This is a genomic window from Rufibacter latericius (genome assembly GCF_003721515.1).
Taxonomy (GTDB): Bacteria; Bacteroidota; Bacteroidia; order Cytophagales; family Hymenobacteraceae; genus Nibribacter; species Nibribacter latericius.
Genome location: NZ_RJJD01000004.1, coordinates 230,686 through 288,356 on the forward strand (window position 1 = coordinate 230,686; position 57,671 = coordinate 288,356).

Genomic DNA, 57,671 nt, shown 5'->3' on the forward strand with positions numbered 1-57,671 from the left:
CCAGAGAAGGTTTGCAGGCCTACGCGGTGGCTCAACAGATCTCTAATGTTTAGGTTTTGCGTCACGTAGGGGTCATAGAGTTGCAGGTACGGCAGGTATTTGGTCACGGGATCGTCCCAGCTCAATTTGCCTTCGTCTACCAGCATGGCAAGGGCCGCAGCGGTATAGGCTTTGGTGTTAGAGGCGATCCCGAAAATGGTGTTGGCGTCAACCGCACCGCCTTTCTGCTGGTCGCGCACGCCGTAGCCTTTGGCAAACACCACCGAATCATTTTTCACAATGGCGATGGCCATGCCTGGCACGTTCCAGTCCTTAAGGGCTTTCTGGTAGTAGGCATCCAGTTTCTGAAGATCGGCTTGGGCAAAAGTGGGAAGAGAGAAGCTCCACAAGAGCAGAGCCAGCAAAGTGAGCCGGAGCGACCGGCCATAAGAATGAAGTGGCATGGGTGAGAATTTCGTTTTACCTCCCAAGATACATAAAAGACCGTTCGGTTGAAAATAGGCAGCCACCAGGAGGGAGCGGGTTCTCAGAATAATGCGCTACCTTTGCCTTGTTTCCCAGAGAACGCATGACCGAGGCAGAAAGCCTGCTTCGTTTACAAGCCGATTTCCGGAAACTAACGTAAAAACGACGCATGGGACGCATACTGGCCATAGATTACGGTGTGAAAAGGGTAGGACTGGCCGTCACAGATCCGTTGCAGATCATCGCCTCGGCGCTGGACACGGTACACAGCAAAGACGTGCTCGCGTTCCTTACCCAATACTGCCATAAAGAGGAGGTGGACGAGTTTGTGGTAGGCATGCCCAAGCACCTGGACAGCTCAGACACTAACAACACGCAGCACGTAGTGGGTTTTGTGAGACAGCTGAAGAAACAGTTTCCTGATAAAAAAGTAATTACCCATGATGAACGCTTTACCTCGCGCATGGCGTTTCAGACCATGATAGACATTGGCCTGAACAAAAAAGCCCGCGCCGATAAAGCCACCGTGGACAAAATCAGCGCCACCATTATTTTACAGAGTTACTTAGAGAGCAGACAATATCTATGATCTACCCTATTGTTGCCTACGGCGATCCGGTGTTGCGCACCAAAGCCAAAGACATTCCCTTAGATTCTCCTGAGCTGGAAAAGCTCATCGAAGACATGTTTGAGACCATGTACCACGCCCACGGCGTAGGTCTGGCCGCCCCGCAGATCGGGAAAAGCATCCGCCTGTTCGTCATCGACTCCAAGCCGTTCATGGACGAGGGCGAAGAAGAAAAAGGCGTGAAGAAAGCGTTCATCAACCCTACCATTCTGGAGGAATCCGGAGAGGAGTGGGGCTTTGACGAAGGCTGCCTCAGTATCCCTGGCGTACGCGAGGAAGTTTGGCGCCTGGAGCGCGTTAAGATCCGCTACTATGACCTGCAAGGCAAGGAATACATTGAGGAGTTCGACGATGTGACGGCCCGGGTGATCCAGCACGAGTATGACCACATTGAAGGCATCCTTTTCACCGACCACCTTTCTGCCCTTAAGAAACGCCTGATCAAAGGCAAGCTCACCAAAATCTCCAAAGGTGACGTTGACGCCGATTACCGCATGAAGTTTGCAGGGCTCAGTAAACGATAAGGATTGAAATCTTTTGATCTAGTAAGAAGCCTCACTTGTGCAGAACAGGTGGGGCTTTTTCGTTTTTTAGGTGTTTTGGTAAAAGGAGCCTCAAAATGGGCTTATGAGCTTAGTTTCTGGCTATTTGACAGTTCAGCCTCTTTCTCTGTATGTCTTTGAAGGGGGTAGGGGATGACTTTGATTGCCGGTCTTATTTTCTATGGTTCAAGTCTGTGACTTGGACCTACCTTGATCTGAAGTTTGCAACTTCAGTGAGGCGACAGCCTCAAAGCCACTTTTTGGGCCGTTACTTTCTAATTCCTTCTTACCAAGCCTCAAGGCTGCAGTCGCGGTCTGCCCGCGTTTGTCACTTTTCTCCTTGATGAGAAAAGTAACCAAAAGAATCAAGAAGAAAAGAAACTCGCTGACGCTCAGACAGTCTTTTCTTCACCTCTTCGTACCACCTCGCTGAAGTCCTCTTTTGCATAGCTCACGTAGGCCACTGCTGCTTTCTCCGTTCTAGCGTGCTGCAAGTCGTGCCTCGGCCTCATGGTAGGCCTTCGCCCCGACCTGCAGCAGGGTTAGGTGCTTTCGTTTGAGCCATTGTAATGCCTGATTTCGCTTCGCGGAGGGGTGGTTTGTCATTTAATGGATGGAAGTGGGAGCTATTTCTTCTTTTCTTTTTAAAAAGAATGATGTAACTTACTTACAGGCAGTTACTATTTGTAAGATGGTATGAAGCAGCTCGTTCTATATCCGGTATTTGTATTGCTTTCCCTTACCTGCGTAGGTCAAGGGCTGAGTTTGGACCAACTCTTGAAACTGCAGAGCATGGGCAAGCAGGAGGTGGGCGTCTTTCTCGGGGAAAAAGGCTGGGTCTCTAAATCAGACGCAGCCCCTACCGGGGAGAAACTGGGCAAGGCCGTGTGGGCGTATAACCCCGAAGGCGAAGGCGCCGATGCCTGGTGCATTCTCTATTATAGTGACACCAGTCCTAACCGCATCCTTTACAATGCCCAAGGCGGTCCTTCCTTTGATAAAATCAGGAAGAACGTGAAAAAGCGCGACATGGCTTTGCTGGAGGAAGGGGAACAGGCCGAGGGGCTTGATTTCATAGACTCCTACACCGATTACGCCGATGAGCAGGTGGTGGCCCGTCTCTATGATTACAAGCAAATTAATTACTACGGCATCAAGATCTTCAAGAAAGAAGATTACCTGCAGGCCAAGAAAAGCGCCAAGCTTTAATCCCCTGATTTAGTCCTGTTTTCCTGAAAACCCCTGCAAAAGGCCGCAGTCAGCAATCCTCACTCTTTAAGGTGAAGCTTTGGGGCTGTTTTCGGGAAAAGAGCCCTGAAATACAGGAACTTCCCTGGCTGTGTTGCTCGTATACCTTTTCATGCGAAAACGGTTCTTGCTTTTGGTGCTTCTGCTTTCGGCGCAGCAGGTGGGGTGGGCCTGGGGCTTTTACGCGCACCAACGCATCAACCGGCAGGCGGTGTACACCCTTCCGCCCGAGATGATCGGGTTTTTCAAGCAGCACTTGTCTTACCTCACCGAACAGGCGGTTGCCCCAGACAAAAGGCGCTATGCCGTACCTGAGGAAGGAGCCCGTCATTTCATCGACCTGGATGTGTACGGCGATAGTGCCGCCTACAAGCTTCCCCGGCACTGGGAGGAAGCGGTGCGGCAATTCACTCTGGATACGCTGCAACGGCACGGCATTGTGCCCTGGCATATCGGGTTGGTGCAGTATCAGCTTACCCAGGCTTTTAAAGAGCACGAGATCCCGCGCATCCTCCGGCTTTCCGCGGAACTGGGGCATTACCTCGCCGATGCCTGCGTGCCCTTGCACACTACCCGCAACTATAATGGTCAGTTCACGAACCAGAGAGGCATTCATGGCCTCTGGGAAAGTCGCTTGCCGGAACTTTGGGCCAAAGAATATGATTTCTTTATAGGGCCGCCGCAGCACTTGGCCAATCCTGGCCGAACTGCCTGGGAAATAGTGGCCAGGTCTAATGCTGCTTTGGATTCTGTTTTCTCCGTAGAGAAACAACTAAGCCAGGCTTTCCCCGAAGACAAAAAGTACAGCCTGGAGGAGCGGGGAACGGCTACCGTGAAAGTCTATTCCCGGGAGTTCAGTCAGGCCTATCATAGGGGTCTGAAAGGGCAGGTGGAACGACAGATGCGGTTGGCCATTCATCTGGTGGCCAGCTACTGGTACACGGCCTGGGTAAACGCCGGTCAGCCAGACCTGAAGCAGTTGGCCCCGCTCACCCCAGAGCAAAAACAGCAACTGGAACTGGAGAAAGCCGTGTACCAGACCGGGGAGCACGATGCACGGCAGCCCTAACAATAACCGTTCTCTGGCTGTTTTATGGAAAACAAGGCGAAAACGCATCTCTCTGAAAAGAGCTTCCGCCGAGGTGCTGCTGAACAAAAACGCCTTTATGGAGAGGAGAACCTGACATGATTAAAAGCTATAAACTAGACGTGTTCCTGATATCGCTGGGAGTGGCAACGTTGGTGGTTCAGCGGTTTTTCCTGCCAGGCCCAACGGAATCTGAGGGGTGGAAACTGAGTGCCAACTTCAGCGCCTCGGCGCCGGTGAAAGCGCAGGCAGTCCCTGAGCCGGAATGGATCCTGACGTTCCCGCCAGAGTCTAAATACCAGGACCTCACCCCGCCGGCCGGCGTGACCCTTAATCCTTTTTTAGAGGTGCAACGCATTGTAAAAGCAAATGGGCGCGTTAAAGACTATGCCGGCAAAGACACCGACATGCGCCAGTTGCTGCTGGCCCACGCCGGCAAAGAGTATCTGTTTGTCTTGCAGCAGCAGGCCGCCAATGAAATGCTAAGGCACGAGCTGTTTCCGCACTTTTACCTTGATCCTACCCAGCCCAATATGCTGGAGGGAATCAGTTTCTACACCCAGCAGTTGGTGGAGGCAAAATCTGAGGATGCCAAACTGATGTATATGTGCCTACGGGCCCTGAAAGAGTATTGGCCTGAGCGAAAGATTGCCCAGGTGGCCCTGGCAACCGCTGGCCGTGTGCAGGCACGGAAACTGAAATCTGCCGCAGATACCGCTTCCGTTACGGGCTACCATCGACAGGTGTATGCTCGCGAACTGAAGAAAATGGCCGGTAAGTTAAAGAACCGCGCCTAAGTGGATAAGCCTGTGGAAAAGCGGGTGTATAGGAGCGTGGAGAAATATTCTTTCTTACTTGTTTCGGGGAGCTTACCTAAAGTATTACTTTAGAAGCGAGGGGTAGGGTAAAACGTTGGCTAGGTGTCTTCTAAAAGTGAATTAATTTTCGTTACATGATCTATTCTTTTTGCGACCGTGCCGTGTGGGCACTGACTTGTGTGTGTCTCCTAAGCCTTACCTCCTGCGAAAAAATCCTTCGGGACAAAGCCACCAAGGCCACCTCAGGCCAAGAACAAGCGACAGCGGCAGCGGATAGCAGCGCCACCGCAGCCTCGGCCCAGAAACCCAAAGAGCCGGAATACGAGATTACCTATCCCAAAGAATCTCCCTTCAAAGGTCTTACTCCGCCCAAGGGTGCCAAGAAAAATCCGTTCGAAGAAATACCTCGTATCTCCAAAGCGCACGAAGGCGAACCCAACTGGGCCGACAAGCACGCCGACATCAAAGGAGTTCTGTTGCAGAACATGCGGAAAGATTACCTCTTTGTCTTGCAGCAGCAGGCCGCCAACGAGATGCTGCGCAAGGAACTGTTCCCGCATTACTACCAGGACATGGGCAACACCCGGGTTCTGCTGACCATTGCCTATTACACAGAGCAACTGATGGAGGCCAAGTCTGAAGACTCTGAGCTGATCTATAAGTGCCTGCGGGCCCTGAAAGGCCATTGGAGTGACAAGCAGATTGCGCAGGTAGCGCTGGCTACCGCCAAAAGAGTGCAGGCGCGGCCCATTGTCTCTGCCGCAGACACCACTACCCGCAACGGCAGTTACCGCCAGATTTATGCCCGCGAGCTCAGGAAAATGGCGCAGAAATTAACCACTAACGCATGACCCAGTAAAGGCAACTTTACTGAGCTGTTTTTTGTATTATAAAGGAAGTTTTATTTCTGTATTTGGTTGTAAGTTATAAACAATCAAATATTTAGGAAGATAGCTTCTTTCGATCTAATATGATTTGTAACCAATATGACTGAGAAAACAGAGCCTAAGAGAATCCAAAACTCTTTGTTTCAAGTGCGTTTGCCCTTGTTTCTGGGATTAGCCATGGCATTGGGCATTTTACTGGGAGCCACCCTGTTCCAGCCTAGTTCCAACAATCCTCAGGGCACGGCCCGAGGCTACCTCAAGTTCCGGGAGATTCTGAGCTACATTGACCGCGAGTACGTAGATACCGTGAACACTGAGCAGCTCTCTGAATATGCCATCAACAAGATGCTGGAGAAGCTGGATCCGCACTCTTCCTATATTCCGGTGAAAGACATCACCATGGCCCGTTCTTACCTGGAGAGCGATTTTGACGGCATCGGGGTGGAGTTCAACATCTTCCGGGATACCCTGTACGTGATTGCGCCGCTGAGCGGAGGTCCTTCTGAGCAGGTGGGCATTCAGGCAGGTGACAAGATCCTGAAAGTGAACGGTGAGAACATTGCCGGCGTGAATATCTCCAATGAAATGGTCTTCAAGAAACTGCGCGGCCCCAGAGGCTCCAAGGTGAACTTGACGGTGCTGCGTCCGCATGAGACGAAGCCCGTGCAGTTTTCGGTGACTCGCCGCAAGATTCCGTCCGTGTCAGTAGATGCCGGGTACATGGTAGACAAACAGACCGGGTACATCAAGGTAAGCCGCTTCTCTAACGGAACCTATGAGGAGTTCAAGTCCAAGCTGACTTCCCTGAAAAAACAAGGTTTGCAACGCCTGATCCTTGATTTGCGCGACAACCCCGGCGGCTACCTGGACCACGCCACCCGCATGGCCGATGAGTTCATCGCCGGAAACAAGAAACTGGTATACACCGATGGCAAAGGCTCTAAGTACGATGCCAACTACTACGCCAAGACAAAAGGCGATTTTGAGCAGGGTGAATTGATTGTTCTGATCAACGAAGGCAGTGCCTCGGCCTCTGAGATTTTGGCCGGTGCCCTGCAGGACCATGACCGTGCTTTGATCGTGGGCCGGCGTTCCTTCGGGAAAGGGCTGGTGCAGGTGCCTATTCCGTTGTCTGACGGAGCAGAGCTTCGCCTGACTATCTCTCGCTATTACACGCCAAGCGGCCGCTCTATCCAGAAGCCGTATGACCCGGAGTCATCTGAGGATTATGAGATGGAGTTGATGAACCGCTACAAGCACGGCGAGTTCTTCAGCCAGGACAGCATCAAGTTCAATGACTCTCTTAAGTACAAGACCAGCAAGGGCCGCATTGTCTACGGCGGCGGCGGTATCATGCCAGACGTGTTTGTGCCGCGTGACACCACAGACCAAACTAACCTGCTGACCGAGTTGTACCGCAAGAACGTGCTGCGCGAGTATGCCCTGACCTATTTCCGGGAGCACCGCCAGCAGTTAGAAGGTAAAGCTTTGCCAGAGTTCCAGGAGTCTTTCCAGATCACCGATGCCATGTTGCAGGGACTTTTGAAAGAAGCCAAACGTGCCGACATCAAAATAGACAATAAGGAGTTGAAGAGATCCGATAAAACCATCCGGAATAACCTGAAGGCGTTCATTGCCCGGAGTCGTTACGAAGCCGAAGGTTTCTACCCGGTTCTGAACGAGATGGACCCCGATTTCCAACGGGCCCTGGGGCTCTTTGGTCAGGCCAAGCACATCAGCCTAGGAAAGTAATTGAAAGCGCCGCAGAGAGAATTTTCTGCGGCGCTTTTGCTTTAAGCGGGAGGATGTTCTAACTTATTCCCTTTAAAGCGGAGACGGGCTTCCTGTTGGTGGCTGGCAATCATTTTCCCCGATTAAACAAAGCAATTCTGTTTTCGGCTTGGTTTACTTAAAACAGGCCTGAAACGTAGGCTGGTCTTGACACCGGTAAATGCTGGTTTTTGCTTTAGAATAAGTTAGCTTACGCGTTTTTAGACTTTCACTCCCTCACGCACTGAAAAGGTATGGCCTATTATCATCGGTTAGGAAACATTCCCCGCAAGCGGCACACGCAGTTCCGGCAGCCAGACGGTAGCCTGTACCACGAGCAGCTGGTGGGTACGCTGGGTTTCTCCGGCGTTTCCTCGTTGCTTTACCACCAGCACGCCCCCACCAGAATCACCCGCATTGGTGAACCGGTACCGTACGGGCCGGTCAAATCTGACGTGCCGCTGGCGCCGTACCACATCCGTCCATTCAAAGGGGAAAGCACCGGCGAGGATTACCTGAGCGCCCGTAAGACGCTCCTGATGAACAAGGACTGCACCATCTCCATCTGCCTGCCAAGGGAGCGCGCCATGACGTACTTCTACAAGAATGCCCTGGCAGATGAGATTGTGTTCATCCACGAAGGCTCCGGCGAGTTGCGCTCGCAGATGGGGCGCCTGGAAGTAGAGGCCGGCGATTACGTGGTGATTCCCAGAACCATCATTCACCAGTGGAAGTGGAACGAAGGCCCGGTGCGCCTGCTTATTACCGAGAGCTTCAGCCCCGTGGAGACCGTGCGGCGTTATAGAAACCATTTTGGGCAGTTACTGGAGCACTCGCCGTACTGCGAGCGTGACCTGCGTCCGCCCCATGAACTGATCCAGGAAAGCGAGCCCGGCGAATATTTGGTGCAGATCAAGAAAGAAGGCTTCCTGCACCAGTATTATTATGATTTCTCACCGCTGGATGTGGTAGGTTGGGACGGCTATTTCTATCCGTACGCGTTCTCCATCCATGACTTTGAGCCTATTACCGGCCGCATTCACCAGCCACCGCCCGTGCACCAGACCTTCGAGACGCAGGGCTTTGTAGTCTGCTCTTTCGTACCGAGGTTGTTTGATTATCACCCGCTGGCTATTCCCGCGCCGTACAACCACTCCAACGTAGACTCAGACGAGATCCTGTACTACGTGGCCGGTAACTTCATGTCCCGCAAAGGCATTGACATCGCCTCGTTCACTATCCATCCCAGCGGCATCCCCCACGGTCCGCACCCCGGTACCGTGGAAGCCAGCATCGGGAAGAAAGAAACGCATGAATTGGCCGTCATGATTGACACCTTCAAGCCCCTGTACCTAACCGTTGAGGCCTGGGAACTGGTAGACCAGAACTACCCCTTGAGCTGGAACCCAGATGTGGCTCCGCAGTCTCCCCGCCCCGCGGATATGATGGAATAGGGTTTTATGAGTGTTTTTGGAAAACTAGGCTAGAAATAAAGAAAAAAGCGGAAGCCTCTCTGTAAGGAGGGGCTTCGGGGTGTATAAGCCCTTTGCAAAAAAGCTTCCAAAGGGCTGAGAGTTAGTGATGCGTTGTAAAAAGGTTTATGGATGGCATGGTTTGATTTCTTTATAGGGGTACTGTTTCTGATAATTGGAATTACTTCTATTTATTACCTGCATGGAGAGAAGAAAAAAGAGTATAAAGATGAGTTTGGCCATGGTGTAGGGATGTATATTGTTTCTATTGGGATGATACTATATGGCTCATTTGAAGTGCTAAAGACCTTGTATGCTTTGGTTTGATGATTCTGCTATTTCGTATAAAACCAAGTCCTTATGTTTCCTTTCAACCCCAAAGCCACTTTCCTATAGCGCCAAACACCCTCCCTGTTATATCTTTGCAGCCCCTTACCAATAACTTTACCGCCATGCGCAAAGACTCACCCGCCAATAAACTGCAGAAGCTGATTGTAGTAGGAGACCGACTGCTCATCAAACCGAAGAGTACGAAGGAGCAGACCAAAAGCGGCTTGTTTCTGCCGCCCGGCGTGCAGGAGAAAGAGAAAGTGCAGGAAGGCTACGTGATGCGGGTAGGCCCGGGCTATCCTATTCCGGCAGATTACGGTCTGGATGATGAGATCTGGAACCAGGACGAGAAAGAAGCAGTGCGCTACCTTCCGCTGCAGGCCCGCGAAGGCGATCTGGCCATTTACCTCCAGCGCGATGCCGTGGAAATCAACTACATGGGCGATAGATACTTCATCGTTCCGCAGTCATCGGTGTTGCTGCTGGAGCGCGAAGAGGAATAGTCCAAGCAAAAGAATTATCTATTCCGTTTCAGGCCTGTTTTAACGAAAATAAGCCTAAAACCTTTTCCGGGAAGTGTCCGCTTTTGAATATTTGTTGTTCGGAAGCGGACATTTTTGTTTATGGCACACGTTCGTAATTCTCTTAAAATCAGTATTTTAAATGGTTGGCATGGCGCTTGTCTAAGGAAGAAAATAGCAGCTTTGTCTCAGGTGCGTGCAACCCCTTGAAAGAAGGGATGTCTTTAGCATAAAGAGACTTAGTTGGTACTAGTAAGTCCTCTATATGAAAAGCCATACCATGCGTCCATTTCTACTTTCCTCTTTCATTGTTCTTGGTTGTTTGAACCTGGCGGTGCCGGCGAGTGCCCAATCTGCAGAGCCAGCAAAAAAAGCCAGGAAAGCTGCCGCCGTGCGGGAGAATGACGAGGTGCAGGTAATCAACGGCACGTTAACCACCAAAGGAGGAAAAGGGGAAACGGTGTACATCACCACCGATGACAATGGGTTGCGCCTGAAACTGATCACCCAGGGAACCGTGACCGTGGCCAATGATGAGCAATCTATTTCCGGCCTTAGCGAAGGCGGGCGGTTTGAGTTCTCACGGCAGGAGAAGTCCGCGCCGGAGCACAAGGTGGTGCTGGAGAATAAGGCAGGAAAGCTGGAAGGAAAATACTGGGTAGACGGCGAGATTCAGGACTACGCCTCGGCCGGCCAGGCCTGGCTAGCGAAATACCTACCCGAGATGGTATCCAAAACCGGTTTGGGTGCTGAAGCCCGGGCCGAGCGCCTGTTCCAGGAGGGCGGCGCGAAGAAAGTGTTGTCCTATACCGGTTCTATGGAGGCGGGCAGCGGACGCACGAAGATGTACAAGTACCTCATCGGGAGAAATGACCTGAAGCCCGATGACATGCGCCTCCTCATAGACCAGGTGAGCCAGGGCAAAACCTCTGACTACGAGGCTGCTTCCATTCTTACCAAAATTCCGGGCAACCTGCTGGCTGACTCTGAGACCGCCGAGGCTTATGCCGCTGCCAGTACTTCTGTTTCTTCAGACTACGAGAAAGGCCGCATCTTGAAGCATTTGCTGCAGCAGGAAAAACTCTCAGACAAGGCCTTAGACAAAGTGGCCGAAGCCTTGGTTACCATTAACTCAGACTATGAGAAGGTAAAACTCCTGAATACCCTTTCCACCCGTTCTAACTTATCTGAGAAGCAGTTTGAGCTGGCCATGAAGTCGCTGCAGAGCGTTTCCTCAGACTACGAGCGCACCAAAGGCCTGGGCTCGCTCATGCGGCACGAGCAGCAGGTGGTTCGGTACTTTGACAAAGTGTTGCCGCTCATCAACACCATCAACTCAGACTATGAGAAAACCAAGGCCTATAGCCATCTGTTGGGCAACTCCAACCTGGGCTCTGGTCAATACTTGCCGCTGCTAAAAGCCAGCGAGGGCATAGGTTCTGATTATGAGAAAGCCAAGTTGCTGCGTAAGATGGCCCTGCAGTTGCCCAAAGACGATAAAAAAATAAGAGAAGCGTATTCCCAGGCGGCTAAAACCGTGGGTTCTAAATATGAATACGAAAAGGTAATGGCGGCTTACTAGTAAGTCGCTGTCATGTTGGTTGTTTGTAGTGAGCCGGCCCCTTAGGGGCCGTTTCCTTTTTAGGGCAGCCAAGAACCAGGAAACGGCTTTTGCCCTGATTTTCTGAAAACAGGCTTAAAGCACGAAGTAGCCGTGAAGGGCTCAAAAGGGACACAAACTGATGAAGATCATCTCGGTGGGTGACGCAGCTGCCTTCCGGCGCGGGAAGTAGTCTCTAATTTTGGGCCATGGAAACTAGCCTTACCACCAGCACTCCCCCGGTGCACTTAGTCAAGAAGTACAACGTGCCAGTTCCGCGTTACACCAGCTACCCCACGGTGCCTTTCTGGGGAAACGACTTGCCCGCTGTGCCGCAGTGGCAGGAAGCGCTGCTTTCTACCTTCAGAACCTCAAACCAAAAAGAAGGCATCAGTCTGTACATCCACCTGCCGTTCTGCGAGAGTTTATGTACGTATTGTGGCTGTAACAAGCGCATCACCAAGAACCACGGGGTAGAGCCGGTGTATTTAAAAGCGGTGCTGCAGGAGTGGGACAAGTATCTGGCCTTGTTTCCAGAAAAGCCCGTCATCCGGGAGATTCACTTAGGCGGAGGTACCCCCACTTTTTTCAGCCCCGAAAACCTCCAGTACCTCATCAACGGGCTCCTGGCCCAGGCCAAAGTGCATCCATCGCACGAGTTCAGCTTTGAAGGTCATCCCAACAATACCACCGCTGCCCATTTGCAGGCCTTGTATGAGGTAGGGTTCAGGAGGGTGAGCTACGGCGTGCAGGATTTATCAGAGAAAGTTCAGAAAGCCATTAACCGTCTGCAGCCGCTGGAGAACCTGGTGCAGGCCACCGATCTGGCCCGGCAGATAGGCTACACCTCGGTGAACTACGACCTCATCTACGGGCTGCCGTTCCAGACCTTGGAAAGCATTGAAGAAACCTTCCGGCAGGTGATTTCCCTGCAACCAGACCGCATTGCCTATTACTCCTACGCGCACGTTCCGTGGAAAGAAAAGTCCCAACGCCACTACTCAGACGCCGATCTGCCCTCTGATTCTGAGAAACTGGCGCTTTATACCCTCGGCCAAACCATGCTGCTGGAGGCGGGCTACCAGGATGTAGGCATGGACCATTTCGCGTTTCCGGAAGAGGAACTCTGCGTGGCGCAGCGGGAAGGTCGCCTGCACCGAAACTTCATGGGCTACACCACTAACCAGACGCAGCTCATGATTGGCCTGGGCGTGTCTTCTATCAGTGACCTGTACCGAGGTTATCTGCAGAACGTGAAAACGGTGGAGGAATACTATGCGCTCTTGGCCATGGGCGAGTGGCCCCTGTTTAAAGGCTATCTGCTGTCTGAGGAAGACGTGCAGATGCGCCGCCATATTCTGGATATTGCCTGCAACGGTAAAACCCACTGGCAGAACAGCCCTTTGGCATCGGTGATTCAGGAGAATGCTGTGCCTGTTTTAGAAAATCTGGCCGCCGATGGTCTGATAGAGTTAGGAGAAGAAGAGCTGGCGTTAACTCCTGTGGGTCGCCGTTTCCTGCGCTCCGTCTGCGCCGCGTTTGACCTCTACCTCAAGAAAGGAAATACAGAAATCTCGGCTAAGCCGATGTTCAGCAAAGCGGTCTAATAAACCGAAGCTACCGGTGCGGTATTCTGTTCACAAGTTCTTTTGAGGAGGAAAGCCATCCTAAATCTTCTCTGGTTCAAGTTTCCAACTTGGACTTATAATGGGCTTAAGTTTTCAACTTCAGTGAGGCGAGCGCCTCAAAAGCGTTTCGGGCCTGATTTCCAGAAATCAGGCCCGAAACGCTTTGTTTTAATCTAAAAGGTCTTGAAGTAAACGCTGTTACAGCTTGCCCACAAGGTCCTTCCAGGATGACAAGTGAGTGAGTGAGTGAGTGAGTGAGTGAGTGAGTGCCCTCAGAAAGGAACCTGTCAAGCTTTCCGCAACTTCTTGTACACCATGATGGCCGCCATCAACAGAACCGATAAGCCAATGAAGCCCAGAACTCCCCAAGTGGCATCCAGGCCGTTTTTAAGTACCACCAGGAACACAATGCTCACCAGGAAAAGCGTGGCCACTTCGTTCCAGATGCGGAGGGTAGTGGAGCTTTGCTTTATCTCGCCGCGCTGGTGCTGTTGGAAGATGCGGTGACAATACAAGTGATAAGCCAGCAATCCGGCCACAAAGCCCAGTTTAATCCAGAGCCACGTGGGAATGGGGTTATAGTAGCTCAGCAAACTTAAACCCATGATGACCGTGAGCACCGCAGAGGGCCACGTGATGCCGTACCAAAGCCGTTTTTGCATGAGCGCGAACTGCGTCTGCAGAATGCTTTTCTCGGGCTCGGGTTTTGAGGCCGTTTCGGCAAAATACACGAATAACCGCACAATGTAAAACAGGCCCGCAAACCAGGTGACCACAAAGATGATGTGCAGCGATTTCAGGTAATTGTAGTCCATAGCGGTTGTGTACGGCAGGAAAAGCGGGAAAGGCAATGCCGCTGCAAAAATGGGGGAAAGCGCTAAAGAAACCTACACACCCAAGGGCAGTAAAGCTTTTCTTCAGATTCTGTTTGCATGCCCTTTTCCTGAAAAAGCCTCTAAAACAGTTTAGAGCGATAGGCGCATGCCGATGGCCAGGTTAAGGATGTCTGGGATGGAGATGCCTTTGTTCCGGTACTTGTCTACGATCATGACATCGCTGGTGCCAATCTCACCATAGAACTCGGCGTACTTAGGCCGGTTGCGGCCTTTGAACTCCCGGCCCAGCGAAGAACCTACAAAAGGAAGAATACGCGTGGCCGTGGGCCAGATGTAATAGCCTTCGGGGTACTTTTTAGGAAAGAAGGTCTCAAACTGCTCCCCAATGGTCATACTGATGCCTGTTCCGGCTTTGATCCAACTGATCTGGAAACCCTTGAACAGCGGTTTGGGGTGCGACTGGTAGTAAATCTTGGTGGTAAAGGTGTGGGTAGTATTCTTGAACCCATAGTTGGGCGTGAACCCATACAGGATTTCGGCGTTGGTGCGATCGTGCTTCCCGAAGTCATAGCCCACACCGGCGGCCAGAATGCCAATGAGTCCGGCGTGCTGCGCCACTACGTAATCTGGGGCGTACCATTTGTTTTTGGGCCGATCTGCTTTGTCAGAGGCAAGCTGCCTGGTAGAATCAGACACTTCCTGCGCGTAGGCAGGGGAGAAGAAAAGTAAGAAAAGCAGAAGAAGGGTAGAGAAATAGCGCATATAGAATCAAAAGTCTATTTTTTCATAGGTGGCCTGATTTCCCGCTACCGTTACCATGACATAGCTCCGCTTCAAAGTTGCGGCCGTGGTCACGTAAGGGATGCCATCTTGGTACAGTTCCTTGGCTGAGTAATTGTGGGTGTGCCCATGCAGTGAAAGGCGCACGTCATACTTGTGCATCAGGGAGACATACGCCTGTTCCTGGGCCCGATTGGCCTCGCTGTTGTCTGGGATGATGTGCGAAATGACGAATTTGTTCTCAATGTTGGCGGGCGTCTGCAGTTCCCGCTCCAGCCAGTTGATGTCTGGGACACTCTCGTCAAACTCCAGGAAATTGGTGTTCAGGAGAATGAATTTGTTCCGCCCGAAGGTGAAGGAGTAGTTCAGGGGACCGTACATCTCTTTGTAGAGCTTGTCACCGTCGCCCAGGCAGTCATGGTTGCCTATCACGGTGACATACGGCATCTTCAGTTTCACCAGTACCTCGTGCATGCGCTCATATTCATCGGTGAAGGCATAATTGGTGAGATCGCCGGCGTGGAGCACGAAAGCAATGTCACGGGAGTTCATGTCTTTCACCATGTCCTCGGTTTCTTCAAAGTAGCCTTGGGTGTCTCCGGTGAGTGCAAACTTCAGGGGCTTCTCAGAATCATACTGCGGTTCCAGGGCTTTGATTCTGGACAGGTTCTCGGCGGTGAGGTCTTTGTATTCCAGGTTGCCGGCGTACGGGTGATACTGAAACATATCACAGGCCGACAGGAGAAAGAGAAGTGACAGGGCCAGCCACGTGCGGTGCGGTGGCAGGTTTTTCGTTTTCATGAACGTAATGAGATTGAAAATGTAGAATTCAAGTTTTTTCAGCTATACCCATAACCGGTGGCAAGGTTGTTGGTTTTGGCAGAATTACCCAAATAATTGCGTTTGACTACTCTGTCTTCAAATATTACTAGTAAGGTGTTAAAAACCTGATATTTGTAATTATATTTGTTTTATGCGTCCTGTCTGTATCAGAAAGAATTTACTGCTGGTTTTACCAACAATCCTGATGTTGACGGGTTTTGCCTGTAACCGGATGCCTGAGTCACCAAAAGAGGCCCAAAAAGAAATGCCAGCGTCTACCTCAAAGCTAAGTACCGCCCGTGAAAAGCTTCCGGTTCCTGACCAGAAGCCGGTGGCACCCGGTCATGCGCGGGTGGTGGTGCAAGTGGTGAAGATACTTCCTGCGCTGGAGACTTCGGGAAATGGACCCTGCAGTAAGACACCCTGCCAGGCAGAGGTAAAAGTGATTCAGGTAATTGGGTATGGCTCCGGTTTCAGCCAGAGTTTAGGCGAAGGCCAGCAGGTACGGGCCTACTTCCCAATGACGATGAAAGCCGTTAACGGTAGGCCCGGTGTCACGCAGGGGCAGAACATGACGGCTGAACTACGCGCCTCTCTCAGGGAGAGTGATCCGTTGGTGGTCCGTTCTTATGCATTGTTAGATTAATTTTCATCGGCTTTCATGAGCCCATCTTTTTAGTGTTCCAATTACCAGCCCAAAACCCTTTATAGATTTATTTTCATGGAACGAGTAACCCAGCAGCGGCAATTTTTAATGTCAGGCGCTTTGCTCCTTTTCTTCGGGGCGCTCCTGTACGTTGCCTCTTTTCAGGCGTTTAAAGGCCGTGAGCCGCACCTGTCGGTGGAGGAGTTAAAGGAGGCAGGTCGTTTTGCCAGGTCTAACCGCTTGCACAAGAAAGGAGCCATCGGGACAAAGGAAAACCCCAATGCCCGGCAGGAGTATGAGCTTGAGCGCCTGAAAGATCCGGCAACGGGAAAAATCCCGGAGGGAATACGGGAACTGGAACTCGCCTACTCCAAAAGAATCTTGACAGCTGAACAAATTCTACGGGAAGCAAACCCCTACGGGAAGCTGGCCACTTATACCTGGGACAGGCGGGGACCCTACAATGTGGGCGGACGTACGCGGGCTTTGGCCATTGACCTGAGTAACGAAGCCAATATTCTGGCGGGAGGAGTTTCAGGCGGCATGTGGCGCAGCAGCAACGGCGGAGACTCCTGGACAAAGGTGACCGATCCCAACATGGTGCACAGCGTGACTACGGTAGCGCAGGACAGAAGAGTGGGCAAGCGCAATGTCTGGTACTATGGTACAGGCGAGATGCTGTCGGGGAATTCGGCCAGTAAACTGGATGCTTTCTATCTGGGCAACGGCGTATTCAAATCCATTGATAATGGCGTTACCTGGAATGTGTTGCCTTCTACGCAGGTAAATGACCCTACCCAGTTCTACACCAACATGTTCCAGATCACCTATAGAGTGGCAACCAATCCGGCCAATGCTACCCAAGACGAGGTGTTCGCGGCTACAGCTGGTTCTATTCGGCGTTCTATCAACGGCGGTGCCACCTGGACACACGTGCTGGGGTATGATGTAGAGGTAGAAGATTTTAATGCCAGCCCTTTCTTTACCGATATTGCCATTGGCAACAACGGCAGCATGTATGCTACCCTAAGCCAATTCGCCAACGGCGGCGGGGAGTCAGAAAGTAAAGGGATCTACCGGTCCACCAATGGTACTACCTGGACCGATATCACGCCCACCGGTTTTCCGGAAACCTACGAAAGGATTGTGCTGGATATAGCTCCTTCCAACGAAAACATTGTTTATTTCCTGGTGTACACCACCGAAAACCCTGACTCTGAAGCCAACCTCTGGAAATATGAATATGTTTCCGGTACAGGTGCTGGCGAAGGCGGAGTCTGGACTGATTTATCGGACAACTTGCCCATGTTGGGCGGTAACTCCGGCGACCTAGATCTACAGGGCGGCTATAACATGGTGGTGCGGGTAAAACCCAATAACCCCAACTATGTAGTGTTGGGTGGTACCAACCTTTACCGGTCTACCAGCGGTTTTTCAAATACAACTGCCACGGCTAAAATTGGGGGCTATGTTCCTTCCAACAACGGGTTCGCTTTGTACGAGCAACATCACCCAGACCAGCATGAGGTGGCTTTTTTCAAGGGCTCTCCTAATAAAATGATTTCGGCCCATGACGGTGGCCTTTCCAAAACTGAGAACAACCTGGCTGCCACCGTTGAATGGGAATCCCTGAACCGAGGGTATCAGACCACCCAATTCTACACCATCGCGATGGACCTGAACACCACCAGCGATTTGGTTGTAGGAGGAATGCAGGATAATGGCAGTTGGGCGGTAGATGACATTGAATCGCAGGCTACGTGGGTAGAGCAATTAGGCGGTGACGGTGCCTTTGCGGCGGTAACCACCCATTCTATTCTGGTATCTGCCCAAAGCGGAACCGTTTACCGGATTGCCTATGATGATGCCGGAGATTTTCAGGGATATGCCCGCATTGACCCGCCCAAAGCCAAGGGATACCTGTTTGTGAACCCCTACACCATAGATCCAAACAATGAATACACCATGTATTTGCCGGCAGGTGACACGTTGTGGCGGAATAAAGACATTTCCAAAATTCCGGTGCGGAAAAGCGGGGCTTTCAATCAATCAGACATTGGCTGGGAAGTGGTTTCTAAACTTGGATCCCGCGAGGAAATCTCTGCCGTAGCGGTGAGCAAGTCGCCCGCCAATGTCGTGTACTTCGGAACTAGGGCCGGGAAACTGTATAAGTTCCAGGATGGTACTGTGGCTACTCCCACCAGAACCAACATTACTGGCACTGGTTTCCCGACCGGTAATATTCAATGTATCGCCATTGACCCCAGAAATGCAGATAAAGCCATTGTCGTATTCTCAAACTATAAAGTAGAAAGCCTTTTCTACACCGCCAATGGAGGGACTTCCTGGACTCCTATTTCCGGTAACCTGGAAGAAAACGGAGATGTGAAAGGCAATGGTCCTTCTACCCGTTGGGTCACCATTCTGCCTAACCCAGACGGTACCTCCAAGTTCCTCGTAGGAACCAGCACCGGTTTGTACTCCACGGGTACCCTCAGCGGAAGAAATACCACCTGGGTGAGGGAAGGAACCAACACCATTGGCCAGGTTCCGGTAGACATGGTTCTGAGCCGTACCACCGATGACCTTGTCCTGGTGGGAACCCACGGAAACGGGGTGTACAGCCGCCGCTACTCTGGTCCGCTGGCCTCCAAAGAAGAAATAGCCACCGCGGCACAGTTCGGGCTGAAGCAGAATTACCCTAACCCTTTCCGGCAGGGAGCAGTGACCACCATTCCTTTCAACCTGGAGAGAGCAGCCACCGTGAAACTGACCGTCTATGACCTAAGCGGAAGAACCATCACTACTTTGGTGAACGGCCGGAAAACAGCCGGGCAGCATCAGGTAACCTGGGACGGACGCACTTCCTCAGGCGGTGCCCTATCCTCGGGAACGTATCTCTATGAATTGACCATAGATGGAAAGCGCTACACCAAACGCCTGACGTTCTTACGCTAATTCAGTCTGGAATAAAACAGAAGAAGCTGCCCGAGACAACTCAGGCAGCTTCTTCTGTTTTAGGGCTGTTTCTGGTAAAACAGGTCAAATACGGCTTAGCGCTTCACGTACTGGGCAAACTCCTTCGCGAAGTAGGTGAGGATGATGTCTGCGCCGGCGCGTTTCATGCTGAGCAGCGTCTCCAGCATGATTTTCTCACCGTCCAGCCAGCCGTTCTGGGCCGCGGCTTTCACCATGGCGTACTCGCCACTCACGTTGTAAGCGGCAATAGGCAGATTGGAGTTGTCGCGGAGCGATTTGATCACATCCAGGTAGGAGAGGGCAGGCTTTACCATGAGGTAATCGGCGCCTTCCAGGGTGTCCAGCTCGGCTTCAATGAGGGCCTCGCGGCTGTTGGCGGGGTTCATCTGGTAGGTTTTCTTGTCGCCGTGCTTAGGGGCAGATTCCAGGGCATCGCGGAACGGGCCGTAGAAACCGCTGGCGTACTTGGCGGTGTAACTCATGATGGCCACGTTGTAGAAAGCGTGTTTGTCCAAAAGCTGGCGGATGTGCGCCACGCGGCCATCCATCATATCTGAGGGAGCCACGATATCGGCACCGGCTTGCGCCTGGGCTAAAGCCATCTGGCCGAGTACTTCCAAAGACGCATCGTTGATGATTTCGCCATTGTCCACAATGCCGTCATGGCCATCGGTGCTGTAGGGGTCCATGGCTACATCGGTTGCCAGCACAATGCCGGGGAACTGACGCTTCAGCTCAGAGATGGTCTTCAGGAAAAGCCCATCGGGATTCTTGCTCTCCTGCGCGAAACGGTCTTTCTTGTCCTCAGAGATATTGGGGAACGGCGCGAAGGCTTTGATGCCCAGCTCCACGCACTCGCCTACTTCGTCTACCAGACGATCCAGGCTGAAACGCGAGATGCCGGGCATGGACGGTATGGCTTGCTGCACATTCTGGCCTTCGGTGACAAATATGGGGAAGATTAAATCGTGTAAAGTGAGGTGATTTTCCTGTACCAGATTACGGATGACATCTGATTTACGGTTCCGGCGGGGCCGGCGGGTTAAATGGTTCATAGCAGCGGTTAGGGTTAAGCAAGCGATTCCACTGTCTGGAACGCCTGCTGCTGATACAACAAAAGTGCCCGGCGAAAAGTGTACGCAGAGCTGAATTTTCTGCCTGCCATTTCTAGCCGACGGCGCAAAGGTACGGCACATGCCGCTCAGATGCTATGTTTTCCCGGATCAAGCGATAGGCAGAGGTTTTAAGCCTGGTTTTAAAAAACGCGCCTAAAACAAAAGGCTGCCCAAACGTGAAGTCTAGGCAGCCTTTCTGTGAGGAAGCTATTGTTCTAGAACTCAGCCAACGTTTTCTCAATGATATCACAGCATGCGTTCAGTTGCTCCTCAGAAATCACCAATGGTGGTGCGAAGCGGATGATGTCGCCGTGGGTTGGTTTGGCCAAAAGACCGTTCTCCATCAGTTTCACGCAGACATCCCAGGCGGTGCGGCCATCGGCGGTAGGTTGAATGATGACGGCGTTGAGCAGGCCGCGGCCGCGTACCAGGCTCACCAGTTCCGGGTGACGGGCTTTGAGTTCGTTCATGCGGGATCGGAAAATCTCGCCCAGGCGCATGGCATTCTCGGTGAGTTTCTCGTCCTGGATCACGTCCAATGCGGCCACGGCTACGGCGCAGGCCAGCGGGTTACCCCCGAAGGTAGAGCCGTGTTCGCCAGGCTGGATGCAGAGCATGATGCGGTCATCGGCGAGGGCCACAGAAACTGGCAGCACGCCACCGGAGAGGGCTTTGCCCAGGATCAGAATATCGGCTTTCACACCATCATAATGAGAAGCCAGGAGTTTGCCGGTACGGCCAATGCCCGTCTGGATCTCGTCAATAATCAGAAGCACGTTGTATTTCTCGCACAAGGCTTTGGCGCCGCTCAGGTACCCGTCTGAAGGAACCACCACGCCGGCCTCGCCCTGGATGGGTTCTACCATGAACGCGCAGATGTGGGCATTTTCTTTCAATGCCTGCTCCAATGCCTCCAGATTGTTATACGGCAACACTTTGTAACCCGGCATGTACGGCCCGAAACCTACGGTGCTGCTGGGATCGGTGGAAAAGGAGATAATACCGGTGGTGCGTCCGTGGAAATTGTGCTCCACTACCAGGATCTCGGCCTCGTGCGGCGGAATGCCCTTTTCTTTGTAGCCCCACTTGCGGGCCAGTTTCAGAGCGGTTTCCACGGCCTCGGCGCCGGAGTTCATCATCAACGCTTTGTCATAGCCGAACAGCTCGGTGAAGTATTTCTCGGCGGGACCCAGTTTGTCGTTGTAGAAAGCACGCGAGGTAAGCGTAAGTTGCTGGGCCTGCTCGGTAAGCGCCCCGATGATGCGCGGATGGCAGTGACCCTGGTTCACGGCACTGTACGCCGAAAGGAAATCATAGTACCGGTTGCCTTCCACATCCCAGAGATAAACCCCCTCGCCGCGGCTAAGCACCACCGGCAGCGGATGATAGTTGTGGGCCCCGTATTTGTCTTCTAAGGCAATGGCCTCTTGGCTGGAGGTAACTGTGGAAGTATTCATGTGGTAAATAGTTTAAGGTGATTGAAAAGAAGGCGGCGCATCTTCGCTCTCTAAATACGCAGGAACCGCTTGCAGAGATAAATGTAAAGAAAAGTCTTGAAAGGCTAACGAACGTGCGTGACTAAGGAGGGGAGTGAGCGTATCCGGTACTTTTTTGCCCTGTTTTCCTGAAAACTGCTGCAAAACAGCATTTCAAATGACGCAGACTTTCATGCGAGCCCATGGCCTTGTATCTTTGCGGCATGAAGGCCAAACCGCTGCCGCTGGAACCCGGCGACTTTTATTTCAACGAGCAAGGGCTCATGGTTTTCACGGCGCAGTACCATCTCAGGCGCGGCTACTGTTGCCAGAGTGGCTGCAAACACTGCCCCTACGGATTCACTAAAAAGACGAATTCTGCCCCGGCAGATGGAAGCAAAAAGGACGCTGAGGCAGGTTAAAACACTTTTGAAGAACACATTAAAGAAAAAAGTTAGGGGCAAGGGTTGACATTGCATAACTTTTTGCGGATATTTGCATCCCTTTTGTAATAAACGATACTAACGATACAATGGCACGAGTTTGTGATTTAACCGGTAAAAGAGTGCAGGTGGGTAACCGCGTTTCGCACGCCAACAATAAGACAAAACGCAAGTTTTACCCGAACTTGCAGAAGAAGCGCTTCTACATCCCTGAAGAAGATGCATGGGTGACTTTGAAAGTTTCTACCTCTGCTATCCGCACTATTTCTAAGAACGGTATTTCTGCCGTTTTGAAGAAAGCCAAAGAAGACGGTTACATCGTTTACTAAGCTTCTGCCATGAAGGCTCTGCGACACCTTTGTTTTACATTGCTTGTGTCGCTGCCGATAGGGGTGACCGCGCAAAATACCGGCCCGGACAAACCTGCGGATTTCCTGGATAAAGAATTTCACCGGCAACGGAGAGAGGCCCTGCGGCAAAAGCTGCCGGCCCACTCCGTTGCCGTTTTGTTTTCCAACCCTTTGAGAAACCGGGCCAACGATGTGGACTTCAACTTCCATCAGGACCCTGATTTCTATTACCTCACCGGCTACCGCGAGCCCAACTCCGTGCTGCTGCTGTTCTCTGACCAGCACATGGTCAACGGCGTGGCCACGCAGGAAGTATTGTTCACGCAACCCCGCAACCCGCAGCGCGAGTCCTGGACCGGCAAGCGCCTGGGCGAGGAAGGCGCAAAGCAGCACCTGGGGGTAACGCACGCGCTGCCCGCCACCGCTTTCGCCAACTTCAAGCTGGACACGGCTGCCTTTGACCAGATCCTCTTCCTGAGCCTGCCTTCTGACGTGCGCAGCGAGCCCGGCGACAAAGCCGATTTGTACGATCTGGTGGCGCAGTTCCGCCAGAAAATAGGCCTCCGGCCCGATCAGGATTTCGCCCACCAGGAACTTTACCAGATCATCAAACAGTATGATGCCCTCTCCGGAGACAAGGTGCAACTGGAGGTGCAGCGCCAAATGGGCGCCAATCCAAACCTCAGCAACAACGCCTTCCTGAAAAGTTACCTCGCCGCCAAGGATGCGCCTGCCCGGGCTGCCTTGGTCGCCAACATGCCCAAAGAGAAGTTTGATTTATCTGCCCTTGAGACGGTGCTGGCCGAGATGCGGGAAACCAAATCGCCGGAGGAGTTGAAGTTGCTTCGCAAGGCGGTTGCCATGTCTGCGATCGGGCAGTTGGAGGTGATGAAAGCCATGCAACCCAACATGTCTGAGACCGAGGTGCAGGGCATCCATGAGTTCGTCTATAAAAAATACGGTGCTGAGTACGAAGGCTATCCGTCTATTGTGGGCGCAGGCAACAACGGCTGCATCCTGCACTACATCGAGAACGAGAAACCGAAGCTGGGTAATGAGCTGGTCTTGATGGACCTGGGCGCCGAGTACCACGGCTACACCGCCGATGTGACCCGCACCATTCCGGCCAACGGCAAGTTCACCCCGGAGCAGAAACAAATCTATGAGCTGGTGTATGCCGCCCAAGAAGCAGGTTTTAAGGAGTGCAAAGTAGGCAACGCCTTCAGTTCCACCAATGCAGCCGCGCAGGCCGTCTTAGCCGAAGGCCTGATCAAACTAGGCATCATCAAGAAAGCCGATGAGGCCCGCCGCTATACCATGCATGGCGTGTCGCATTACCTAGGGCTGGATGTGCACGACCGTGGTTCCTACGGGCCGTTCAAAGCCAATACCGTCATCACCGTGGAGCCCGGCATCTACATCCCCGAGGGGAGCCCCTGCGACAAGAAGTGGTGGGGCATTGGGGTAAGGATTGAGGATGATATCCTGATAACCGACAAAGGCTGGGAGAACCTCTCGGCGGGCGCACCCCGCAGTGTGAAAGACATTGAGGCGGCCATGGCCAAGCCCAGCCCGCTGGATAACTTTAAGCTGCCTGAGTTAAAGTAGCGGCATCGGTCAAGGAGGTCAAGTGCCAAACGGAGAAGCTGTTTTAGGTTTGTTTTGTGGAAAACAGGCCCAAAATGAACTTTTGGCGGGCGCTTGGACTTAGGAGAGTGGAAAAGAAGAGGCTTTGGGGCATGAACTGCGTGATTCCCAAAGTAAAAAAGTAGAAAAGCATTTGTATTTACAGGACTCGGCTCGTATATTTGCAGTCCTAAATAAAAATCAACTTCGCGATGGCAAAGAAAGCTAAAGGCAATAGAGTTCAGGTGATTTTGGAGTGCACTGAGCAGAAAAACTCCGGCGTACCTGGCATGTCTCGGTATATCACTACCAAAAACAGAAAGAACACTCCTGAGCGTTTGGAGATGAAGAAGTTCAATCCGTTCATGAAGAAAGTAACTGTTCATAAAGAAATTAAATAACCATGGCTAAGAAAGTAGTTGCAACCCTGAAGACCGCCACTGGTAAAGACTGGGCAAAGGTGATTAAAGCTGTTAAGTCTCCTAAGACTGGAGCCTACACCTTCAGAGAAGAGATGGTGCCGATTGACCAAGTGCAAGACGCCCTCAAAAAATAATTGCCGATATCGCATTGATGATATACCTGTAAAAGTCCCTCCATACCAGGGACTTTTTTGGTATATTCTTATTTCTAATTCTTATCTCCAATAGTTCCCTAGACCGCTATGGCACTTTTCGGTTTCTTCAGCAAAGACAAAAAAGAATCTCTGGACAAAGGTCTGGAGAAAACCAAAACCAGTTTCTTTGACCAACTCAGCAAAGCCGTAGTAGGCAAGTCTAAGGTGGACGAGGAAGTCCTGGATGAGCTGGAGACCGTGCTGGTACACGCCGATGTAGGAATTGGGACCACTGTCAAGATCATTGACCGCATTGAGAAGCGCGTGGCCCGTGACAAGTACGTGGGGACCTCAGACCTGGACCGCATCCTACGCGAAGAGATCATGGACCTCATGGAGGAGAACAAAGGTGGCGTGGCCGAAGACTTTAGCTTACCTGATACTGGCGGCCAACCGTACGTGATCATGGTGGTTGGCGTGAACGGCGTAGGCAAAACGACTACTATTGGTAAGTTAGCCTCTCAATTCCACAAAGCCGGCAAGAAAGTAGTGCTAGGCGCTGGTGATACCTTTAGGGCTGCCGCCGTGGACCAACTCAAGATCTGGGGCGACCGCGTAGGCATTCCCGTGATTGACCACGGCATGAACACAGACCCAGCCTCGGTAGCGTATGACGCCGTGAAGAAAGGCGTGGAGATGGGTGCTGATGTGGTCATCATTGACACAGCCGGCCGTCTGCACACCAAAGTGGGTTTGATGAACGAATTGTCCAAGATCAAGCGCGTAATGCAGAAAGTGATTGAAGACGCGCCGCAGGAAGTATTGCTGGTACTGGACGGTAGCACCGGGCAGAACGCTGTGATTCAGGCCCGCGAGTTCACCAAAGCCACCGAAGTAACTGCCCTGGCTGTAACCAAACTGGACGGAACCGCCAAAGGTGGGGTCATCATCGGTATCTCAGACGAATTCAAGATTCCGGTGAAATACATTGGCGTAGGTGAGCGCGTGGAAGACCTGCAGGTGTTTGACAAGCGCGAGTTCGTGGACTCCTTGTTCTCCAAGAAATAGTAAAGCTGTTTTGGGCCTGTTTTGAAGAAAGTAGGCTCAAAACAGGAAAGCCTTTCCTGTGCTTCTTAATTCTTCCTGATTCAAGTTTTCAACTTGAGATATGTGGAAGTAAAAGAGGTCTGAAATGTATATCTTGAGGCTGTCGCCTCACTGAAGTTGAAAACTTCAGACCATAATAGGTCCAAGTTGAAAACTTGAACAAGAGATAATAAAGAAGAGCTCGGAATCAGGCTATTTATAGGCTGATTCTAATAAAAGAGGCGCAAAGTAAACCAATCACCCCAGTTTGGTTGTTGCACTCCATAAGTAAGAATTCCCTAAGACAGGCACGTGAAAGTAAGATCGCTTAAACAAGACAAATACAACGTTATCACGCTGGGTTGCTCCAAAAACCTGGTAGACTCTGAAGTGCTCATGGGCCAGTTGAAGGCCAACGACCGCCAGGTGGTGCATGACTCAGAGAAAGATGACGCCAATATCATCATCGTGAATACCTGCGGCTTCATTGACAACGCCAAGCAGGAATCCATTGACACTATTCTGCGCTACGCCGATGCCAAAGAAGCCGGAGCCATTGATAAACTCTATGTCACCGGTTGTCTTTCGCAGCGTTACAAGGATTCCCTGGAGGCCGAAATTCCGCAGGTAGACGCTTACTTCGGGACCCTGGAGTTGCCACAGCTCCTGAAAACCCTGGAAGCCGATTACAAGCACGAACTTATTGGCGAGCGCTTGATCACCACGCCTAAGCACTACGCTTACTTCAAGATCGCCGAGGGCTGTAACCGTCCCTGCTCGTTCTGTGCCATCCCGTTGATGCGCGGCAAGCACGTAGACCGTCCCATTGACAGCCTGGTGAAAGAAGCCACGCGTCTGGCCAATATGGGCACGAAAGAATTGATTTTGATTGCCCAGGACTTGACCTACTACGGTCTGCAGCACTATGGCGAGCGCAAGCTTGCCGAGCTGTTACAGCGTCTCTCAGACGTGAACGGCATTGAGTGGATCAGGATGCAGTACGCCTACCCAAGCCAGTTCCCGATGGATGCGCTGGACGTGATGGTAGAGCGCGAGAACATCTGCAAGTACCTGGACATGCCGTTGCAGCACATCTCTGACAACATGCTCAAGACCATGCGCCGGGGTATCTCCAAGCGTCGTACGCTGGAGTTGGTAGATACCATCCGTCAGCGCGTACCAGACATCGCCCTTAGAACCACCTTGATTGCTGGTCACCCCGGTGAAACGCAGCAGGACTTTGAGGAGATGTACCGTTGGGTAGAGGAAACCAGATTTGATCGTCTTGGTATCTTCACTTACTCGCACGAAGAAAACACGCATTCCCACACCTTGGTAGACGATGTACCGGATGAGGTGAAGCAAGAACGTGCCGATGCTATCATGGAACTGCAGCAAGGTATTTCCATGGAGATGAACGAAGAGAAAGTAGGCAATACCTACAAAGTGCTCTTCGACCGCAAGGAAAGTGGCTATTTCGTGGGCCGTACCCAGTACGACTCTCCGGAGGTAGACAACGAGGTTCTGGTTCCCGCGGGCAGCACCTACGTGCGCCTGGGAGATTTCGCCCAAGTGAAAATCACCGATTCTTCAGACTTCGACCTGTACGGAGAGGTAGTAAGCAACAATTACGCTCCGGCAGAGAAAGAAGCTTCCGCGCATTTACCGTCTGTTTCCTAAGAAACAGGCCTAAAACAAAGATTTAACTCTTTAGGAGACCTCACAGGTTTTTAAAACCTGTGAGGTCTTTTTGTTTCTGGGGTATATCAGTTTTATAGTAGGGGCAATCCCTTGTGGTTGCCCTTGTTGATGTAGGTTACAAAGCATAAGAGATTGATTCTTACTTCAGGTTGCTCCATAGGGACAATAGAGGGTGAATAGGTTATAACCAACGCTCCAGTACCTGTTTCAAGCCTGTTTTTACCAAATCGCCCTCAAAACAGAAACCCACCCACTCCCGCGGCTTAGACCAACTCCGTGATTCCTGTAGTTTCCTGCGTGACACCATCCACGGCCTTCTTAGAAACGTACTACGGGTATTATTCTGAAAATAGATTTTACCTTTGCACGGCAGGTGCGCTTAACGCGGCCCGTACCCAGTTATGAAAGTTTCCTGTATTGACTATAGCGCCATCGGTGCCTTTTCTTCTCTAGTGCTGGACTATCTCCGGAAGGATGCTAAACTCCGGCCGTTTTACGCCCATTTTCCTGAAATCAGCTCGTTTCCGGCCCTCATTCAGGAGCGGAATTTTCCGGCAGAGCGGCGGCAGGTGCTGGTAGACGAACTCAACCGGCAATACCAGGGCGTGGAAATCACGGAGGCGGTGCAGGCCAATATCGCGGCGTTAGCCGATGCCCAAACGTTTACCATCACCACGGGGCACCAACTCAACCTGTTCACCGGGCCGCTCTACTTTATCTATAAGGTGGTTACCGCCATCAACACCGCCCGCGAGCTGCAGAAGGCCTACCCAGACCAGAAGTTTGTGCCCGTGTACTGGATGGCCACTGAGGACCACGATTTTGCCGAGGTGAACCATTTCACGCTTTTCGGGAAGAACTATGCTTGGGAGAGCGATGCGAAAGGCGCCGTGGGCCGTTTCTCCACCGATGGCCTGAACGAGCTGCTGGACGAGATGCCCGAAAGTTATCCTTTGTTTGAGCAGGCCTACACTGAAAGCGGTACCCTCGCGGAGGCCATGCGCCAGATAGTGAACGGTTTGTTTGGCGAGTACGGCGTGGTGTGCGTAGACGGAGATAGCCGCTCGTTAAAGCAGGCTTTCAGCCCTATCGCGCAGCGCGAACTCACCGAACAGGTAGGATTTAAAGCCGTTACCAAAACCAACGTGGCACTGGAGCAGCACTACAAACCGCAGGTGATGGTGCGCGAGATTAACCTCTTTTACCTGGACCAGAACTTAAGAGAGCGGATTGTGCAGGAAGGAGACCAATACAAGGTCCTGAATACTGATCTGGCCTTCTCGCGGGAGCAAATCCTGGCGTTAACCCAGGAACAACCCGAAAAATTCAGCCCGAACGTGGTGCTGCGACCGTTGTACCAGGAACTGGTGCTGCCCAACCTGGCGTACATTGGTGGTGGGGCCGAGGTGGCGTACTGGTTTCAGCTCAAAGGTACGTTTGAGGCCTACGGGGTACCGTATCCGGCGGTGATGCTGCGCAACTCGGCCATGGTGATCACGAAGCCCAACGCCCAGCGCATGGAGAAACTGGGCTTTACCGTAACCGAGATGTTCAAGGAACTGCCTGAGCTGAAAAAACGGCTCGCCGAGCTGCTGAACCAGCAGGATGTAGCCCTGCAGCAGCAACGGAGCGCGGTAGAGGAGGCCTTCCGGCAGATAGAGGAGCTGGCCCAATCCATTGACCCCACCCTGGTGAAAGCCGTTGGTGCCGAGGCCCAGAAAGCCTATAACAGTCTCCAGATGCTGGAGAAAAAGCTGAACAAAGCCGTGGAAAGCAAAAACGACATAGCGTATAACCAATTGGCCAACCTGAAGGAGAAGCTTTTCCCGACGGGCGTGCTGCAGGAGCGCGTAGACAACCTGCTCACCTACCAGACCAACAACCCTAACTTCATCCAAGAGTTGGTGGCCGCTTTTGAGCCGTTTTCTTACTGCTTTACCGTACTTCAGGAAGAATAGCCATGGCCTTGAAAGCTGATCTTAGAAAGGAGTATTCCCAACGGCGCCAGCAGTTCTCAGTAGAAGAAATAGAAGTCTGCAGCGAGCGCATCTCGGCGCGTTTTCTGGCCGAATTTGCGCCTAAACCGGGGCAGACGGTCCATACTTTTCTGCCTATCCAGCAGCTACAGGAAGTCAATACCTGGCACATTGTGCGGCAGCTGTGGCAACACAACGTACAGGTAGCGGTGCCCGTGGCCAACCCGAAGGACTTTTCCATGGCCCATTTCCTTACCACTCCTGAAACCCAGCTGCAGGAAAGCAAATGGGGTATTCCAGAGCCGGTCAACGCCTTGCCCATCCCAGAGTCCGAGATTGACATTGTGCTGATTCCCCTTCTGACGTTTGACCTTCAAGGGCATCGAGTAGGCTACGGCAAAGGGTTTTATGACCGTTTTCTGGCCCTTTTGCCCCAAATGAGCCAAAAACTGGGACTCTCCCTGGAGCCTCCGGTGGAGATAATTGACGATGTGAGCGCCACAGACCTTACCCTGGATGCTGTGATCACCCCAGATCAGGTGTGGACGTTCAAGTCCTCAGATTCTAAGGACTAAGCGCTTCCTGCCTTATTCTTTTTGTACCAGCACTTTCCTGGAGACCTGGAAGGCGGGCGTTCCTATCTGCAACAGGTACATGCCTGCGGGTAGATGGTCTGTGGCGACCTTAATCTTGGTGCTTCCGCGGGCAAGGGTTTGCGTTGTCTCCCAGAGTTTATCTCCGTGCAGGTTCACCAGCGTGACCGTGGCATTTATGGGCGCCGGTACCTCAATGGTGAGTTGGGTGCTTTTCTGCGCCGGCATAGGAGCGATGTTTACCTGGTAACCTGTCGGTAGGTTGTCATTGACTCCTAGTGGATCATGGTACGACATCTTGAAAATAGTACCGCTTTGATCATCAGAAATCAAGAGGTTGCCCTGTAAGTCAATAGCAACATCCACGGGTCTGGCCCAGGCACTCGTGGAGTCCTCATTCAGGATGTGGTCTACTAGGGAAACCTGCGCACCCGGCGTTTGGGTGGAGGCATTCCAAGGAAAATAAATCACTTTGTAGCCAGTTTTCTTCGTGCGGTTCCAGGAGCCATGCAGCGCTAAGATAGCGCCGTTGTTGTACGGCGCAGCCAATTTGGTGCCTTGGGAGAAAACGAAACCCAACGGTGCCGAGTGAGCCGCGATGCCTTTGGAGATGCGGTTCATGTTGTCGCAGTTGACGGTGCCGTTTCTGTTTAATTCATAGTCTGGCGCGAAGGGCATGTTCTCGGTACCCTGGGTCAGGACTGGGTTGCAGAAAGGCCAGCCGTAGTCTCCCCCGTCACGCACCTTGGTGAATTCCTCCGCCGGGTTGTTGTCTACGTAGTTGGGGATGATTTTGCCGTAGTTCCCCGTGGCATCGTTGAACGGGTAGCGGATTTGGTCGCGGTTATTTACCGTTACCCACAACTCATCTGTACCTGGAATGAAGGCCAGTCCCTCAGCATTGCGCAGTCCTTTAGCAAAAAGGCGTCGGTTCTTTCCCTGGGCGTCATACACGTAAATAGCTCCCCTGATAGGATCACTCTGAGTATCTGAGGCACAGGCATTACAGGTGGAGGCGATGGATACGTACAGATTGTGGTTCCGGTCTAGGGCGATGTTCTTCAGCTCGTGCCCATAGTTGCCGTTTAACTCCGGCAGACTGGCATCGGGCAGATTGTCTACAATTATCTCCCGGTTCTGCCCAGTCAGGTCACCGTTTTGGTAGGTGTAGCGACTGATTTTATTTTTCTCAGACACATAGAGGTACGTGGTGCCGTTGATCTCGTGAAAAACCAAGTCATGGGGACGGGCTAATCCGCTCACGAAATCTGTGATCTGGGGACTGCCTGAAGCCGATGGTCGGACTAGTTTCACCCGTCCCTGGCCTGGTACCGAGACCAGCAAGTCGCCGTTGGGCGCAATGGCCATAAACCTGGCACCGGAAATTCGGGCGTAGACGGCCAGCGAGAAATTCCTGGGCAGGGAGACAAACCGTTCTGTGTTGAAAGGCGAACTGCGCATGTTCTGAGGCACCGTGACCTTCACCCACTCAGTGGCTCCAGGCGGAGTTGATTGCGCCCAACAGATGCTAACCGACAGAAAGAGCAGGAAGGCTAAGTAGCTGTTTTTCATAGTTATCCTTTTGAGGGTGGTCTGTTATTTAACGAACCAGAACGAAAAATAGCGATGCCAATTCCAGTACGTTTATCGGTTTTCATCCTGATGTCTCAGGCTGGAGAAAGGGCGCTATTCCGCCCAGAATCGGTAAGTTCGGCTAGGAAAGTAATAGTCCTTGACTGCCTATCTTACTTGGCTTCTTCCTTTCTATCATTATCTACTAAAGCACTACACCTTTTAAGCCTGTTTTCTGAAAAGGAGAGCAAAACCACGGACAAAAGGTTTGCTGTCCTTCCTTGTGCTGCAACTAGTCGGAAAACCCCTTGGCTTGCGTACTTTTTAACTTTTCATAAAAAGAATAAATCATTAGCTTATATCTTTATTAAAACTCCTTTCACTTGAAAAAAAATAATAGTTTTTTAGACAGACTTTAGGAGATATTTGAAATTATGAATATAATCCGGAATCAATTTTGACTACTCTGAGCCACAACTCCATAAATGCTATTATCTCACCTAACTAAACCTGTTTAACGCATGAAAAAAACATTACTTCTCTTACTTTCCCTCATTTCTTCGCTGAGCATGGCCTATGCGCAGCAGCGGGAAATCAGTGGTAAGGTGACCGCCTCAGACGACGGCACCGGTTTGCCCGGGGTAAGTGTAGTAGTCAAAGGCACCACCAACGGAACATCCACCGATGGCAATGGGGATTTCACAATCAGGGTAGCCGATGACAACGCCATTCTGGTGCTTAGTTATCTGGGCTATGTGACCCGAGAAGTACCGGTGGCGGGCCAGACCTCCTTTAACATCACTCTTTCTTCGGATAACCAGCAATTAGGAGAAGTAGTGGTAACGGCCTTGGGAATTGAAAGGAGCGAGAGGTCTCTGGGCTATTCAACCCAAGAGGTAAAAGGCGAAACTTTGACATTCACTAAAGAACAAAATGTATTGGGTTCCTTGGCAGGTAAAGTGGCCGGAGTGCAAGTAACAGGTTCTTCTGGTGCAAGTATGGGTGGTACGCAGAAGATCCAGATTAGAGGAGTAAATTCCGTAACAGGTGGCGGCCAGCCGTTGGTGGTAGTAGATGGTACTCCCATTTCAAACTCAAACTTTGCCGGAAGAAACGGTCCTGACTACGGTAACCTGGCCCAGGATATAAATCCGGAAGACATTGAATCTGTCAACGTACTGAAAGGGCCTACTGCCTCAGCGCTCTATGGTATTCGTGGTCAGTACGGGGTAATTATGATTACCACTAAGAAAGGCAGCAAAGGCCCTAAAAAAGTTGTAGTGCAATTAAACTCTGCCTTCTCAGTGGAAAAAGTGGGCAATTTAATGCCTATGCAAAATGTCTATGGGGGTGGCGGAAGCCAGACCTGGAGAACCCTTGCTAATGGGGAAAAATATGTAGACGGCACAGATGAAAGCTGGGGACCTAAAATGGACGGTACGCTGGTGCGCCACATGCACAGCTTCTACCCCCAGGACCCAATGTATGGCAAATTAGAGCCTTTTGTTGCACACCCAGACAACATCAAAGACTTTTTTGAAACCGGATTCAATCTTAACAACGGGATAAGCGTAGCTGGCGGAAATGAGAACTCTACCTTTCGGTTGAGCTATAACAATACCTACATTGAAGGAGTTGAGCCAAACACCTGGCTTAAGCGGAATAACCTTGGGTTAAGTGCTTCTCTTGATCTAACGAAAAAGTGGAGCGTGTCAACTAACATCAACTATGCCACCAATGATGCGCAACGCCCATCTCAGGGGTATTATGAAGGTTCCAGAAACTTTACCCAGTGGTTCCAGCGCAACTTGGACATGAATAGGTTAAAGGACTATAAATATCCAGACGGCACCTTCTATCACTGGAATATAAACAGACCTAATGCTGCCGGCGTAATCACCAACTATGAGCCAATTGACTGGAACAACCCCTACTTTGAAGCCTATGAAAACACTAATGGTGATAACCGGGACCGGTTTTTTGGAGATGTAGGCTTAACCTACCAGGTATTGCCTGAGTTGAAACTGAGCGGTTTTGTGCGTTCTGATATCTACGTTCAGAATATTGAACACAGAGAAGCCGCCGGAGGCAGGTACCAGGATGCGTATTCTACTGGAAAGTACCAGAACAGAGAAATGAACTATGAGTTCCTGGCGCAGTACACCAAAGACTGGAACGACTTCTCCTTCAACTTCAACCTAGGAGCCAACCTGTTTGACAGAAACTACACCTACCTCACCCAGGCTACCGTTGGAGGTTTGTCCAGCCCAGGGTTTTACAACATTGAAGCCTCCCGTGAGCGGCCTTCCGTTTCTTCTTATCTTTTGAGAAAACAGCTGCAAAGCGTCTACGGAATGGCAACAATCGGGTATAAAGACACCTACTTCCTTGATGTTTCTTTGAGAAGAGACCATTCCTCTACGTTGCCAGATCCTTATTACTATCCATCGGTATCGGGTTCATTTGTGTTTAGTGAACTGCTGAACTGGAAACCACTTTCGTTTGGAAAACTACGGGCCAGTTATGCGCAGGCCGGGAACGATGTTAATGTTTACGCCACTTCTCTTAATTATGAAGTGGGTGGGTTATACGGCAACGAAAGTGGTACAACCAATACTTCTTATGTGCCAGACGTTTTAAACAACCCCTACATTGAGCCTTCTTTTGCTACTTCTTATGAAGTAGGCATGGACCTTAAATTCTTCAATGGTCGGTTAGGGGCAGATTTTACTTACTATCAGCAGAGAAATAAAAGCGATGTCATTGAGCTGAATGTATCCGGAGCCAGCGGGTATAGTTCTTCCTACATCAATGCCGGACTTATGGTGAACAGAGGTATTGAACTTGCCCTGACTGGCACTCCCCTGCAAACAGATCGTTTCTCTTGGGATGTCGCCCTTAACCTGGCCAGAAACAGGGGTACGGTAAAAGAGCTTTACCCAGGCCTTGATTCTCGCTTGCTTGAATCAAATACCTACAGTGGCGTTTCTGTGTACCTGTATTCAAACGTAGGACAGCCTTTCGGGAAGTTAGTAGGCCAAGCCTATCAACGTGATGAGGCAACTGGTAAAGTTTTATTGGGTGCTAACAACCTGCCTTTGTATACAACAGCCACTCATGACTTCGGGAGCGTGCTTCCAGATGCTACCGGTGGTTTCCAAAATACATTCCGGTATGGGCAAATTGACCTGAGCGCCATGATTGACTACCAGTTTGGTGGTCAGTTCTTCAGCTGGTCTCGCATGTTGGCAGTGAAAGCCGGTCTGGCGGAAGAAACAGCTGCTTTGAACGATAACGGTAAAAACGTACGTGACCCACTTACAGAAGGAGGAGGGGTGAAGGTCAACGGTATCTATGGTCCTGGAACACCGCTTGCCGGACAGGAATTCAATGGGTATGTAGATGCCAGAGCCTATTTTAGAACAACGTTAGGAACACGGGTATATGAAGAGTGGTTGTATGATGCTTCTTACGTGAGACTTAGAGAGGTGCGGCTTGGATATACCTTAAGCAAAGCCACGTTAGGTAAATTGCCATTTGAGAAAGTTGGTATTGCTTTCATCACCCGCAACCCTGTGATGATCTGGCAAAAGGCTCCTGAAGGACTAAACCCAGCCGAGTTGGCAACAGGTGCCTCTTCCTTTGGCTGGTTAGAAACCGGAGGATTGAACACAGTTCGTTCTTATGGCGTGAACCTGAACATTACTTTTTAATTAGAGAAGACCATGAAGAGAATATATATACTGTTGTTAGCTTGCCTTGCCTTCGCAAGCTGTGAGTTTGACGAGGATATAAACGTGAACCCCAATAAACCCAGCCAAGCGTCTGGTGGGCAGTTACTGGCAAATGCCATGCTATCCTTGCCAGGTCTAAGTTCTTCCCCGCAAGGAGAGTTTATGGCTCAGTACTTATCTGAAACTCAGTTTCCGGGAGGTTCCCTTTACCCAGAAGGTGCTACCAACTTTTATGGGCTTTACACTGGACCTCTAATGAACCTGGAGGAGGTAATCAATTCAACAACCCTAGACGGAAGAGAGGGACCGGTAGAGAACCAGAAGGCCGTAGCCAAGATCCTTAAGGCTTATTTCTTCTGGAATATAACTGATAGATGGGGAGACGTACCTTACACCGAAGCACTAAAAGGGGCGGATAATTTCGCGCCTGCTTATGATACCCAGGAATCTATCTATAACAACCTCTTCGCATTGTTGAAAGAAGCGAATGGGCAGATTGTGGCCGGTGATATCAAAAATGATATTGTCTATGGCGGGAACATGGACAAATGGAAAAAGCTAGGAAATACTATCCACCTTCTGATGGCGCTCCGTTTATCTGAAGTAAACCCAACTAAAGGGAAAGATGAATTTAATCAGGCACTGACAGCTGGTATCATGGCCTCCAACGCCGATAATCTTGTTTTCAAGCATTTGGCAGTGGAAGCAAATGAAAATTATTGGTACAGCCAAGTGGGTAGACAGCAACGTTTATGGTGGGCATTAAGTCAGACACTTGTGAATACAATGAAACCTACGGCAGATCCTAGGTTGGCCATTTACGCCGATCCTAATGAAGATGGAGAATATGTAGGCTTGCCATTTGGCAAACCCGAAGGCGGGGTTCCCAATGACTATGCCTTGCTTGGTTCAGATATCTGGAAACAGGACGCCCCCGTGGCCTTGGTAACCTACGCCCAAGCCTTATTCGCCAAAGCTGAAGCCGCTAAGCGTGGCTGGATTGCCGGTGGCGATGCAGAAGCCAAAACCAATTATGAGGAGGCCATCAAACAATCTGTTATGCAGTGGACCGAAAATAGCACCGGAGTAAGTGATTTCCTGCAGAAGCCAGAAATTGCGTATGACCCTGCAAAAGGATTAGAGCAAATTGCAACCCAACGGTATGTTCACCTATTCATGCACGGGTACGAGGCTTGGGCAGAGTGGAGAAGAACCGGATACCCTAGCAACTTGGTAACTCCCGGAGGAAAAGCAATTCCTGCAAGATTAATGTATCCTTCTAATGAGTCTGCTAATAACACTACGAACTATAAGGCTGCCTTACAAAGATTAGGCGGCACTGACGGCCTGTACGGCAAAGTCTGGTGGGACAAGGACTAGTTAGAGCCTGAAAACATATGCAAAGAAAAAGGCCGGAAGTTTACCGGCCTTTTTTGTGAAATCAGGTCAAAAGCAAGTTAAGTGTATGCCGATGGTTTTCTACTGTTCTTCAAAAAAGGCCAGCAAAGCGCCAGCGTAGGCATCGTTCCAGCCTTCTACCAGTTCATCGTAGGCCTCGTCTGGGATGTTGGTCTGCTTCACTTCCATAGAACAGCCTTGTTTATGCGGGTGCAGTTTGATAGTCACAATAGAGTCTTCGGGCTCGCCCTCGAAGTACCAGTGTTGCACCAGTTTTTTGTTTTCCTCAAACTCCAGGTTCTTGCCTACAATGCTGCCTTGCCAGAGCGAGAACTCGGTTCCGGGCTCGGTAGACATCTCGGCGGGTTCCCCGGTCCAGATCTCCAGGGTAATGGGGTTGGTCAACGCGATGTACACTTCCTCTGGGGTGGCGGGCAGCAAGTAATATTTCTTGAAATCTTTCATGGTCAAAACAATTGGGCGAAGGTAAAAACTACAATAGACTCCCGGTGCCTCGGGTGGTTACTTTATTTCAGAGATGTCCCCGGTGGGCGAAATCCGGTAGCGTTTGCGGGTGACGGTGAGTTTGCGGGTGTTGGGCACCTCGTTGTACTGCGCGTCTACCTGCCAGCGAGTGGTGCTGTCCAGGTGCTCAATGGTGAAGTCTTTCTGGATGGTGTATTGCTCACTGTGTTTAATGCCCGGCTCTTCGCCACAAGAAGTAGTTTTCAAATCCTGCTCATCCAATTGAGTCCCCTCCTGGTTATACGTCCTGATTCTGGGCAACGTCTCATCGGCGGGGAAGAGCACCAGCAGAGCAGTAACATCCTCGTTCACCGAAATCTGTCGGTAAGGAAGCTCATGCGGTTTCAGGAAGGTGCCGGCCACGGTGGTGTCTAACCGGGAGCCCAAGGTGTATTCAAAGGAACAGGTGGCCTTGAAGGGCAAAGCCAACGCGGGCAGGTCAGAAACAAAGCTTTGGAAGGAAATAGCCGGAGAGGACGTAGTGACAATTTCCTCGACCGACGGATTGGTTTCATACTGCGAAGTATTGTCTCTGGAACAGGCCGTGAATAGAAACAGGAAAAGCACTAGGCTGGGGAGCAGTTTTTTCATAGATGCTTTATACGCGAAGAGCTATATAAAAGGATTGCCTAGCTGAGGCATAAGCCCCAGAAATGGCAAAGAGGCGCAACAGGAGGATTCCGTTTAAAGCTCATTTTCCCAAAATCGGCCTTGAAACGCAAGTCGAAAGGTGTTTTGAGTAAAATCATAGGCAGAGTTAAGAAAGTGGAAGCATGTGCCTAACCAAGATTTCATGATTATTCTTTAGACACGCATTCCGTCCCCCTTTGAAGGGGGTAGGGGGATGACTACTTGTGCAAATCATGGCGTTCCCATGTTGTAGGGGCAATCCCTTGTGGTTGCCCTAGCTGGAGAAGAACCAGGAAAGCCTCCGCTCTGTAGCGAAAGCCGTCAATTTTTCACCCGACTTTGTCATCCCCCTACCCCCTTCAAAGGGGGACGATAACGTAACACATAAAAAAAAGCCGCAGCCTGTTATTAGGCTGCGGCTTTTTTTAGCTGGTCAACTATAGATTATTCCTCGTCCTCTGGTTGAGCAGTTCTGCCGGATTGAGGCTTTTTGTTGTTCTGTTCCATCTCACGATCCATCTCGGTGATATTCACGGTTTGCGAAAAATCACCCAAAAGGTGTTTGGAGAAATAATCGGCGGTCATCCAGAAGGAGTACTCGGTCATGTCACCGTAGCCGTGGCGTTGGCCGGGCATAATCACCAGATCGAAGCGTTTGTTGGCTTTGATGAGGGCGTCTGCCATTCTGATGGTGTTGGCCGGGTGCACGTTGTTGTCCACGTCGCCGTGGGTAAGCAGCAGGTGCCCTTTCAGGTTCTTGGCCAACTCTGGGTTTTTATCAATGGTGTACTGGAAGGTAGTATCACCTTTGGCGGTGATCACTTCTTTCACGCCGTGGTGTTTCTCAGACCACCAGCGGTTGTAGATGTTGTTCTCGTGGTTACCGGCGCCAGAGACCGCTACTTTGAAGAACTCTGGGTACACCAGCATGGCGGCCGTAGACATAAATCCTCCGCCGGAGTGGCCGGTGATGCCCACTCTGTTGATGTCAATGAAGGTATGTCTGTCTGCCAATTGTTCTACGGCGGCTTTCTTATCGGCGAGGCCGTAGTCACGCAGGTTGCCGTAGCCGTAGGTATGGTACCACTTGGAGCGCGCCGGGTGACCACCACGGTTTCCTACGGTGATTACAATGAAGCCCATTTGCGCCAGACGGTCCATGCGGTCCATGCTTCTCCCGAAGGCTTTGTTCACAGCTTCGGTCTGCGGACCTGGATAGATATACTCAATGATGGGGTATTTCTTGGTGGAGTCGAAATCGAAAGGTTTGTACATGACGCCGTACAGATCCGTCACACCGTCATCAGCTTTCACAATAAACGGCTCGGGGAATTTGTAGCCGGTAGTCATCAGGCGAGACAGATCGGCGGTCTCCAGGTCCATTACTTTTTTGCCGTTGCTGTTGTACAAGGCAGATTTTGGAACCGTGTTCACGCGCGAGGCCGTGCTCACGAAGAACTTGCGGCTGTCGTTCATGCTTACCTGGTGGTCAAAGTTGCCGCTGTTCAAGAGCTTCAGGCCAGAACCGTCGAAGTTTACGCGGTACAGGTGCAGGTAGTAGGGATCTTCCTTGGCTTCGCGGCCGTTAGCGGTGAAGTACAGCACGCGGGCTTTGTCATCTATGCCTACAATCTCCTCGCAGTGGTAGGCGCCTCTGGTGATCTGGTTTTTCAGTTTGCCGTTACCGTCATAGAGGTAGAAATGACCCCAGCCATCGCGCTCAGACCAATGGATCATTTCGCTGCCGCCGTTCACCAGGCCCACGCGGCTTACTTCCACGTAAGTGTTGAACCGCTCATCAATCAAAGGCTTCACGGTGCCCGATGGAACATCCAGCGACAACACGTCAATCTTTTTCAGGTCGCGGCTGGTGCGGGTGAAATAGACTTTGCTGTTGGTGCCGTGCCACAGGTTGGCGCGGAATTCGTCATCGCGGGAGTTTTGCTTGGCGGGTGCTGGCCACACCGATAACTCCTGGTCTTTAAAAGCAGCAGCGTTGATCTTTTTAGCGGTCTTTTCCGCAAAGTTGAACAAAAGCAGCTCTCTGATGGGGGCCTCTTTCTCGCCGGGCATCTGGTACTTGTAGGTTTCCAGGGCTGGACGACCTGCCGCAGTATTGTGGAGCACCCACAGGTCCTTCACTTTGCGGGCATCGGTACGGGTCATGATGAAGTGCTTGGAATCCGGGGACCACATGATGAACGCGGGCTTGCGGTTCTTCTTGTTCTTCTCGCGCTCCACGTTGGTTTCGCCCTGAGAGTCGCCGTAGCTATAGTTTTCCACGCCATCGGTGGTGAACTTGGTTTCCACAATAGTGGAGTCTTTCTCGTTTTTGAGGGCTTTCTCGTAATTGGCGCGGTCCATCCAGTACAGGTTGTGCTCTTTGGCGAACACCACGAATTTCTGATCTGGCGAGATGGAAGCCCAGGTAGGCTTGCGCTTCGGTTTGTTGTAGTCCTTCAGCTCGGTTAGTTTGCGGGTAGCCAGGTTGTACTGGAAGTAATGCGTTTTTTTCTCCAGTGAATCAGCGGCTTTTTTATCGATGCGGTCTTTTTTGACCTGATCTACGGTGCTTTTTATCTCGAACTGCACGTTCTTTTCGTCCTCAGTGAATTTGAGGTTTTCAATAGGCAAATGCTGCGCATCGAATGGGTCACGCACCACCAAGGTGATATCGGCGGCCAGTTGATCGGTGTTGAAAATAGCCTGTTTGGACTTGGTGGCCGGGTCTACGATGTACCAGTTCTTTCCGTTGGACGTCTCATACATGTACCAGAACCGATCGGTTTGCTTTAGCCAATGCGGGTCCAGGCTGGTGGTGAAGATGAGTTTTTCTAATTTTTTGGGGGAAAAGCGGGACGCCAACTGGTAATTGGCTTTGGCAGGTTGCCCAGATTGGGCGTTTGCTCCCAGGCCTGCCATCAGAAAGGCGGCCAGAAAGTAAATTATTCTCATGAAAAGGGTTTTGTAGGTGTTTGGAAGCTTGAAGATACGAAACAAGCGTTGTTTTTCTGTATGCGTGTGCCAGAAGATCCTTTAAAGAAGTAAGCTTTTAAGGCTTGGTGTAAGCAGACAGCCTGTAAAAGAAAATACACCTGACGGTAGATTCAATACATGGAATCTACCGTCAGGTGTACCTAAGAACCGTTACTTGTTCAATTTACTTTTCGGGCAAATAAATAGCTTACGCCTGCGCTGATAGATTGTGTGTTGATGGCATAATCCACGCGTCTGGAAATATTATTGGTGGTGTAAAGAAGTGACACATCCAGATTGTTGAAGAGCATCATGCCGGCCCGGGCGGTGTAGGAGTACCAAAACGTCTCAGGCTGTTCATAGTTTTCGAGAATAGCAGCGGTGGAAACCTCGCCTGGTACAATATTATAGGTTGTCGTGAACTTGTCCTTGGAGTAACTAGCCTTGGTGGCAATCAAACCAGCCGCCAGGTGCACCTTGAAATTGTCGCGGTTATACAAATTGTACAAAACCTGAGGGTTCAGGGAAGCAGAAAGCTGTTTGTACTCATATTGATAGACATAAGTAGAGGAAGACCCCTTTTGAACTTCATGCTGCACCCTGGGTGCGGCCATAGATACCGAAAACTCTGTCCTGAGCAGTAAGCGCTGAGTTGCTGGGTTTGCAAAGGCATCAATCCCCAGAGAGAACTTTGGTAAGTAGGAGGAAAATTCCTGTGCGCCTACCAGTTGTTCTTTGTCATTCGTCATGGTTGCCCTATTCAGCCATAAACCCAGCATAAACCTTGTTCTGGGAAGCTTCTTAAAGGGGACGGCGCTCGCTTGTTTTGTCTCAGGGCCGTTTATCTGTCGTACCAAGGGTAAGAGATCATTCTTTGCATAGTCAGAAGTTTTGATCTTATTCAGGAGGCCCTGGGAGTTGCCTTGGTATCTGATGGCCAAAGCCCAAAGCTGGTTCCGGTAGAGGGGATCTGTTGCGACATACTCCGCTTGGCCTACCTTGAAGTATCTTCTATAAAGAAGCTCCTGATAAGGAGTACCGGCCGTGTGTTCTTTTAGATAGAAGCGTAATTTGATCTTGTCTTTATAGGTGAAAAGGGAGACCGAAGGCCCTGCATGCGTCACTTTCAAGAAGACCGTATCCTGTACACTTGTGGTATCTGCTCCATGGGTTAAGGAGGAAAGGTCTACGGGTGCCTGAGAAATTGAAACCCTCGCGCTTTGATAGGCTTCAATGCCCAGCACCTCCACGTATACGCTGTTGGCCGGGGTGAATTTTTGCTCCGTGGTGCTGGTCTCTGTGGATTTAAACGTAATGGCCCCTGGATTCTGTAACCATTCCTGATGGTCAATGAACCCTTTTAGGGTATCTCCTGCGCTGGTAACCACCAAGCCGGGTTTGAAGTTTGTCTGGGCTTGACCAATAAAGGATAAAAGGCAAAGACTAAATAATAGGGTAAAGGTTTTCCTCATTTAGGGATAGAAGGTTAGGTGAATAAAATATTAAGTAAAATAAAGGGATAGGGTCAACTGTACTATTTCTCGCCGCGGGTCATTTCCCGTTTGCCGGGAGGGCCGGGCAGCGCTTCTACGGTAAAGCCTGCTGCTTTTAGGCTGCGTTTGAAGCTACCTTTGGCGCAGTAAGTGACCAGGGTGCCGCCGGGAGCCAGGCAATCGTACATCTTTTGGAAAATGGCATCAGTCCAGAGGTGGGGTTGTTTTTCCGGGGCAAAAGCATCGAAATAGATCAAGTCATAGCTTTCCGATGCTGGGGCGAAGGCTTCCAGATCGGTTTCCAGTTTGCAGAGGGTGAACTGCGGGGTGATAGCTACTGGCTGCTCCCAGGGGGCGTTGTGCAGGGGCACGAAGAAGTCCAGCAGCTCGGGGTTGAGGATGAATCTATCGAAGTGCAGTTGGTTTACTACCTCCGGCGTTAAGGGGTATTTCTCCAGGGTTTCATAGAAGACCGAAGCGCCGGAAACCAGCGTGTGTTGCAGGGTGAGCAGCGCGTTCAAGCCAGTCCCGAAGCCAACTTCCAGCAGGCGCACCGTGGACTTACGCTCCAGGGTGGCTTCCAAACCCATTTTGATGAACACGTGCAACGATTCCTGCAGCGCCCCGTGCACCGAGTGGTAATGCTCGTTCAGTTCCGGCACGAAAAGGGTGGTAGAGCCGTCTTTGGTTTGTCTTACTTCAAGATTCATGAAGCAAATTAAGCATCTTAGGTGAATTAAGAATTAGGAATTAAGAATTAGAATGGGGGAGTTGCTATTTCGGGTCTTTTATCCGGAAAACAGGCTTAAAACGAAGTAGGCCTACTAACCATAGCGTTCAGAAATCTTATGGACCACTTGCTCCTGCCACCCGAATCAAACTCTTTCGCTTTTGACCTATTTCCTGGAAAACAGGACTAAAACAGAAAAGAGCCTTTCCTGGAAAGGCTCTTTGCATAAGAGGTATTCAAAAGTGAATGGAAAACCAGAGAGATGGGCTTCCCGGTTCTTGCCTTAATCTATGTAGCCCTCGTACTGGATGCTGGTGACTTTGCCTCGGGAGAGATGGAACCTGAGCCAGGAGTTGCGTTCCCAGTCACAGACCTCTACCACGTTCTTGTTCTCTTTGATGAAGAGTTTGTAGCCTATGAGTTTCTGGAGCAATTCCTGTCGGGAGCACCCTACTTTGATGCCGTTCTTCAGGGCTAGGTTGGGGCTTTTGATATCGGCGTAAGAAAGCAGGAAGCGCTTGGTGTACATGGGGTAATACAGCTCAACCGTGCTGGAGTCAAAGTTAAGCTGGAACAGGGTGTCTATGTAGCGGGCTTTGTGCTGGTTGGTAACGGTGTCTTTCAGAACTTCAAATGCGGTCCTGATCTGGGCCTCATAGTGCTGTAAAACCGGCTCTTCCTCAACAGGCAAAAACGGATTGGAGATAAACGCCACCGCCTTGATCACGTCTGGGTGGTCCTCAGACACCATTTCCAAGTGTTCATAGAAGGCCTTCATGCGGGCTGTGTTATCAAAATTTGGGGCGTAGGTGCTTTTAGGCGTGGAGTTGGGCTTATTCGCGGCCATCCGGGCAACACGCGGGGTATCAGGTTCCTGCTTGCTTTGGCAGCTACCATGCACCCATATAAGGAGCAAAAACAAAAGCACCATCAGCCGCCACATACCCGTATCAGAAATAAAAGGAAACTTAGTAATATTAGTATTTTGAAAATACGAAATAATAGTTTGCAAAGCTACACAGAACCCCACCAATTTTAACTTAATCTTTAGACCACTATACTCTTGGAAACCCCTAACCGTTGCGTAAAATCCATCGGCTTTCAAAAGTTTCTCCGGTTTTAGCCACCCAAGAGTTTTTAAGCTGAAGTTGCCAAAACCGGAGAAAAGCAAAGTTCTGGGGCAAGAGATTTACCGCTGTTTTCCGGAAAACAGGCGATAAGCGGGTTAGGTCCTGAAGCGCCCCTGAGCGGGTGGGCGGCCAGCAGCTTGCGCATCCATTGTTTCTTCGTGGGGAACTTCGCGTACTTCTATCCGCACGGAGTTATGGTTAGGCATCACGGGCTGGCCAAAGGTGTCTGCGTATTCCTGCGTGATCTCGGCCCCGAAGAAGATGATGAGCGAAGAGTAATACACCCAGGAAAGCAGGAGCACCATAGAACCGGCCGCGCCGTATGAACTGGTCATGTCGCTTTGGCCCAGATACCAGCCAATGAGGTATTTGCCCAGCAAAAACAGAAAAGCGGTGGCCGCGGCCCCCACCCACACATCGCGCCAGCGGATAATGGCATCTGGCAGGTATTTAAAGATCAAGGCAAAAAGCAGGGTAATCAGCCCCAAAGACACCACCACGTCTAAAATGTAGATGAACACCACTGCTACACCCGGCAGTAGCCGCTGCATGTAATCTGTGAGAATGCCAATCAAGGCGCTTATCACCAAACTCACCAGCAAGAGAAATGAAACACTCAAGATCATCCCGAAGGACAGGATCCGGTCCATGACCAGTTTCAGGATGCCGTTTTTGGCCTTGGTCTGCAGGTTCCAAACGTTGTTCAAAGACTCCTGCAGGGTCACAAAGATGGTAGTGCCGGCGAAGATCAGGGTGCCTATGCCTATCCAGGTAGCAAGTGGACTAGGGCCCTCCAAGTGCAGTTTCGCCATCATGGACTGTATCTCTGTGGCAGCCTCGCGTCCCACCAAACCGCTGATCTGGGTATCTAACTGGCCAGTGACCGCTTCTTCGCCAAAGAAGAAGCTGGCGGTGCGCACCACAATAAACAAGAGAGGGGGAAGGGAGAAAATAGTGTTGTAGGAGAGCGCCGCTGCCAACCGCAGGGAGTTGTTTTTCATGAACTCAGAGGCCGAGTTCATAATGAGCCCCCATATTCCTTTTGCTGTATATTTACTCATTCGCTTAGAGTCAGATGATGAATTACCTGAAACTACGGGAAGAGACGCTTAATTGTTGATGTAAGCGCAGATTGGGAGGTTTTATTGAGACATTGAATGGTTGAAAGAATGATAGATTGAGAGAATGGGAAATTGAAAGAATGGTTTGATTAGGCATCCTTTTCTGAAAACAGGCAGAAAACCAATTCTCCCAAGCCAGTTCCTAATGACCAACCCAATCATCTTCCATTCCTTCACTCATTCATTCTCTCAATCCTTCAATCTCTCATTGAAAAGAAAGCGTGAGCTGCCCTGAGGCCAGGAAGTGGGCCTGGATGCCGGTGGGAGTGAGGTACAGGGTATCTGGTTCGAAGGAGAAGTCTGCCCCACGCAATAAGAACCTTTCCTGCAATTGGTTTTCTTTCAGGCCGCTCTGCAGCGCCTCCCGGATGGTGGTCAGTTGCTTTTTCACCGGGAAAACCATTTGTTTTTCTAATTCGGCCTTAAAACGGTTCTGCAGAAGCCATTGCGCCGTGTTCACCAACTGATCCTTCGTTTGCAGGGTGTACTCCAGGTCCTTTACCTGGATGCTCTGGGAAGCGGCATCGTAGAACGGGGTTCCCTGCAGCCACACTTTTCCGTTGAATTTCTTGGTGAGGAAAGCCGCTTTGGTTTGGCCGCTCAGATCCAAGGCCAAAAGAAGTTTGGTGCCTTTTCCGCTCAGGGTGATGTCATGGACGGTGAGTTGGTGTTTGTCGTTCTCAAAGCTGAAGCGCTGGTTCCGGAGTTCTTTCTGCAGTACCTGGTTGAGGTAATCATAGGAGATGTCGCTGGCAATGTTGAGCTGGGCCAACGGCGGAAGCGTACGGGTGGGGGTGAAGTTGGGCAGGGCTGCCGTTTTAACCTGGGCCGGTTTCTGCCCCGAGAGCACCTTTACAAAAGCGTCTATGCCTACCTGCAGGCTCAGTTGGTTCTGCTGCAATTCAAGCGGGGTAAGGCGCACGGCCTGCGGTTCAATGGAAAGCCAGGTGTTGTACTGCTCATTGAGCAGGAGGGGCGTCTGGAGTTGTCGCCAGGCCTGGTTCAGGTAGGTGGGCAGAGGCACGCGTCGTTGCAGTTCCTGGTCTAGTTGCTGTAGCATGGGCGCCAGTTGGGTCTTCAGCTTGGGTTCAATGAAAGGCGCCAGGTTCAGCTTCAAAGGACCCAGCGAAAGCGTGGGTTTGCGCGCTCCCCAGGCAAAGTCTCCGCTGGTATAGCTTTTCAGGGTGTAGTCGGGCTGTAGTTGCAGGCGGCTTTCGGTGCGAACGGTAACCTCAAACTCGGTTTCCTCGGTTTTCTGAAGCTTTTTGCAGAGTTCGCAGGCGTTCCATTGCCATCGGCCCCGAGCCCAAATCTTCAGAGGGACTTCCATGGACAGCTTGCTGAACTCTGAGCGCAGTTTCATGGGACCGGCCTTCGTGACTTTCACCATCAGATCATCGTCCTGCAGGTCATCGTCCTGGTAAATGACGCCGGTGAGTTGCTGGTTCAAGATTCCCTCCAGAGCCGAGACCGGAATAGTGATGGGCAAGGTGATGGTTGACAACTGCAGCGGGGGCGAAGGTTGGGAAGTGTCCGTGCCTGCCGGCTCCTCTACGGCGAAAGACGTGGTTTTCTGGCAACCCGCCAGTACGCTCAGGCACAGCAAAACCGAAATAAAGAAAAGGGAAAGGTACCCGCGCATGCCGTAGACGTGTGTTTGCTTGAACAGAATAAAGCCTCGTTTAAGGCTTGTTTAAGCAAAATTAAGCTAAAAATGCGTTACTCCTTGGCGGCAAGAAGCTGTTCAAGGAAATCACGCACGTCATTCTCTGAGGAAAGCAGGGCGCAGTCGCGGAGGGTGCTTTTATAATAAATGGCAAAGAAAGGCGTGCCGGTCAGTTTCACCTCCTTGCTGGAGACGGGGTTTTCTGAGGCGTCCATCTGCAGGAACGTGATGTCTTTGTAAGCGGGGTCTTCCGAAAACTGCTTGAAAGAAGGTGCCAGCGCTTTGCAGATAAGGCAGTTTTCATCTATGAATTTGACAATGACCCGCTCTTTCTCAAAGATGATAGAGCGTAGTTCATTGTCAGAAGAGATTTGAATGGCCATCATGTAAAAAGAATGTCTAGCTTAAGGATAACGAGGGAAAACCGCCATAGGTTAAGAAACCGTACTCTTTGGCTTGCCGGGAGGGGTTAGTCTTTCTGAAGAATCCACTCTTTTCTGCAGATGGGTGCCTGCCACATAGCGGTAGCTAATTCCTGGTCTGAGGAGAACTGGAGCTGGGTAAGGCAACGGGCCTCCACGCTCAAGGCCACCTGTTTCTCCTGGAAAGGCCAGGGATGCACCCGCACCGGACCGGCTTTCAGTTGGGTCACCTCGTACCGTACCTGGTCTGGGCCGTTGCTGATCTCCAGGGCACGTTCCATCTCAGGCAACTCGTTTCGGCACAGGATGAGAGAGAAGCGGTCGCACCATTGCATGAAGTCGTAGGCGTACTGGGCGTGGGCTTTGGAGATCCTGAGCTGTTGGCGCCATCTTTTCTGGGAAGCCAGCTGCTCGTCTAGAAAGGCATCCCAGTCTTTTTTCTGGCCCCTAAGTTCCTCGTACAGAAAAGAGAGGTGCATACTGGTGAGCAGACTCCGCCACTGGCCCTGGAACCGTGCCTCCTTCATCACCTGCTGGGCTTGTTCCAGACAAAAAGGCAACTGGGTGAAATTAGCGGGTGCCCCGGCGGGAGTGAGGGCGTATCGGCCGTTCCAATCCTTCTGGCCGTCGTCGTGTTGGGCGATGGCCGCCAGGGTTTGCATGAAGTGCAGCGGCCTTTTATCAGATCGCCAGGCGAATCCTATCTCGGCTGCCAACAGGGCATGTGCCTGCTGGTAGATGATTTCCCATCCTCTCTCATGCGTATTTACAATCATGGTGCGTCTTTATTCCCTTGATGCTGCCGTTTCCGGCCGACTGGTGCAGTGAAGGTTTGTACGTCTGATTCAGAAATGTAGCAAAGTGGTTTCTACGGTGTTTTTCAAAAACTTGCCCTAAAACGGCAGATTGTTCCGCTGTCTGTCTGCATTTGTCCGGTGGAAGTTTTGTTTAGAGGCTGATTTTTAGAAAACGGGCACAAAAAAGCCGGACATCAGAAGCTGATGCCCGGCGAACTGTCTATTATAAGATTTGATCCTAGAACACGAAACCCAAACGCAGGCCGGTATTCACGGTTGGGCGCAGACGCAATGATCCGCCCTCGCCTTCAATAGTGGTGTTAGGGCCATTTTCAGGGTTGATCTCAACATCGCCTTCAGCCTGGTATTGCAGCCCGAACCCGAACTCTACGCCCAGGTACACGTGCTGCGCGAAATAATAATCGGCTCCGGCAACGGCTCCCAAACCTAACCCGAAGTAGTTGCGGTTGGTGATGTTGTTTCCGTTTGACCAGCCTCCCTCAATCTCGTAATTATCTGCTTCCTCGCTGGCGAAGAACTTGGAAAAAGAGATCTCGGCACCTACATAAGGAGACAGACGGTCTGTGCCCGCAAAGTGCTTCTCAATACCGGGTGCCAACACAAACAGGGTAGAAGTGCGGCTGAAGTCATCGTCTGAGGTCTGGTTTTGCACATCCAGGATGAAGGAAGCGCGCACGGCCGTATTGGGAGCCAGGAAATAACGGCCGCGTAGTTGGTTTAAACCCAGGCCTACGGTATTGCCATCGGTAAGGCTCAATTGCACCTCACCGGTTACGTTTCCGGCACTCGGTTTAATGCCGCCCGCGTCCTGCGCTGAAGCCGCAAAACCTAGGGTAAGACAAAGTGCAGCAGCCGTGATGAATTTCTTAAACATAGTTTTAAAGTTAAATAGGGGATGTTTCTGGGGGTAATATTAAGCAAGCGGTGCGTATTTGCCGCCGGTGAACAGCTGTCTAAAGGATAGTGGCCTCATAATGAAGAAGATTGATTTTGTTTGTTTCTGGCCCGTTTTAGAAATACTGGCCTAAAACAAGAGATCCATGCCCGGCAAAGGGCATGGATCTCAAAATGGCTAAGCTATATGTTACAGGTTCTTTTGCCTGTAAACCTTAGTTGTTGATGCGTTTCAGGTGCAGGAGCATGTCATCGGTCATGGTGTGCAGGTCGTACTGCGGGTTCCAGCCCCAGTCCTGGCGGGCGGCCAGGTCATTGATGCTCTGCGGCCAGGAATCGGCGATCTGCTGGCGGCTGTCTGGTTCATAGGTGATGCTGAAGTCTGGGTAATGGCGCTGGATGCTGGTGGCAATCTCCTGCGGGGTGAAGCTCATGGCTGCCAGGTTGTACGATGACCGCACTTTCACTTGCTCGGCGGGCGCGTGCATGAGGTCCAGGGTGGCTTTGAGGGCATCGGGCATGTACATCATGGGCAGGCGCGTGTGCTCGCTCAGGAAACATTTGTAGGTGTTGGTCGCTAAAGCCTGGTGGTAGATGTCTACGGCGTAATCGGTGGTGCCGCCACCGGGCAGGGCTTTGTACCCTATGAGGCCGGGGTAGCGAAGGCTGCGCACATCCAGACCGTATTTGTTGAAGTAGTACTCGCACCACCGCTCGCCAGCTTGCTTGCTGATGCCGTACACCGTGTTCGGGTCCATGATGGTATCCTGCGGCGTGTTCTCGCGCGGCGTGTTCGGTCCGAAAACTGCGATGGACGACGGCCAGTACACTTTCTCCACTTTCTGCTCCAACGCGAAATCCAGGACATTGAAGAGACCGTCCATGTTCAGGCGCCACGCGAATTTGGGATTTTTCTCGCCCGTGGCAGATAAAATAGCCGCCAAATGGTAAATCTGCTTGAACTTGTAGCGCGAGGCCAGTTCGGTGAGGTGCTGCGGGGTGAGCACGTCCACAATCTCAAAAGGCCCCGATTCGCGCAGATCAGCTTGTTTGGGGTATTGGATATCGGCGGCCACCACGTTGGCATCGCCATAGATCTTTCTCAATTCAAGGGTGAGTTCAGAGCCTAACTGTCCGCAGGCCCCAATCACTAAAATGGCATTTTTCTGTTTTGACATGCAAGTGCTGAATAGGAAAACAAATGTACGTTATTCAAGTGGCTCCAAAAAATATGGGAGAGTGCCCGGGTTTTGTATCTTTGGTGATCTTAGGTACGGAATAGGAGAAAAACTTTCCCGTACCATCCCTTATTGTTTGGGGCACGTTTTCTGAAAACAAGCCTCAAACGGCGTAAAATGTTAGTAGCAAGTTTATCTAACCGATATGTACGAAACCTTAAAACCAGATTTAGACCAGCAGTTAGCTGAGATCAAAGCCAACGGTCTTTATAAAAACGAGCGTGTGATCACCACCCCGCAGCACGCCGCGATCCAGACCCAGCAGACCGGAGAGGTGCTGAACTTCTGCGCAAACAACTACCTGGGCCTTTCCTCCCACCCGGCGGTGCTGGAAGCAGCCAAACGTACCCTGGACACCCACGGCTACGGCATGAGCTCCGTGCGGTTTATCTGCGGCACCCAGGACATCCACAAACAACTGGAGCAGAAACTGGCCGAGTTTCTGGGTACCGAGGACACCATTCTGTACGCAGCGGCCTTTGACGCGAACGGCGGCGTGTTTGAACCTTTGTTCGATGAGAAAAGCGCCATCATTTCCGATGCCCTGAACCACGCCTCCATCATTGATGGCATCAGGTTATGCAAGGCGCAGCGCTTCCGCTATGAACACAACAACATGGCCGATCTGGAAGCCAAACTTCAGGAATCACAAGGCGCCAAGCACCGCATCATTGTCACCGACGGTTCTTTCTCCATGGACGGCACCATCGCGCAGCTGGATAAAATCTGTGACCTGGCCGATCAATACAAAGCTTTGGTATTGGTAGATGAGTCGCACTCCAGCGGTTTCATTGGCAAGACCGGCCGTGGCACGCATGAGTACCACAACGTGATGGGCCGCGTGGACATTATCACCGGAACCTTGGGCAAAGCCTTGGGCGGCGCCATGGGCGGATTCACCTCGGGCCGCAAAGAGATCATTGACATGCTGCGTCAACGCTCGCGCCCGTATTTGTTCTCTAACTCTCTGGCACCGGCTATTGTGGGTGGTTCACTGGCGGTTCTGGAACTGTTAAGCTCCACTACCGAATTGCGCGACCGTTTGGAGTGGAATACCAAATATTTCAGGGAGAAAATGACAGCCGCCGGGTTTGACATCCGCCCGGGCGTGCATCCTATTGTGCCGGTAATGTTGTATGAAGCTACTTTAGCCCAGGAGTTTGCAGCCCGCATGTTGGAGAAAGGCATTTACGTGATCGGCTTCTATTTTCCAGTGGTGGCCAAAGGCGCGGCCCGCATCAGGGTGCAGCTTTCCGCGGAGCATACCCAGGAGCAGATTGACCGCGCCATCCAGGCCTTTACCGAGGTTGGCCAGGAACTAGGCGTTTTGAAAGGCTAACCCGTTTTAGACCTTCCTTCAGAAAACTGCCTTAAAAACGGCCTGCCATCTCAAGAATGGCAGGCCGTTTCTTTTGTCCTTTGTAGGTGAAGGTTAAGCTTTGGAGTGCTCACTCCAACTTTCTAGCCAGCTATAATATTCCCGGGAGACAAAAAGCAGAGGCGCTGTTTTATGGGTATTTGCCCTTGAACTAAAGCAATGGTGAATTGTCAGGTGGTACTTACTTTTATAACGGTAAGCCAAAATAAGAGGAAGGCAAGGGAAATGCGTTTTTAGGTACTTTTTTGAAAACATCTTAAAAAGTGGCCTGTTACAACTGAAAAATGAATTGATTTTGGTTGTGAAGGGTATTTTGAAGCTTAGGGCTTTACTAATAAGAGGTTTTTGGTGAGAAATGCCGCAAAAGTAAAATCCTGAAAATTGAGCTGAAAGCCGGATAATATGGCAAAGAATAGGTTGTTTAAATAAAGTAGTTATTTCTATAGAATGGAGTTGGTGCCGCCCTAAAAACCCGTGTTTATAGGAATAACTTTTACAGAATTTGACGTAAAATAAAGAGTGTTCCCCTTAAATTCACGCAAACGTTGACATAGGAAGGCGGTGCTCTTTAGCTTTCTCATTTTATGTAGAGACATCAATTGAACCGTTTCCTGAAGAAGGTTGTCAAGACAAATTTTCCTTTCGAAAATAAGAAGCAAATCTGGGAACGAAATGCTTTTCCTGGTCTTAGTTGATCTTGGAATTCAGGCATTAAGAAGTTAATTTTTTTTTGTTAAAAGGTTGGTAGTCAGAATGAAGCGTTTGTTTTAAGACTGAAGTGTTTTCCTGGGAACAGCAGAAAGGAAATTGCCAAGCTCTCCCTGAGTATCTGCCACAACCAGTTGCCAGATTGAGCGGTTCTTGGCAGGCGGTTTTGAGAGAAAGACGCAAGTAAATAAGCCCGTGAGGTGCAGTAGATACGGTTTTTCCAAGAGAAGGAATATGAATCTATTTTCAGCACCTTTTTCAGAAAAGAGCGCCAAAACAGGGTGCAGGCAGTACTAGACTAATCTTGGCCTGCGTTTTATATAATATCTAATTTAGGTTGTCAGCAAACAGATCATTCCCTACTTTTGTCAGATGTTCCCTGTAGAAAAGAATACGTTCTTTGCATTCTCGGGTAATCAACAGAATTCCCTGCCCTGGCAGAAACCCCGGTTCTTCCTCTTCAGGAGGAGGTATTGATATTTGATTACAGTACTAGAAAGTGGTCCCCCAGACTAAAAGAATGAAGGTGTTTTTAAGTAATAGCAGATTGTTCCCTATAAGTTTTATACAGACATCCGAAGAGAAATTTTCCTGCTTCTCCCCAACAAAGATTCCTCTGCCTGTCGCCGCTTTCCCTCCTCGGGTATTTCCCCCTTTTTTATATAGTGCCTTAAGACAGCCCATAACCAGATTAAGACAGATTGAATTGATAAAAACGACAGACAGACACAAAACAGAAACAACATGCAGGACAAACTAGTAAGGATTGGCGTCTTCTATGACGGCAATTATTTCTTACAGGTCAGCAACTACTACGCCTACGGCCATCAGCGCAAACGCAGGATAAGTATTTCTGGCCTTCATGATTTCATTCGGGAGCAGGTAGCCGAGGAAGAGAATGTGGACCCACGCTTCTGCCGGATCGTGGATGCCCATTATTTCAGGGGTCGCCTGAACGCGTATGAAGCCAGCCAGCGCGGCGATACCCTTTACTGGGACCGCGTATTTGATGACATCCTCATGTCTGAGGGCGTGACTACCCACTACCTGCCGGTACGCACTACACCGGAGGGGTACAAACAGGAACGCGGCATAGACGTGTGGTTGGCCTTGGAAGCCTTTGAGCAGGCCTTCTACAAACGGTTCGATGTATTGGTGCTGATTTCTTCAGACGGAGATTACGTGCCCATGGTACGCAAGGTGAATACCCTGGGAACCCGCGTGATGGCCCTTACCTGGGAGTTTGAATACACCACAGACAACGGGCAGCGCATGACTACGCGTCCGTCCCAGGATCTGCTGGCCGAGGTAACGTACCCGATGGCCATGCACGGCATCATTGACCAGCGCATTGCCCGTAACGATTCCGCTATCCAGCGGTTATTTGTGCAGCCAGACCAGAAGAGAAGCACCGTTACCCAGGACCATCATGATGACGATGAGTATGATACCACTGCCCAGATAGATGGGCACGGCGAAGGAGAGATCATGAGCCTGAAAAACGGGTACGGTTTCATCAAGTTCCCGCCCAACAACCTTTTCTTCCACTTCACCAATGTCCTTGACACAGACTTCAATGAACTGCATGTAGGAGACCGGGTAGAATTTGAGATTGAGAAAGATGATGAAGGCAATGACGTGGCCAAAAGCGTCAAACTTCTCTAACAGCCTGACTACCTGTTCCAGAAGAAACAGTTCTCTTGCGGCCCGACTAGCCTCAACCGAACGGTGATTTTACAGTGGCCTGACTAGCCGCTTTTGAAAGAGTGTTCACGGGTAGCCTGACTAGCTGCTCTTGAAAATTGAAAGGGGAAGCGTGACAAAGCTTCCCAAGACATAAACAACAAAGACAAAATATCAACGACATAAAATCAAAGGGGGAGCCGAGAGGCTCCCCCTTTTTCATTGGGAATAGGTATGCTGTTTTAGTGCTTCTTTCTGGAAACCAACCTTAAAGCGGGTTCAGAGCTGTGGTTTGGTCTATGAACAGAAAAGCATCATAGCGCTGGGGCAGAACCGTGGGGACGTAGTTTCCTGCCTCAGAAACGGGATTGTACTCCACCCCAATGGCCCGGTGTCCCCGTCGCTGCATGGCTTCCGGAATGTCTCGTAATTCACGCATCAACAGCAACTTGTTTCCGGGGCTATGCCGATGAAGGATGTCTTCCCAGCTGTTGTTCATAGCGGCGGGTACGTTCATGACCCTGGTTGCCCCGCCCCACATATTAGAGGCTACTACCTGGCCTTGGTACGAACCAAAGCCCACCAGGTAAACCCCCTGCTGCGCATGCTCCTCCCGCAGCAATTGCCCTATGTTGACCATTCCAGAGTTGGCCATGTCTGTGTAGCGGGCATCGCCTACGTGCGTGTTGTGGGCCCAGATAATGATTTTGGCTCCGTTTCCTTTGTGGGCCACCAAGCGGTTCACGGTTTCCTGCATGTGCCGGTCGCGCACGTTCCAGGAGCCTGTGCCGCTCCGCACCATCTGAAAGTAGTACCGCTCGGCGTTTACCGCTACCAGCGCGTTCTGTTCGGCGTTGAAAGCCGCTTCATCATTGGCGGGTTGCCGGGCTTTAAAAGCCTGCACGGCTTCCAGCAGTTTCTGGAGTTGGCCTGAGCAGGAGGCTCCCTGGGCGGTGGCTTGCGCATAAAGTTGCTCGTCGCGGTTGTAGGGAGCCAGGCAAGTCTGGGCATCGCGGGTCAGTTGGGCGATGGCCGGATCAGCGGTTTCCATATAGGTGCGTATTTCGTCCAGTGATTCCCAGAGGCTGTACACGTCCATGCCGTAGAAACCTACTTTCTGGTTCTGGGTTAGGGTTTGGTTGTGCTCCCGAAGCCAATCTGAGAAGGTGGCTACTTCCTGGTTGGCCCACATCCAGGTGGGCCACCGCTGGAAAGAAGCAACGGCTTGTTGTCCGGTTCCGCTGCCTTGCCCCTGAATGTACTGGTTCAGAGAATAGGCCGCGGGCCAGTCACCTTCCACCGCAATCAAGGTAAATCCTTTTTCCTGGATGAGTCTTTTGGAGAGGTTTGCCCTCCAGGTGTAAAACTCAGAGGTGCCGTGCGAGGCTTCCCCAATCAACACATATTGGCTGTTGCCTATCTCGTTCATCAGCAGGTCCAGGTCGCCCATGTTCTCTAAAGGGTACACTCCCTTCGTCAGGAATCCAGATCCCTGATTTACCTGGTCAAGGGTGTCTTCATCGGAGGAGCAAGAGTAAAGGCATACGCTTAACACCAACATCCAGAGCAATCGTAATTTTCCCATGTTCTTCTTCCTTTTAAGCTAATGTGAAGGTGTTCACCAGAAGGAATAGTCATAAACCGGTGTTGGCTGTGTATTCCAGGAGTATGCTTAAACGAAGAGGGGAAAGCTAAGTATTCTGAATTTCTACGGCATTTATGGGCGCAAATACCTGAATTGGCGTTTCGGCTTTTAGCGCGGCCTAGGTAGGTATTGTTTTACTTTAAGGTAGGAGGAACGCGGTGCGTTACTCTTGCACCGGTACCTGGGTTTGGGGCACGGAAGTATCCGGCGGAGTAAGGATCTCCGCCATGGGCGGAAGCCAATACGGCGTGCCGTATCTAGGGTTTAAGACCAGTTTGTTCCGCATCTCGTCCAAGGGGCTTTCTTCGTGCAGGCGGTGGAGCAGCTGCCAGGTGGCGGTGGCGTCTGGAAGAGCACGGTGCCAGCGGGTCAACGGAATGCCGTAGGCTTTGCACATGTCGGGCAGGTTGCGCGGTGAAGGCTGCCGTAATCGGCACACTGATAGTGTATCTAAAAAGGGATGCTGCACCGGACCCAATCTCAGCCTGCGGTAAGTGCTGTACAGAAACCCCAGGTCAAAAGGAGCATTGTGCGCCACCACCGTGCTATCACCTATGAACTCTTTGAGGATGGTGAAGGCGGCGCGTTCGTCCATGCCGTTGACCAAGTCCTCTGGGGTAATGCCGGTGATCTCGGTGATTTTCCTGGGGAGTTCTCCTTTCAACTTCACCAGCGTATGGAACCGGCCTGTGATCTGCCCATAGGCGCTTTTCACCGCCGCAATCTCAATCACCCGCCCTTTGCTGCCGCTTACCCCGGTGGTCTCAAAATCCAACGCCGTCACGTTGCTGAGGAGGGGGGTTAGCTGTGGAAAAAGCGGAAGAAAGGGAGCGTCAGACATCGGAAAAAATGAGTAGCTTGTAGCACGTATACGCAAGAAGCAAGTTCGGTTTTCAGGCCGGTTTTCAAAAACTACCCTTAAAACATATGGCAGCCGATGCGGTTTCCAGAGTTATTCTAAACACTTAATACAGGCAAGCGTGGGTACTACTCAATACGATGCAGTGGTGGTGGGTTCGGGGCCCAATGGGTTATCGGCGGCCATTGCGTTGCAACAGGCAGGGTTGGAGGTGTTGTTATTAGAAGGCAAAGACCAGATTGGCGGCGGATTGCGCTCGCAGGAATTGACCCTGCCGGGCTTTCTGCACGATGTGTGCTCGGCCATCCATCCGCTGGCGGCGGGTTCGCCTTTTTTCAAGACGCTTCCGTTGCAGGAACACGGTCTGGAGTTTGTCTACCCTGAGGTCTCGGCAGCGCACCCCTTTGACGGCGGAAGAGCGGCCGCCCTCCATCTGTCTCTGCAGGAAACAGCGCAGGCCCTGGGCAATGATAAACAGGCCTACCTGAACCTCATGCAGCCGCTGGTGAAAAGCTGGCCAGGCTTAGCGAAAGACGTATTAGGTCCTTTGCGCATTCCCAACCATCCCATTGATATGGCCGCTTTCGGGCTGAACGCCCTGACCTCGGCAACGTTCCTGGCCAACCGTTTCAAGACGCAGGAAGCCCGCGGTTTGTGGGCGGGTATGGCGGCGCACTCCATCCAGCCTTTGTCTAACCTCACTACCTCGGCCATTGGCTTGGTGCTTATGGCGGTGGGGCATTTACAGGGCTGGCCGGTGCCCAAAGGCGGTTCGCAGCAGATCGCCAACGCGTTGGCCTCTTACTTTGTGAGCCTGGGCGGAAAGATAGAGACCGGGCATTATGTGACTTCCCTGAAGCAGTTGCCAACGCACAAAGCCCTGTTGCTGGATGTGACGCCCAAGCAACTCCTGGTAATAGCCGGCGAGAAACTGTCTCCGTTCTACAAAAGTCAATTGAAGCGCTACCGCTACGGCATGGGCGTGTTCAAGATAGACTGGGCCCTGGACGGACCCATCCCGTTTACCGCTCCCGAGTGCCGGCAGGCCGGAACCATCCACCTGGGGAATAC

Annotated in this window: 49 protein-coding genes (2 of these 49 only partly in view); 28 read left to right on the forward strand and 21 right to left on the reverse strand. The window is 51.2% G+C overall.

Going from position 1 to position 57,671, the window contains the following annotated elements; genetic code table 11:
* Window positions 1-443, reverse strand: partial view of a serine hydrolase gene (locus EFB08_RS08900; RefSeq protein ID WP_123126594.1) — the beginning only. 1,123 nt of this gene lie to the left of the window's left edge; only the first 443 of its 1,566 coding nucleotides appear in the window; it begins with the start codon at window positions 441-443; the stop codon falls past the left edge of the window.
* A 191-nt stretch (window positions 444-634) separates the two neighbouring features.
* Here EFB08_RS08900 and ruvX point away from each other — a divergent pair, with 191 nt between their 5' ends.
* From ruvX to hemN, 12 genes are all read left to right on the forward strand, one after another.
* A complete protein-coding gene (ruvX, locus tag EFB08_RS08905; protein WP_123126595.1) occupies window positions 635-1,054 on the forward strand; it encodes a Holliday junction resolvase RuvX in 420 nt (139 codons plus the stop codon).
* Complete coding sequence (def, locus tag EFB08_RS08910) at window positions 1,051-1,617, forward strand: peptide deformylase (RefSeq protein ID WP_123126596.1); 567 nt, start codon at window positions 1,051-1,053, stop codon at window positions 1,615-1,617. The genes ruvX and def overlap by 4 nt, the downstream gene beginning before the upstream one ends.
* Before the next feature lie 714 nt (window positions 1,618-2,331).
* Complete coding sequence (locus EFB08_RS08920; protein ID WP_123126598.1) at window positions 2,332-2,844, forward strand: hypothetical protein; 513 nt, start codon at window positions 2,332-2,334, stop codon at window positions 2,842-2,844.
* A gap of 151 nt (window positions 2,845-2,995) precedes the next feature.
* Window positions 2,996-3,952: a zinc dependent phospholipase C family protein gene (locus EFB08_RS08925; RefSeq protein WP_123126742.1), complete on the forward strand. Its 957-nt coding sequence runs from the start codon at window positions 2,996-2,998 to the stop codon at window positions 3,950-3,952.
* A 116-nt stretch (window positions 3,953-4,068) separates the two neighbouring features.
* Window positions 4,069-4,767 carry a hypothetical protein gene (locus EFB08_RS08930; RefSeq protein WP_123126599.1) on the forward strand — a complete coding sequence of 233 codons (699 nt, stop codon included), beginning with the start codon at window positions 4,069-4,071 and terminating at the stop codon, window positions 4,765-4,767.
* A gap of 155 nt (window positions 4,768-4,922) precedes the next feature.
* The gene (locus EFB08_RS08935; protein WP_123126600.1) at window positions 4,923-5,639 is read left to right on the forward strand and encodes a hypothetical protein; all 717 of its coding nucleotides are present in this window, start codon (window positions 4,923-4,925) and stop codon (window positions 5,637-5,639) included.
* Between the two features lie 135 nt (window positions 5,640-5,774).
* Window positions 5,775-7,427 (forward strand): S41 family peptidase, encoded by a 1,653-nt coding sequence (locus tag EFB08_RS08940; RefSeq protein ID WP_123126601.1) that lies wholly within the window; start codon window positions 5,775-5,777, stop codon window positions 7,425-7,427.
* A 272-nt stretch (window positions 7,428-7,699) separates the two neighbouring features.
* A complete protein-coding gene (locus EFB08_RS08945; RefSeq protein WP_123126602.1) occupies window positions 7,700-8,899 on the forward strand; it encodes a homogentisate 1,2-dioxygenase in 1,200 nt (399 codons plus the stop codon).
* A gap of 150 nt (window positions 8,900-9,049) precedes the next feature.
* The gene (locus tag EFB08_RS08950) at window positions 9,050-9,244 is read left to right on the forward strand and encodes a hypothetical protein (protein WP_123126603.1); all 195 of its coding nucleotides are present in this window, start codon (window positions 9,050-9,052) and stop codon (window positions 9,242-9,244) included.
* Between the two features lie 125 nt (window positions 9,245-9,369).
* Window positions 9,370-9,750: a co-chaperone GroES gene (locus EFB08_RS08955; RefSeq protein ID WP_123126743.1), complete on the forward strand. Its 381-nt coding sequence runs from the start codon at window positions 9,370-9,372 to the stop codon at window positions 9,748-9,750.
* A gap of 298 nt (window positions 9,751-10,048) precedes the next feature.
* A complete protein-coding gene (locus EFB08_RS08960) occupies window positions 10,049-11,350 on the forward strand; it encodes a hypothetical protein (RefSeq protein WP_123126604.1) in 1,302 nt (433 codons plus the stop codon).
* Between the two features lie 227 nt (window positions 11,351-11,577).
* Window positions 11,578-12,975: an oxygen-independent coproporphyrinogen III oxidase gene (hemN, locus tag EFB08_RS08965; RefSeq protein WP_123126605.1), complete on the forward strand. Its 1,398-nt coding sequence runs from the start codon at window positions 11,578-11,580 to the stop codon at window positions 12,973-12,975.
* 308 nt (window positions 12,976-13,283) lie between these two features.
* Here hemN and EFB08_RS08970 read toward each other — a convergent pair whose 3' ends face one another.
* The 3 genes from EFB08_RS08970 to EFB08_RS08980 form a co-directional block, all read right to left on the reverse strand.
* The gene (locus EFB08_RS08970) at window positions 13,284-13,811 is read right to left on the reverse strand and encodes a CopD family protein (protein ID WP_123126606.1); all 528 of its coding nucleotides are present in this window, start codon (window positions 13,809-13,811) and stop codon (window positions 13,284-13,286) included.
* Window positions 13,812-13,961: 150 nt separating this feature from the next.
* Window positions 13,962-14,594 (reverse strand): hypothetical protein, encoded by a 633-nt coding sequence (locus EFB08_RS08975; RefSeq protein ID WP_123126607.1) that lies wholly within the window; start codon window positions 14,592-14,594, stop codon window positions 13,962-13,964.
* 6 nt (window positions 14,595-14,600) lie between these two features.
* Window positions 14,601-15,413, reverse strand: coding sequence for a metallophosphoesterase family protein (locus tag EFB08_RS08980; RefSeq protein ID WP_123126608.1), 813 nt, complete (start codon window positions 15,411-15,413; stop codon window positions 14,601-14,603).
* Window positions 15,414-15,666: 253 nt separating this feature from the next.
* Between EFB08_RS08980 and EFB08_RS08985 the strand changes: the two genes are divergently transcribed.
* Together EFB08_RS08985 and EFB08_RS08990 are read left to right on the forward strand one after the other, a co-directional pair.
* Window positions 15,667-16,080 (forward strand): hypothetical protein, encoded by a 414-nt coding sequence (locus EFB08_RS08985; protein ID WP_125077688.1) that lies wholly within the window; start codon window positions 15,667-15,669, stop codon window positions 16,078-16,080.
* Between the two features lie 75 nt (window positions 16,081-16,155).
* Window positions 16,156-19,038 (forward strand): FlgD immunoglobulin-like domain containing protein, encoded by a 2,883-nt coding sequence (locus tag EFB08_RS08990; protein WP_123126610.1) that lies wholly within the window; start codon window positions 16,156-16,158, stop codon window positions 19,036-19,038.
* A gap of 95 nt (window positions 19,039-19,133) precedes the next feature.
* Here the strand turns inward: EFB08_RS08990 and hemB are convergent, their stop codons facing one another.
* Entirely contained in the window at window positions 19,134-20,114 is a 981-nt protein-coding gene (hemB, locus tag EFB08_RS08995; protein ID WP_123126611.1) for a porphobilinogen synthase, read from the reverse strand.
* Window positions 20,115-20,389: 275 nt separating this feature from the next.
* On the reverse strand, window positions 20,390-21,631 hold the full coding sequence (gene rocD / locus EFB08_RS09000) for an ornithine--oxo-acid transaminase (protein WP_123126612.1): 1,242 nt from the start codon (window positions 21,629-21,631) through the stop codon (window positions 20,390-20,392).
* Window positions 21,632-21,873: 242 nt separating this feature from the next.
* On the opposite strand from rocD, the gene EFB08_RS09005 reads away from it, so the two are divergent.
* From EFB08_RS09005 to EFB08_RS09045, 9 genes are all read left to right on the forward strand, one after another.
* Window positions 21,874-22,071: a DUF5522 domain-containing protein gene (locus tag EFB08_RS09005; protein WP_123126744.1), complete on the forward strand. Its 198-nt coding sequence runs from the start codon at window positions 21,874-21,876 to the stop codon at window positions 22,069-22,071.
* A gap of 110 nt (window positions 22,072-22,181) precedes the next feature.
* Window positions 22,182-22,421, forward strand: coding sequence for a 50S ribosomal protein L28 (gene rpmB, locus EFB08_RS09010; RefSeq protein ID WP_123126613.1), 240 nt, complete (start codon window positions 22,182-22,184; stop codon window positions 22,419-22,421).
* Window positions 22,422-22,466: 45 nt separating this feature from the next.
* On the forward strand, window positions 22,467-24,050 hold the full coding sequence (locus tag EFB08_RS09015; RefSeq protein ID WP_227006273.1) for an aminopeptidase P N-terminal domain-containing protein: 1,584 nt from the start codon (window positions 22,467-22,469) through the stop codon (window positions 24,048-24,050).
* Window positions 24,051-24,280: 230 nt separating this feature from the next.
* Entirely contained in the window at window positions 24,281-24,469 is a 189-nt protein-coding gene (rpmG, locus tag EFB08_RS09020) for a 50S ribosomal protein L33 (protein ID WP_062543030.1), read from the forward strand.
* Window positions 24,470-24,471: 2 nt separating this feature from the next.
* Window positions 24,472-24,624 carry a DUF4295 domain-containing protein gene (locus EFB08_RS09025; protein ID WP_071887815.1) on the forward strand — a complete coding sequence of 51 codons (153 nt, stop codon included), beginning with the start codon at window positions 24,472-24,474 and terminating at the stop codon, window positions 24,622-24,624.
* A 108-nt stretch (window positions 24,625-24,732) separates the two neighbouring features.
* The gene (ftsY, locus tag EFB08_RS09030) at window positions 24,733-25,692 is read left to right on the forward strand and encodes a signal recognition particle-docking protein FtsY (protein ID WP_123126615.1); all 960 of its coding nucleotides are present in this window, start codon (window positions 24,733-24,735) and stop codon (window positions 25,690-25,692) included.
* A gap of 330 nt (window positions 25,693-26,022) precedes the next feature.
* Window positions 26,023-27,390, forward strand: coding sequence for a 30S ribosomal protein S12 methylthiotransferase RimO (rimO, locus tag EFB08_RS09035; protein ID WP_123126616.1), 1,368 nt, complete (start codon window positions 26,023-26,025; stop codon window positions 27,388-27,390).
* A gap of 422 nt (window positions 27,391-27,812) precedes the next feature.
* Window positions 27,813-29,369, forward strand: a complete 1,557-nt coding sequence (gene bshC / locus EFB08_RS09040; RefSeq protein WP_123126617.1) for a bacillithiol biosynthesis cysteine-adding enzyme BshC — start codon at window positions 27,813-27,815, stop codon at window positions 29,367-29,369.
* A gap of 2 nt (window positions 29,370-29,371) precedes the next feature.
* Window positions 29,372-29,962: a 5-formyltetrahydrofolate cyclo-ligase gene (locus EFB08_RS09045; protein ID WP_123126618.1), complete on the forward strand. Its 591-nt coding sequence runs from the start codon at window positions 29,372-29,374 to the stop codon at window positions 29,960-29,962.
* Between the two features lie 12 nt (window positions 29,963-29,974).
* Here the strand turns inward: EFB08_RS09045 and EFB08_RS09050 are convergent, their stop codons facing one another.
* Window positions 29,975-31,552 (reverse strand): T9SS type A sorting domain-containing protein, encoded by a 1,578-nt coding sequence (locus EFB08_RS09050; RefSeq protein WP_123126619.1) that lies wholly within the window; start codon window positions 31,550-31,552, stop codon window positions 29,975-29,977.
* Between the two features lie 521 nt (window positions 31,553-32,073).
* Here EFB08_RS09050 and EFB08_RS09055 point away from each other — a divergent pair.
* On the forward strand, window positions 32,074-35,265 hold the full coding sequence (locus tag EFB08_RS09055) for a SusC/RagA family TonB-linked outer membrane protein (protein ID WP_123126620.1): 3,192 nt from the start codon (window positions 32,074-32,076) through the stop codon (window positions 35,263-35,265).
* Window positions 35,266-35,277: 12 nt separating this feature from the next.
* Window positions 35,278-36,666, forward strand: coding sequence for a SusD/RagB family nutrient-binding outer membrane lipoprotein (locus tag EFB08_RS09060; protein ID WP_123126621.1), 1,389 nt, complete (start codon window positions 35,278-35,280; stop codon window positions 36,664-36,666).
* A gap of 99 nt (window positions 36,667-36,765) precedes the next feature.
* On the opposite strand, the gene EFB08_RS09065 is transcribed toward EFB08_RS09060, so the two are convergent.
* The 12 genes from EFB08_RS09065 to EFB08_RS09120 form a co-directional block, all read right to left on the reverse strand.
* Window positions 36,766-37,149 carry an SRPBCC domain-containing protein gene (locus tag EFB08_RS09065; RefSeq protein ID WP_123126622.1) on the reverse strand — a complete coding sequence of 128 codons (384 nt, stop codon included), beginning with the start codon at window positions 37,147-37,149 and terminating at the stop codon, window positions 36,766-36,768.
* A 57-nt stretch (window positions 37,150-37,206) separates the two neighbouring features.
* The gene (locus EFB08_RS09070) at window positions 37,207-37,800 is read right to left on the reverse strand and encodes a hypothetical protein (RefSeq protein ID WP_123126623.1); all 594 of its coding nucleotides are present in this window, start codon (window positions 37,798-37,800) and stop codon (window positions 37,207-37,209) included.
* 483 nt (window positions 37,801-38,283) lie between these two features.
* The gene (locus EFB08_RS09075) at window positions 38,284-40,794 is read right to left on the reverse strand and encodes a S9 family peptidase (RefSeq protein WP_123126745.1); all 2,511 of its coding nucleotides are present in this window, start codon (window positions 40,792-40,794) and stop codon (window positions 38,284-38,286) included.
* Between the two features lie 200 nt (window positions 40,795-40,994).
* Window positions 40,995-42,287: a hypothetical protein gene (locus tag EFB08_RS09080; protein ID WP_125077689.1), complete on the reverse strand. Its 1,293-nt coding sequence runs from the start codon at window positions 42,285-42,287 to the stop codon at window positions 40,995-40,997.
* Between the two features lie 62 nt (window positions 42,288-42,349).
* On the reverse strand, window positions 42,350-43,018 hold the full coding sequence (gene mnmD / locus EFB08_RS09085; RefSeq protein ID WP_123126625.1) for a tRNA (5-methylaminomethyl-2-thiouridine)(34)-methyltransferase MnmD: 669 nt from the start codon (window positions 43,016-43,018) through the stop codon (window positions 42,350-42,352).
* 303 nt (window positions 43,019-43,321) lie between these two features.
* The gene (locus EFB08_RS23330; protein WP_125077690.1) at window positions 43,322-43,885 is read right to left on the reverse strand and encodes a hypothetical protein; all 564 of its coding nucleotides are present in this window, start codon (window positions 43,883-43,885) and stop codon (window positions 43,322-43,324) included.
* A 378-nt stretch (window positions 43,886-44,263) separates the two neighbouring features.
* On the reverse strand, window positions 44,264-45,229 hold the full coding sequence (locus EFB08_RS09095; protein WP_123126627.1) for a YihY/virulence factor BrkB family protein: 966 nt from the start codon (window positions 45,227-45,229) through the stop codon (window positions 44,264-44,266).
* A 265-nt stretch (window positions 45,230-45,494) separates the two neighbouring features.
* Window positions 45,495-46,931, reverse strand: a complete 1,437-nt coding sequence (locus EFB08_RS09100) for a DUF4403 family protein (RefSeq protein WP_123126628.1) — start codon at window positions 46,929-46,931, stop codon at window positions 45,495-45,497.
* Window positions 46,932-47,008: 77 nt separating this feature from the next.
* Window positions 47,009-47,341, reverse strand: coding sequence for a thioredoxin family protein (locus EFB08_RS09105; RefSeq protein ID WP_227006274.1), 333 nt, complete (start codon window positions 47,339-47,341; stop codon window positions 47,009-47,011).
* Window positions 47,342-47,424: 83 nt separating this feature from the next.
* Window positions 47,425-48,153: a DUF3891 family protein gene (locus EFB08_RS09110; protein WP_123126629.1), complete on the reverse strand. Its 729-nt coding sequence runs from the start codon at window positions 48,151-48,153 to the stop codon at window positions 47,425-47,427.
* A 259-nt stretch (window positions 48,154-48,412) separates the two neighbouring features.
* The gene (locus tag EFB08_RS09115; RefSeq protein WP_123126630.1) at window positions 48,413-49,069 is read right to left on the reverse strand and encodes an outer membrane beta-barrel protein; all 657 of its coding nucleotides are present in this window, start codon (window positions 49,067-49,069) and stop codon (window positions 48,413-48,415) included.
* Between the two features lie 235 nt (window positions 49,070-49,304).
* Complete coding sequence (locus EFB08_RS09120; RefSeq protein ID WP_123126631.1) at window positions 49,305-50,267, reverse strand: NAD-dependent epimerase/dehydratase family protein; 963 nt, start codon at window positions 50,265-50,267, stop codon at window positions 49,305-49,307.
* 205 nt (window positions 50,268-50,472) lie between these two features.
* Here EFB08_RS09120 and kbl point away from each other — a divergent pair, with 205 nt between their 5' ends.
* Window positions 50,473-51,666 (forward strand): glycine C-acetyltransferase, encoded by a 1,194-nt coding sequence (kbl, locus tag EFB08_RS09125; protein WP_123126632.1) that lies wholly within the window; start codon window positions 50,473-50,475, stop codon window positions 51,664-51,666.
* Window positions 51,667-53,157: 1,491 nt separating this feature from the next.
* The gene (locus EFB08_RS09130; RefSeq protein ID WP_123126633.1) at window positions 53,158-54,078 is read left to right on the forward strand and encodes an NYN domain-containing protein; all 921 of its coding nucleotides are present in this window, start codon (window positions 53,158-53,160) and stop codon (window positions 54,076-54,078) included.
* Between the two features lie 286 nt (window positions 54,079-54,364).
* On the opposite strand, the gene EFB08_RS09135 is transcribed toward EFB08_RS09130, so the two are convergent.
* Complete coding sequence (locus tag EFB08_RS09135; protein ID WP_123126634.1) at window positions 54,365-55,681, reverse strand: erythromycin esterase family protein; 1,317 nt, start codon at window positions 55,679-55,681, stop codon at window positions 54,365-54,367.
* A 223-nt stretch (window positions 55,682-55,904) separates the two neighbouring features.
* The gene (locus EFB08_RS09140) at window positions 55,905-56,582 is read right to left on the reverse strand and encodes a 3'-5' exonuclease (protein WP_123126635.1); all 678 of its coding nucleotides are present in this window, start codon (window positions 56,580-56,582) and stop codon (window positions 55,905-55,907) included.
* Between the two features lie 139 nt (window positions 56,583-56,721).
* On the opposite strand from EFB08_RS09140, the gene EFB08_RS09145 reads away from it, so the two are divergent.
* Window positions 56,722-57,671 carry the 5' portion of a phytoene desaturase family protein gene (locus tag EFB08_RS09145; RefSeq protein WP_123126636.1) on the forward strand. The gene runs 496 nt beyond the window's last position, so the window shows 950 of its 1,446 coding nt (coding positions 1-950); its start codon is at window positions 56,722-56,724; its stop codon lies beyond the right edge, outside the window.

Coding starts and splice junctions, on each gene's coding strand:
- ruvX (WP_123126595.1), top strand. CDS start 635: ATGGGACGCATACTGGCCATAGATTACGGTGTGAAAAGGGTAGGACTG.
- def (WP_123126596.1), top strand. CDS start 1,051: ATGATCTACCCTATTGTTGCCTACGGCGATCCGGTGTTGCGCACCAAA.
- EFB08_RS08920 (WP_123126598.1), top strand. CDS start 2,332: ATGAAGCAGCTCGTTCTATATCCGGTATTTGTATTGCTTTCCCTTACC.
- EFB08_RS08925 (WP_123126742.1), top strand. CDS start 2,996: ATGCGAAAACGGTTCTTGCTTTTGGTGCTTCTGCTTTCGGCGCAGCAG.
- EFB08_RS08930 (WP_123126599.1), top strand. CDS start 4,069: ATGATTAAAAGCTATAAACTAGACGTGTTCCTGATATCGCTGGGAGTG.
- EFB08_RS08935 (WP_123126600.1), top strand. CDS start 4,923: ATGATCTATTCTTTTTGCGACCGTGCCGTGTGGGCACTGACTTGTGTG.
- EFB08_RS08940 (WP_123126601.1), top strand. CDS start 5,775: ATGACTGAGAAAACAGAGCCTAAGAGAATCCAAAACTCTTTGTTTCAA.
- EFB08_RS08945 (WP_123126602.1), top strand. CDS start 7,700: ATGGCCTATTATCATCGGTTAGGAAACATTCCCCGCAAGCGGCACACG.
- EFB08_RS08950 (WP_123126603.1), top strand. CDS start 9,050: ATGGCATGGTTTGATTTCTTTATAGGGGTACTGTTTCTGATAATTGGA.
- EFB08_RS08955 (WP_123126743.1), top strand. CDS start 9,370: ATGCGCAAAGACTCACCCGCCAATAAACTGCAGAAGCTGATTGTAGTA.
- EFB08_RS08960 (WP_123126604.1), top strand. CDS start 10,049: ATGCGTCCATTTCTACTTTCCTCTTTCATTGTTCTTGGTTGTTTGAAC.
- hemN (WP_123126605.1), top strand. CDS start 11,578: ATGGAAACTAGCCTTACCACCAGCACTCCCCCGGTGCACTTAGTCAAG.
- EFB08_RS08970 (WP_123126606.1), bottom strand. CDS start 13,811: ATGGACTACAATTACCTGAAATCGCTGCACATCATCTTTGTGGTCACC.
- EFB08_RS08975 (WP_123126607.1), bottom strand. CDS start 14,594: ATGCGCTATTTCTCTACCCTTCTTCTGCTTTTCTTACTTTTCTTCTCC.
- EFB08_RS08980 (WP_123126608.1), bottom strand. CDS start 15,413: ATGAAAACGAAAAACCTGCCACCGCACCGCACGTGGCTGGCCCTGTCA.
- EFB08_RS08985 (WP_125077688.1), top strand. CDS start 15,667: ATGCCTGAGTCACCAAAAGAGGCCCAAAAAGAAATGCCAGCGTCTACC.
- EFB08_RS08990 (WP_123126610.1), top strand. CDS start 16,156: ATGGAACGAGTAACCCAGCAGCGGCAATTTTTAATGTCAGGCGCTTTG.
- hemB (WP_123126611.1), bottom strand. CDS start 20,114: ATGAACCATTTAACCCGCCGGCCCCGCCGGAACCGTAAATCAGATGTC.
- rocD (WP_123126612.1), bottom strand. CDS start 21,631: ATGAATACTTCCACAGTTACCTCCAGCCAAGAGGCCATTGCCTTAGAA.
- EFB08_RS09005 (WP_123126744.1), top strand. CDS start 21,874: ATGAAGGCCAAACCGCTGCCGCTGGAACCCGGCGACTTTTATTTCAAC.
- rpmB (WP_123126613.1), top strand. CDS start 22,182: ATGGCACGAGTTTGTGATTTAACCGGTAAAAGAGTGCAGGTGGGTAAC.
- rpmG (WP_062543030.1), top strand. CDS start 24,281: ATGGCAAAGAAAGCTAAAGGCAATAGAGTTCAGGTGATTTTGGAGTGC.
- EFB08_RS09025 (WP_071887815.1), top strand. CDS start 24,472: ATGGCTAAGAAAGTAGTTGCAACCCTGAAGACCGCCACTGGTAAAGAC.
- ftsY (WP_123126615.1), top strand. CDS start 24,733: ATGGCACTTTTCGGTTTCTTCAGCAAAGACAAAAAAGAATCTCTGGAC.
- bshC (WP_123126617.1), top strand. CDS start 27,813: ATGAAAGTTTCCTGTATTGACTATAGCGCCATCGGTGCCTTTTCTTCT.
- EFB08_RS09045 (WP_123126618.1), top strand. CDS start 29,372: ATGGCCTTGAAAGCTGATCTTAGAAAGGAGTATTCCCAACGGCGCCAG.
- EFB08_RS09050 (WP_123126619.1), bottom strand. CDS start 31,552: ATGAAAAACAGCTACTTAGCCTTCCTGCTCTTTCTGTCGGTTAGCATC.
- EFB08_RS09055 (WP_123126620.1), top strand. CDS start 32,074: ATGAAAAAAACATTACTTCTCTTACTTTCCCTCATTTCTTCGCTGAGC.
- EFB08_RS09060 (WP_123126621.1), top strand. CDS start 35,278: ATGAAGAGAATATATATACTGTTGTTAGCTTGCCTTGCCTTCGCAAGC.
- EFB08_RS09065 (WP_123126622.1), bottom strand. CDS start 37,149: ATGAAAGATTTCAAGAAATATTACTTGCTGCCCGCCACCCCAGAGGAA.
- EFB08_RS09070 (WP_123126623.1), bottom strand. CDS start 37,800: ATGAAAAAACTGCTCCCCAGCCTAGTGCTTTTCCTGTTTCTATTCACG.
- EFB08_RS09075 (WP_123126745.1), bottom strand. CDS start 40,794: ATGAGAATAATTTACTTTCTGGCCGCCTTTCTGATGGCAGGCCTGGGA.
- EFB08_RS09080 (WP_125077689.1), bottom strand. CDS start 42,287: ATGAGGAAAACCTTTACCCTATTATTTAGTCTTTGCCTTTTATCCTTT.
- mnmD (WP_123126625.1), bottom strand. CDS start 43,018: ATGAATCTTGAAGTAAGACAAACCAAAGACGGCTCTACCACCCTTTTC.
- EFB08_RS23330 (WP_125077690.1), bottom strand. CDS start 43,885: ATGGCCGCGAATAAGCCCAACTCCACGCCTAAAAGCACCTACGCCCCA.
- EFB08_RS09095 (WP_123126627.1), bottom strand. CDS start 45,229: ATGAGTAAATATACAGCAAAAGGAATATGGGGGCTCATTATGAACTCG.
- EFB08_RS09100 (WP_123126628.1), bottom strand. CDS start 46,931: ATGCGCGGGTACCTTTCCCTTTTCTTTATTTCGGTTTTGCTGTGCCTG.
- EFB08_RS09105 (WP_227006274.1), bottom strand. CDS start 47,341: ATGATGGCCATTCAAATCTCTTCTGACAATGAACTACGCTCTATCATC.
- EFB08_RS09110 (WP_123126629.1), bottom strand. CDS start 48,153: ATGATTGTAAATACGCATGAGAGAGGATGGGAAATCATCTACCAGCAG.
- EFB08_RS09115 (WP_123126630.1), bottom strand. CDS start 49,069: ATGTTTAAGAAATTCATCACGGCTGCTGCACTTTGTCTTACCCTAGGT.
- EFB08_RS09120 (WP_123126631.1), bottom strand. CDS start 50,267: ATGTCAAAACAGAAAAATGCCATTTTAGTGATTGGGGCCTGCGGACAG.
- kbl (WP_123126632.1), top strand. CDS start 50,473: ATGTACGAAACCTTAAAACCAGATTTAGACCAGCAGTTAGCTGAGATC.
- EFB08_RS09130 (WP_123126633.1), top strand. CDS start 53,158: ATGCAGGACAAACTAGTAAGGATTGGCGTCTTCTATGACGGCAATTAT.
- EFB08_RS09135 (WP_123126634.1), bottom strand. CDS start 55,681: ATGGGAAAATTACGATTGCTCTGGATGTTGGTGTTAAGCGTATGCCTT.
- EFB08_RS09140 (WP_123126635.1), bottom strand. CDS start 56,582: ATGTCTGACGCTCCCTTTCTTCCGCTTTTTCCACAGCTAACCCCCCTC.